Here is a 57,226-nt window from a genome sequence, read left to right as displayed (position 1 = left end):
TGGACCATGCCAATCCACAATTGGAGCTTGTGTTTATCTCAGTTGGCGATTTATTTTAAGGGGCGTTTAGATAACGTGCTCGATCTTTAATTTTTAAGCTGACACAGAATTTTGAACGCCCTCGGAAATAATTGGAAAGGTGTATTAATTCACATAATCGGGTAGCCGGAGGTCTCCTCCAGACCCCACACCATCCATCATGCGCTTTTTATTAACAGGAAGTGCAATGAGTGGTTCATCTCCCGTAATGAATATTGATCCAAATATCATTCAATGACACTAAACCTTGTGACGTTAAGTCGTCATTACCTAACGTAATGTTAATTTGTATTTTTAGTTGTTTGTTACTTGAAAACGTGAAATTAAGCGCTCAAGCTCAGTGGCACTCCTATCTACAGAGCTCGTACCAAGGCGCACTTCATGCAGTGAATTTTGTAATAATGAACTTATCTCATTAACCTGTTGCGCACTTTTGAGCTGCTGCGTTCCTTCTTTGTTTATTCCTGTTAGCGTATCAATCATATGGGCTAATGTTTCATTTAACTCAGTATCATCGTGTATGATTTCTTCAGTTGAAAGCATATCTTTTTCAACACTTTGCATACTTGATTGCATAATCTCTACTGATTGGGCAGCACTACTTTGTATCTTGCTAATCAATTGACTGATTTCTGTGGTTGCTTGGCCAGTTCTTGCCGCTAAGTTTCTAACTTCATCAGCGACAACTGCAAATCCACGGCCTTGTTCACCGGCTCTGGCGGCCTCAATAGCAGCATTAAGCGCGAGTAAATTAGTTTGATCAGCAACTTGGCTTATTATACCCACCACTGAACCAACATTATTTACATGGTTATGAAGTCCTTGAATGGTATTGCTAGAGGTATCAATTGAGTTATGGATACCTTGAGTTTGTTCTCTTATTGTTTGAAATTGCATGACACTTTGGGCAGCTGCGGTTTCTAAATTAGTTCGGATTATCTCAACTTCATTAGTGGCGTCATTGATAGTATTGAGCTGAATTTCAATTCGAGACAGTAACTTTTGTGTTTCAGCTAACACAGTATTAGCATTGAGACTGAACTCATCTTGCTTTTGTATTAATACTTGTTTTGCTAGTTGAACATCGTTAGATACATTAATAACTTTACCAACGGTACTATCAAGACTATCAATGAAACTGTTGATCCATTTTCCTAACTCACCAGTTTCATCATTTGATAATAGCCGACTTTCTAAACGCTGCTTTAAGTTACCACCACCTTCAGCTATACCTCTAATTACATCTGTCATTTTCTGCAATTTACTTGCTACATTTGCAGGGCCGCTTTTTGCGAATAATACACTTGTCATAGTTAAAGTAGCCAATGTCATACCTGCAGATGCAAACCAGTTAAGGCCTAAAATTTCGTGGCAAATGGGTGCTGTAAATGCAACTATTGAGCTATAAAAAAAGTGTTGGCGTAAAAGTGTATGACTGATCGAGCGACTACGATAAACCTCTTCGAGGTCACCTTCACACATCATTCCCCATGTATCTTTAGAGCCTGGAAGAGTGAATGTAACTCCTTTGCCTATGACAGGAACGTGGCGGTAGTCTGAGTAACCAGGATAGTCTACAAATATATTGCTACCTGATTTGATCGTTTCGCGCACACCTGGGTGTAATTTACCAGTTGCGGGGTCGGTAAATTTGAGTTCTAACTCTGTATGGTCTTTAACTTGAAGTACGCCCCAGTCAGTTTTAACGCCATCTTTGAGGTTATCTCCCAATGAAAATGTACGATCTTCAAATCTAGAACGAGATAGGGCAGTGCCGGCTTCAATAGATTTATCAAAGTTAGCTTTGACCATAAATAGGTAGTTATCACCCGATTCTTGATATATGTGCCCAGCTTCACGTTGAATTAGATCGCCAATCACATCATTTGGCACGCGTGCACACAAACAATAAGTTTGCTCATTAGCCAATTTAATAGGTAAATAAAACATCAATGTTACAGCATCATGAAACTTAGATGAGGTTGGGCCTAATTGTTTTGTTTGTATATCTTTGTAAGGCCCATGAAGGAATGGCCCTTTAAATCCTTCTTGAACAGCTAGTTGTGCTAAAGTACTGTGGCCAATATGCGCTTGATGACTTGAAGCTTGCACTTGTGCTGTTTGCGCAATTAAAAATAGTTCTGATATATCATGAGTGTGCTTTAATTTTATAGCTAATAATTCGCTGCACTCACTGAGGTTGCTTTGTTTTATTTCATTGGCAACACTTTGTAAAAATTGCCATTGACTGTTGGTCCAATCTTGTAGAATTTCGAGTCGTGTATTTGAAATTCCTTCAAAGGTATTTTTAATAAATGTTGTGCGATTACGGTTTAAAAAACATGATAAACCTAGAGCTAATTTTCCATTGCGACCTAAATAAGGTAACCAAGTCCTTTCTTCTTTATTCAAATACATAGATCTACTACTCACTTAATACCCCTTATTGAACAGTGCAAACATACGTTGCTGCATCCCGATAAAGCAAGATATTGACCATGTAGGAATAATGAGTAGAGAATGCGGTTTTAACAGATAGTTTGTATATTTAAGATATAAAAGGGGTTTTATATAAATGATTTATTGGTTATAAAAATTGACTATTTTTGCACTGCACAAAATTGGATAGTCAATGCACCAAACTGGTAGAACATTTTACTGGTAATAAATTATTAGCTAGCAAAGCTAGCAAAGCTAGCTAATAATCATAGCTCTAAAGAGGTTAGTTACCCCAAGGGTTGCTTGCATTCGAGCGTTGCTTTCGAGTTCGAGCACGGTCTTTAGCTTCTTTTTTAGCTTGGATACGCTTTGCATCACTAAAACTTAATTCACATGGCTCACCTGGTTTGTGATCAGCAGGAATAACACGGTCACGTGGCGGTAGTTGATATTGCACATCATCAGGTTTAGGTAAGTTTTTTAAGCGGTAAAGGTAAAAGTTTTCAACTTTGTCTTGTGCCCATTGAGTTTTACGTAAAAATTTTACCGCAGACTTTAGATCTGGATTATTTTTAAAGCAATTTAATTGCAAGTAAGCATGTAATAATTCCCAGCCGTATTGATCAACTAGCTCAGATACTACCTGTTCAAGTTTAACGCCTTGCAAAGGGTTATTGCCAAATAATTCTTCGTTACTCATGGTTACTCTCATTTCATTTCTAATATTGTAATTATAATTTTTATATCAATAATTAGATAGTAGAAATTAAAATCGAAAGCTGTCATTTATTTAACAGCTTTATATAAAAAAGGGGATTAAGATTTTTGACAATTAACCACAATTCGGCCTCTTACATTTGCGGCCATTAACTCATTAGCACAATTGATCACATCTTTTAAGGTTATTTCATTGCTAATAGTGTCTAGGTATTCTGCGCTTACTAACGAGCTGAGTCTATCCCATGCTTCTATTCGGTCGGCTTTAGGGCGCATGACACTGTCAATCCCAATGAGTGAAACTCCACGTAAAATAAAGGGCGCTACCGATGCTGGTAAATCCATGCCTTGAGCAAGACCACAGGCTGTGACAACGCCACCGTATTTTAAAGATGCGCAAATATTAGCAAGAGTATGACTACCAACAGAGTCGATAGCTGCTGCAAATCGCTCTTTTGCTAAAGGCTTGCCTGGTTTTGAAAACTCATCTCTATGAATTATCTGTTTTGCACCTAGGTGTGTTAAATACTCAGATTGCTCTGGTCGTCCGGTTACTGCAACTACACTAAAACCAAGCTTGTTAAGTAAATAAATAGCAAAGCTGCCAACACCACCATTAGCGCCTGTAACCAAAATATCACCAGAAGCAGGGGTGATACCTTGTTTTTCAAGGGCTATTACACTGAGCATTGCCGTATAGCCCGCAGTGCCTATTTGCATTGTTTGCTTTGCAGTTAAACCTGAAGGCTTGGGTATTAACCAATCGGAACTTAAACAGGCTTTTTGTGCAAGCCCTCCCCAAAATTTTTCGCCAACGCCAAAGCCATTTAAAATGACAGTATCGCCAGGTTGAAACTCATCTGTTTTGCAGCTGGATACTTTACCTACTAGATCAATTCCCGGCACCATAGGAAAAGAACGCACAACAGGCCCCTTGCCTGTGATTGCAAGTCCATCTTTATAGTTAAGAGTGCTGTACAATACATCAATGCTTACATCGTTATCAGGTAACGCACTCGTATCTACTGTGTCTAGCTTTGCACAGTAGGGGGTATCGTCTGATTGATTAATAACAATAGCGTTGAATAAATTTTCCATTACGAATCCTTTTAGACCGATCGTCTTTTAAATGATAAAAAAAGGCACTACCTCAGTAGTGCACGTAAAAACATTTCTGTATATAGCATTAAAGGTTGTGAGTTTTTGACTAGTTTTGCGCGCATTACAGCACCTTCCCAACCAACCCAAAAAAATTCACTTATCTGAGCGGCATCGATATGTTTACTGACTAATTTTTGCTCTTGCGCGCCTTCAATACATTGTTGTACTTTCTGCTGCCATTGTTCATAGCTGTGCAATAGCTTGGTTTTAAATTCAGCTGATAAATGATTAAGCTCTTGGTTCAAATTACCAATTAAACAACCACGGCTGAAGTTATACTTTTGCATACCAGTTGCGGCACTTTGAGTAAAATTTATCAAGCGTTCTAAATGAGGTACATCATCTTGCTTTAAGTATCGGTTTAATTTTGCAATGAAGTAATCATTGTATGCGTCTATTACTGCTAAGCCAAAATCATCCTTACTTTTAAAGTAGTGATAGAAAGAACCTTTAGGGACACCTACCTTTTTTAAAATTGTGTCTATCCCAGTGGCACTAAAACCAAATTCGGTTAATGTTTCAAGCCCAGTAGCTATAAGTAATGCTTTGGTATCAGCGTTACTACGAACTACTTTTGGTGGGCGACCACGTCTTGGTGGATTTTGCTCGTTTGTTTGCATAACCCATATTAGACCGATCGTATTTATATATGCAAGCACTTTGTATGTTATTTACACATTTTTAAATTTCACTTTATAAAATTATAAATATTAAATGCTTGCAATAAAGTTGTCATAATTACAATTTATTGATGAACTTTTGCGTTACATAGGTAGTCACATTTAAAGCAGGATACTGCATGTTAGCGATTAGATAGTCGTAATTTTTTTATATAAATATTGAATGTACATCAGTGGTTTGACCACTTTGCTTTTTGAAATGTTAATTCATTTTCGCATCAGCAGCTTAGTTAAAGTCAATTTATTTAATTGCTTTTATGATTTGAATTTAACAGTTTTATTAACTATTCATTAATTGTAGATGTCATTAACACTACAAATTTATAAATATAAAAGGTGAGGATTTACCTATGAAGAGACAGAAAAGAGATCGGTTAGAAAGAGCTCATTCTCAAGGTTTTAAAGCAGGTTTGGCAGGACGTTCAAAAGATATTTGCCCTTATCAACAAGTAGACCCTAAATCAGAGTGGTTAGGTGGTTGGCGTGAAGCGATAGAAAATCGCAACATGTACAAAACGTAATTTTATAAACGAATTTTAAGCAAAAACGCCCTCGATTGAGGGCGTTTTTGTTGCAGCACTTTAATTAAAATGCGCTCGTATCTTGGAATAAACCTACTTTAAGATCTTTCGCTTCATAGATAACGCGGCCGTCTACTTCAACAGTACCATCAGCCATACCCATAAATAATTTACGCTTAATAACACGTTTCATCTCTAAGCGATAAGTTACTTTTTTCGCAGTGGGTAAAATTTGACCTGTAAACTTTACTTCGCCAACACCCAATGCGCGACCTAAACCTGGACCGCCAGACCAACCAAGGAAAAAACCAACAAGTTGCCACATTGCATCTAAACCTAGGCAACCAGGCATAACAGGGTCACCTTTAAAGTGACAATCGAAAAACCATAGGCTTGGGTCAATATCAAGTTCTGCAACGATTTGACCTTTACCATGCTCGCCACCATCATCAGTAATTGAGATGATGCGATCCATCATTAACATGTTATCACTTGGTAAGCGGCAGTTGCCTTCACCGAACATTTCACCTTGACCACAAAGGATCAACTCTTCTTTTGTATAGCTATTTTTAGGTTCCATAACACTTTTTCGTCGCTTAGAAATTGCAGAGTACTTTAGCGTACACTTGTACGCTAAACAACTCTGAACAGTTAAAAAAACAATGTTTTTGCATGAAATATCACCTATTAGGTAAAGAACATGCTAATTGTGCGATTAGAACGCGCAATTACGAGTAAAAATCATTATAATCAGTTTGATTTTTTAACCAGTATAAAGGAAGTTTATGATCCTTTTTGTTAACGCACTTACAGTAATTGATTTTTCTTATCTGTGTAATAAACGAGGCGCAGTTGGCGAGAGCTGGATTGTTGATTTAACTTTGCATGGCAAGTTAAATGAAGAGTCTATGGTGCTTGATTTTGGGTTAGTTAAAAAACAAATCAAAGGCATCATTGATGAGTGCATAGACCATAAATTAGCGATACCTTCACAAATAAATGGTGAAGTTGTATCTCATGGGGACTATAAAACACTTGATTGTACATTTGGTGATATCCATCATTTAGCGATGAGTGCACCTAATCAAGCATACTGTTTAATTGATGCCCCCGTTATCAATGAGCAAGCTGTTATAGATTTTTTAATAGCGACTATCATGCCGCAGTTACCAAGCAATATTGATAAAATTGAAATTGAATTAAAACCTGAGCATAGCAAAAGCTTTTATTATCATTACAGTCATGGACTTAAAAAGCATGATGGTAATTGTCAGCGTATTATTCATGGGCATCGTTCGCAGCTGGGCGTTTCATTAAATGGTATGTCCATGCCGCGCATTCAAAAGCAGTGGGCTGACAAATGGCAAGATATTTATTTAGCTACTGCTGAAGATCAAATTGACGCGTCAGAATTAAAACATGTTCATGCTAAAGAGTCGGACCTTTGTTTTGCGTACAGCGCAGCACAAGGTTATTTTGAAATGGCAATAAGTAGTGAACGTTGTGATATTTTACCGGTAGACACTACAGTAGAATGTATTGCTGCTTATTTAGCTCAGCAAATTAAGGCACAATACAGCGACTCTGATGTCAAAGTTACAGCGTATGAAGGTGTTGCTAAGGGGTCTATTTGTTATGCGTAAATTGATTCTTGCAAGTGTACTTACATCGTTGAGCGTTTTTGCTCATGCTGTAGAATTAAAAGGTAATCTCACTCAAGGTGGTTTAGTGACAGGCCAGCTTGATGGTGCAAAATCAGTGAGCTTTAACGGTGAAAAGTTAAAAACCACGGCTAATGGTACATTTGTGTTTGGCTTTGGTCGAGATGCAAAGCTAAATCATGAATTAAGCTGGGTAGACACTGAAGGTAAAACTCATAAACAGCCTTTGTTGATCACCAAACGCGATTACGATATTGATAAAATTACCGGTGTCGCAAAAAAATATGTGTCTCCACCTAAAGAAGTCAGTGAGCGAATTAGTCGCGAAGCAGTTGCTGTTAGAAATGCCCGCAAAGTTGATTCTGATTTAACGTACTTTTTAGACCCTGTTTATAAACCTGCCCAAGGGCGTATTTCTGGTGTTTATGGAAGCCAACGTTACTTTAATGGTGAACCTCGTCGTCCTCACTTTGGTCTGGACATTGCGAATAAAACAGGCAGTCCTGTGTATGCACCAGTAAGTGGAACGGTGGTTTTTGCTAATAATGATTTATATTATTCTGGCGGCACACTGATTTTAGATCATGGACACAGTGTGACTTCTACCTATATTCATTTAAGTAAATTAGATGTAAAAGTAGGTGATGAGATAAAACGTGGTGAAAAAATAGCTGAAATAGGTGCTACAGGGCGTGTAACAGGCCCGCATTTAGACTGGCGATTTAACTGGAAGGGTGAACGCCTCGATCCTGCACTTATGATGTTAGACACCTTAGCTAATAAAAAGTAGAGAACATGACAACTGAAGTTAATCGCGATGAAATCATTGCACAGCGTATTAAAGACTCAACTACGTCAGTAACAAAAACTGTTTTTCCTGGCCGTACAAATCACCACAATACGTTATTTGGTGGTGATGCTCTTGCTTGGATGGATGAAGTAGCCTTTATTGCTGCAACACGTTTTTGCCGTAAACCCTTAGTGACGATTTCATCGGACAGAGTTGATTTTAAAGAAGCGATACCGGCAGGCACATTTGCTGAACTAATCTCAAAAGTGGTTCATGTAGGAAATACAAGCTTACGTGTTGATGTAGAAATCTTTCTTGAAACAATGCACAAAGATGACAAGCATTCAGCTATTACAGGTAGCTTTACCTTTGTTGCTGTTGATGATAACCACAGACCTACACCGGTTGTGTGCGATAAAATGATATTCGGTTTTTAAATTTAGAATATTCAATAGCACTCCTTGTGAGTGCTATTATTACACCCACAAAAGAACACATCATACTATATCTTTATATTAAATAATCTAATCACCGAGTAGAGAGTGAATACTGAATAGGTCAAAGAGAGTAATGTTTAATTCTAGCAAAACGGTTATAACACCATGGCAGCTATCCAACCAAAAGCAAGCAGTGGTAGGTTAAAGTGAATAAAGGTAGGCACTACTGAGTCCCAAATATGGTCATGTTGACCGTCAGCATTTAAGCCAGAAGTTGGGCCTAATGTTGAATCAGAAGCAGGGGAGCCGGCATCGCCTAAAGCGCCAGCCGTACCAACAAGAGCAGCAGTCGCCATAACAGAAAAGTTTAACTCTAAGCATAATGGAACAAATAGGGTGGCTATTATTGGCACCGTTGAAAATGAACTACCAATTCCCATGGTTATCATTAAGCCTACCAATAAAATTAATGCTGCTGCTAAAGGTTTATTACCTTCGATAATACCAGCAGCACTTTGCACTAAAGACGCAACATCACCTGTTGCTTTCATAACAGAAGCAAAGCCTTGTGCTGCAATCATAATAAAGCCAATCATTGCCATCATAGCGACACCTTTACTAAAGACGTCGTTATTTTGCTCCCATTTAACAATACCAAATAAGCTGAAAATCATAACGCCAACAAGGCCGCCTAATATCATAGAGCCACTCACATTCTGCGCTATTAATGATGTTAATACCGCGGTAATACCGACCAGTAAAACTTTTTTTGGCTGCTGCACTGTTACGTTAATAGTTTGCTCTTCAAGTTCATTGACTTTGTAATTACGGCGTTTTCTGTAACTGATGAACACAGCAATCAAAAGTCCGATGAACATGCCAATGGCTGGAATTATCATGGCCATAGGTACTTGCGTATTTATAATTTGCAGTCCGTTTTCAACTAAGTTTTTATGTAATATTGAATATAAATAAATTCCGCCAAAACCATAGGGTAAGACCATGTATGAAGTTGCGAGTCCAAACGTTAGAATGCAGGCAATGGCTCTGCGGTCTAATCGTAGTTTATTAAACACAATTAATAATGGTGGGATCAAAATTGGAATAAACGCGATATGCACCGGAATAAGATTTTGTGATGAAATAGCACATATCAGTATTATCGATAATATAAAGTAACTAAGCGCAGTTTCGCCTTTATTTGAAGTGTTCACTTGCGATAACAATTTTGCGGCTAGAATCCTAGTGAGACCTGATTTTGAAATCGCAACGGCAAAGGCGCCCAGCATGGCATAACTAAGCGCGATTTCTGCGCCGCCAGACAAACCCGCATTAAATGCATTTAATGTCTCCGATAAACCTAGCCCTGCAGTTAACCCTGCAACCAGCGCGCTAAGTGTCATAGCAACAATAACATTTACACGAGCCAACGTTAGCCCAAGCATTAATAAAACACCAATTACAACTGCGTTCATAGAGATCTCTTAGCTTTTGTTTTAATTGATTTTACCAGATCACAGCTATGATTTTTACGTTGCTGAGTAAATTCCTCACCTTTATATCGTACATCGCTGTATAACTGAGCAAACTGCAGGAAAAATGAACCTTTTTCAATAAAATGCTCACTCGCTAGCTTGAGGTATTGCAGTGGTGTGAAGTGGGTACTTTGATTAAAACCGTTTTTAGCGCACCAAAGTTGAATCTCTTTATAATGCTTTGCTAGCAGGTGCTCATCCAACATAGGTTTTTTTGGCCAATTTAAATAAACAAAATAGCTAATAAAAATAATGATGATAGTTAAAATGACAAATAATGAAATTTTCCATAGTTGGCTATTACCAAACAAGCGTTTCAAAAATGAACTTTGCTTTTGTTGATCAAAGCCAAGCACCCAATTTGTCCACTTGTAATCTAAGTTTTCTAAATTTAAACGCAACCAATTAAACCCAGGTATTTGGTTAAACCTGAGCAAACTAAATTCTAAGTTATTAGTAAACTCACTATTGAGTGATTGCATCTGTGACAGTGAACCTGTTAATCGCTCTGGAGAAACAACCGCGGTTGCATCAAAAATTTGCCAGCCTTTACCCTTTATAAATACCTCGACCCATGCATGAGCATCGTATTGATATACACTTAAGTAATCATCTTGCTCATTTAATTCTCCACCCAAATAACCCGATACAACTCTGGCTGGAATTCCTACAGTTCTAAACATAAACGCAGCTGCACTGGCATAATGACCACAAAAGCCCCGTTTATTATTAAACATAAATTCATCAATAGTATTATCACCCATCATAGGCTCTGGCGTAAGAGTATAAGCAAAGCCTTGATTTGAGAAATGCTCTGTCAAAGCAGTTAAAAATTCACTGTCGTTGTTACTGTTTTTATATAAAGACAGCGCTAATTGCTGAGATTGCACATTATTTAGCTCAGAATTTCCAAGTGTTAAGTTCTGATATCGATTAATTTTATTTAATGGCGAATCATTAAAAGACGAAGTCTTAACTTCATAATTTATATTATTACTTAAGTACCGTTTACGAATAAGCAAACCTTGCTCTGTACTTTTCACATCAGGGTTTGTTGAATAAGCTTGGCCTATGCCATATAACCAAGGCTTTGATGAGGGCTCAGCAATAATGTTGTATTGCGATTCAAATTGGGGGGCATCTTTTGCAGATGTTTTATTTCGTTGCTGGCTCTTTAATAAGTCCGATACTAGCCACGTAGTCCCATCAAATTCATCATGAATTATAGCTCGCCAATAGTATGGTGGTGCAGGGGGATTATTAGCACTTAACTTCGCTCTAAAAACAAGCTCATCTGAACGAGATAGTTTTGCTATATCAAAAGGGTTAACACTTTCAGATAACCCTGTTTTCGCAAGTTTTGGCCCAGGTAACTGCCAAAACGCAGGGAGTTTGGGTAGAAATAACAGTAAAAAAACAGCGATAGGTAAAGCAAGCAATAACATTTTACCACTTTGCTTAGACGCTATCTTTAAACTATGTTTATTTTCTATAAGTGCAAGCGCTGCAAAATTAAACACGTACAAAATACTCACGCATAATGTTGCAATGATTGACTGTGAGAAAAGATAAACGGTAGAGAGACTAAAAAAACTTAATAAAACAATTGATTGATAATGTTTTTTGGTTTTTGCTTGCAACAATTTAAACAAACTGGACAAAATAAGCATAGCAACAAACAAAGTTACCGTATCACCAAATCCAATATCGTAAAGTAATAAAACAAGAGAAAGAGCGGCCAAAATATTTGCATATAATGTGCTTGGTTTAGGCTTCTTCATTAAGGTGATTGTAAAATTCCAAGCACACAACAAGGCCAATAACGCAGTAAATATGGGAGTCAGTTCAGACATAATAAATAAAACGACCAAGCCATAAACTATCGACAAGGTGAGATTTATTGCTTTTTCGTTATGAATGGTCGGCATCTTGATTCTCAGTGTTTACCTTAAAACGACTCAATGCCATTAAACAGGCATTAAAATGTTCTGAGCCTTTAGCCATTGAATAAAGCTGACTATTTAACTTAAGGGCAAAAGCATGATCATGCAAATGAGCTTGGGTGATCAAATAGCTTAAGTGGCTTAATCTTGTTTCGGCATTACCTTGTAATTGAGAATAATCGTAGGTCATCGGTGTAGAAGCAAAGTTAACAAATTCTTTCACCATAAGTTGCTGTGTTTTTGCATAATGCTTCCAGGATACTCTTTGCAAGCCCATACCATGTTGGTGATCAACCAAGGAGTCAAATTCATCAATTCCATTGGCACGTTTTAAATCGCCATTAGAATTATGGTCATCAACCATTAAGTTATTATTTTTATTTGGATTAATTTGCTCAGGGTATACAAAAACAGTTTCTTCGATTTGCATATAACTCCAAACAGAAACTAAACCAAACGGGTATTGGCTTAGCAATTTAATGCGTTTTAACGGATAGCTACCTCGGTTTTTATAAGGCAAGGATACTGTAATGTTTGTTCTATCTTTTATGTTATCTAGGTGATGCAATATTTGTTTTTGATAAATAACATTAAATGACTGGCAGAACTTATCGGTTGAAATGTCGAAAACTAAGCGGGGTGAAATAGGGGAGTAGTCATTATTTTTTGCTTTGAAATGTATCGTTAAACCTTTGACATTGGAGTAACCAATTAAAATAGCCAGTACCAAAACAACTAACATTAAATAAGCCATGGCCAAAATTAAGTTGTTTTGGTAATTAATTCCTAATATAAAATTTAGAACGGCAACAAATAAAAAACCACAGCCCATTTTTGAAGGTAAAACATAAATCGTATTATGTTTTAGGGTAAGCGTATTACCTGTATGTTTGTTTTTTAACAGCTTACTAAAGAGTGCTTGTTTGAAGTCAGCAAATAAAAAACCACTCTTTTTGTTCTTGAGCATCTTTGCAAATAGCATATATTACAAAGGAACTGGCACAGCGTTTAATAGCTGTTTTATTTGTAATTCACTTGTTTGTTCATCAATTCCTAATCGATGAGCTGCCACACTTTTAAAAACAGTTTGTACATCATCTGGAGTGACAAAATCTCTACCCTCGATATACGCCCAAGCTTGTGCAGATTTACCTAATGCTATACTAGCTCTCGGTGATAACGGATTTGCAAAAATTCCGCTTTCTCGGGTATAAGATACAAGCTCAATAATATAATCAACAATGGGTTCAGCAATGCTAACTTTTGTAATTTCTGACTGTATATCAATCAATTGAGAAGAATTAATTCGTTTTGGCAGGGAGTCATAATCTCGATTATTACCCCCTAAAATAAGCTTTTTTTCAGCTTCTTTTGGTGGAAAACCTAAACTAATTCGCATCATAAAGCGATCTAATTGTGACTCTGGTAAAGGGTAAGTACCTGATTGATATAATGGATTTTGTGTAGCAATCACAAAAAACGGGGATGGTAGGGGGTATATTTCACCATCCATTGATACTTGTTTTTCTTCCATTGCTTCTAACAAAGCACTTTGCGTTTTTGGACCGGCTCGATTTATTTCATCGGCTAACACCACTTGACTAAAAACCGGCCCTTTATGAAATGTAAAAGTGTGCTCACTCGAATTAAATATACTTGCACCTAGAATATCTGATGGCAGTAGATCACTGGTAAATTGAACACGTTGGTATGACAGGCCTAATACAGATGCAAGAGCATGAGATAATGTGGTTTTACCCATACCAGGCAAGTCTTCAATGAGTAAATGGCCTTGGCTAAATAAGCAGGTTAACGCGAGTTTAATTTGTGTTTTTTTACCAAAAATTACCTGTGATAAATCATCAATAATAGCTGTAACTGTAGAGTGCATAGTAACCTTAAAAATGTTCGACTATTTCTAATCGCTTCATTACTGTATCAACTTTTTTTACGTTGAATGGTTTAGCAATAAAACCTTTAGCGCCAAGCTCCCACGTATTTTGTACGTTCTCTAAACTATTATGCCCAGAGCACATCACAACATGGGTATGTGGGTAATTATCATCTAAAAACTCGAGAATTTCAGTACCGTCGGTATCTGGCAACTCAATATCGAGAAAGATGACATTAGGAGATTTTTCTTTGATTAATGATTTTGCAGATTCAAAATCACGGCTTTCTAAAATATCTTCAAAGCCTAACTCAGTTAAGATTTGATTTAAGTAGTCACGAATATCTTGAACATCATCAATAATCAAAATAGGTTCTAACGGGCGCACAAATTCCATATTGTTTACTTCTTGTGATACAGCTTAAATTGTAGTTTCAATACTAAGCTAAGCGATAATGAAGCTCAAGAAAGATACCGTAATAAAACCAACTATTTGAAATAAACCACTTTAATGTCCGATACCGTCTAGTATTGGACATAGCGAGAGTGTGCAGACCATTAAAAACACACTAAATAGCGCATTACTTTAATAACCTATAATTTATATTATGTTAAATACAGTATCTTCTTTTACTTAAACCTGTTTCCCTTGTGTAAGGGGCTGTTCATTTCTAGAATAATGATGATATGAGGATTTTCGCCCTCGTCTTTTGGAAAAGACCATTATTACTGCGTTTGGCTAACCCTGAGCGCAATATTAGATAAATTTGGATTACGCTTGGTTTTAGACAAAACCTGTTCAAACTGACTCATTAACCGATCATTCCTGCTCATTGTACGTTTAGAATTAGATCATTGTTGATCGTTTAACTTTCCTTTAAATACACTTTAAACGCTTTTTAAACACTGTTTAAATATTTTGAGCTGTCGATATTTAAACTTTTTCGGCAGCTATGATGGTATTGAACGTTGGGCCTAGCTCAACTGTGATCATAAAACTCTGGTACGATATTTTTACTTGGTTGCCTATATAAGCAAACGTATTTGGGTTTTGAACAGCGTTCATTAGTTCGTGTATTTGCTCAATTGCTAGTTGGCCCGTTAAGAACTTTTCAATTTGAGCGCTGCTGACTGTAACAGCGCTACTATATATAGGTGCATTTTTACGTGATAACTCGTTAAGTAAATTTACAGACAAGCGCCCTAACGTAAATTGTTGGTTGTCTGGTGCCAACTTTTTAAGTGCTAACTTAGCTACTTGTAAGTTTACCTGCTTTATATAGTACAGCTGAGATTTTAAAACTGCTTCATTAAATTATGGTGCCGCTGTTTTTAAATGACTGTCGATTAACTCATTACTTATTTACGTCAGCAATATCTTCTCGAGTATCAGTATTGAATATCTGGCTTTGAGTTCTATCGATACTTCATTTAAAAAATCAGCTACTAGGTTATTAAAAGCCTTTTGAGATGTATAATTTTTTTATACGATTTAATATACCGTGTTTATACTTCTAATAAAATCTTGCGTTAAAACATCATGCTTGGAACTTAGCACGCTAAATTGCTATAGTAGTTTTAAACCCTTAAATGATGGAATATATGCCTTTTTCAACTGCTTGCTTATCAAAATCACACATGCATAAACATCTGCACATTGAGCAGGATAAACGTGTTTTTGTTATTGGTGATTTAGACGCTGATTTTGAAAAGTTCATCAACGCCCTGCACTCTGTTAATTTTGATTATGAAAATGATGTTTTGGTGATGCTCGGAGACGTAATTGACCGCGGCAATGACAGCACAAAACTAATAAAGTACGTAATTGAACATAATCTAATTATGCTGCTGGGTAACCATGAACATATGATGTTAGCGTCTCTTATTGATATAGACTCCGATGCTTTTGAGCTTTGGGTGCAAAATGGTGGTGCTTGGCATTTTAATGAAAGTGAAGAAAATTTATCACTTGTTTGTGATTATCTGAAAACATGCCCGATAACACTAAAGCTCCATTTTCAAAATGAAGTGATAGCTTTATCACACACTGCACCACTTACATGTGATTGGAACAATTTAGAATTAAATGAAGAGACACTATCAGCAGATACAGTAGTACAAAACTTTTTATGGGATAGAACTCGTGTAAAAACCAAAAGTAATAAAATAAACCCCGGTGTATTATTTTCAATTCATGGCCATAATACAACCAAATCCCCCTATTGGCTTGGCAACTCTTATCATATTGATACAAATTATTTAGCCGGAAAGCCAAGTATTATTAATCTAGCTGACTTAATTTTGCAGTATCGCACATTAAAAAATTAATTTTACAACATACATTGCTAATCAACTGATTAATAATCAATTTATCACTAATGATAATAAATATTACTGAATAAAATTAGGCTGTTAAAAACAAATAACAGCCTATTTAACATAATTAAAATAATGCTTTATTAGTGTAGTGCAGCTGTAAAAGGGATACTTTTACAAATATTTGCTTCTGCTATTAATATTTCCTCTAGTCGTGTATCAACATCTTTTTTATCAAAATATTCGTACGCTAGTTCTACAAATAAATTTTTATGTTTTTCTTCTGATTTTGCAATCGCCACATAAAAATCTTTTTCTTTTCCTTCAGGCAATGCTTGAGCAACTAAAGAGAATCGTTCGTGTCCCCTAGCCTCTATAACGGCACCTACAAGCAGTCTGTCCATTAAAAATTCGTCACGGCCATTTCGAAAAACAGCGCGGATTTGTTTAACGTAAGGATCTTTTTGGTCATTACCTAAATTTACGTCTCGGTCTAATAATAGCTTTAAAACTTGTTTGAAATGAATCATTTCTTCAAGTGCTAAGTCTGTCATCGCTTTAACAAGTTTTCGGCGATCGGGGTAATGTGAAAGCATAGACATTGCCATGCCTGATGCTTTTTTTTCAGCTGCTGCGTGATCTTGTAAAAATGTATTGAAGTCAGCGAGTACTGCTTCTGTCCACGAAAATGGAGTATGGTATTTTAATTCAAACATGGTTAATTTTACTCTTAGTTCAATGTGGCAATTTTATCGTAATTAACTTATAAAATCTTGCTTTGAGCAGTAGTTAATAAAGTAGCCTATCAATTTTTCCATTAGCAGTAGACGCTATTTTTAGCGGGTGTTTAATGTTATTCCACGCTGTTACTTTACCGCCAATATTCATTCTTTCGAAATCATTCATAGTGTCAGGAGCTGAAGATTTTATAAAATCACATAATGAATTGAAGCTTTTAGACTCGCTGATATCGATTTTTAGAAAGTCACTCTCTCTTGCTGAAAAATAGTGGAACGCTTTATCTCTGTGCTGTTTATATATTTGGCACAGGTAATCATCAGACTCAAGGTTTTCTAAATTTAAATTAGCAAACGTATTTAAATAGCAACGTTTTATATGCGGATTGAATCCACCATCTTCACGAGTTAAATTTTTAAACATTCGGGTTAAAAGTTGACGAATCGAAGGTAGCCATAATGACGTTTCCCGCTCAAGATATATAAACTTTGAGCCAGGGTATGCTTTATCTAGATATTGGTAATCATTAAAAATGGGCGTGTCAGCAATAACTTGTGCATCTTTGAAACATTGTTTTGTATAAGCCGTGTGCGCACATCTGTAGCCAAGTTGCAAAAAGCTATGGCATACACTGGTTGTGCCAGTGCGAGGCAAGCCGATAATAAAGATTTTATTTTCTTTCATTGTAATTATTCGTTTGGATTAAACCAAAGTTGTTTATTTTCAAGAGGCGTTAACTTTGACATGTGATTGTTTTTTAGATGGATAATGGTTTTTTCATGTAACTTTGCATTAGCAATTGCTTGAGAAAAATAATGTGTAAATAAGCGGTCAAACTCGCCATTTTCATGCATTTTTTCTAAGCCTAACTGTATTGCTTGGTGTATATCAGGGCGCTTGGAGTTTACAAAATAATAAACGGCTGCTGGATATGAAAGCGCAATATTAGGTACGACTTGAATATTCGTTTGCTGTCCAAGTTGTTGCAATTCCCAATCAACTTCTAAAATTGAGCGGGGAAAAGCATCTCCTCGCCCTTTTATGAGCATATTAAAAAGTGCGTCATATGTCGTTGAGGTTGATACTGTTAAGTTATTATCACTAATAATATCTGTATCAGGCCAGTCGTGGCCTTGGATAAAATCAATTTTATTAAGGGATTGTAAGTCTTTGATTGTTTGAAATTTAGAAAGTTTATCTTGCGTAGTTAGCAGTAATCGCAAGCCATACAAACCTTTGTAAATAGGGATACGTACAGGATTAAAGGTACGTTCTCGTTCAATACTTGTCATTGACCAAGCAATATTAACTAAATCGCCCTGTTCAAGCTCTTTTAATGAACGACTTTGCACCATTTTTACTGAAGATTCTAAAGTATGTGCGCGGCCACTATGTTCTAAAGCAAACTTAAGTAGTACCAGTGGGTACCAATTATCACTTTCATGTTCTCGTTCGGGCTTTGGGTATATTACTTTTAACGGTTGTTCTTTGAGTAATGACTCTTCACTGTGTGCATATGTACAGCATAATAACGTAACCAATGGCACACAAAGTAACCGTAATTTCATATTAGAAAAGCCGACTGAAAATTAAGAAGAATCCTGCTAGTGCCAATGTTGCAAAAGTTGATATCATTCCAATAACTCTTAATTTAAAAGTTCCGTCTTTGATTGCGATACTATGGCAAATGCGACCAAATACCAGTAACGAACCAAGAATATGGCAATAGTGACTACCTAGGCCCTGAAATTCAGCTAAAAATATTAAAATTAAAGCAAATGGAACATACTCAATAAAGTTTCCATGAGCACGCGTTGCTCTGATCAGCGCTTCATTATTATCAGTACCCAGTGATATTTGGTTTGCTTTACGTACTTTAACTACATTCATACTTAAATAAATATACATAAAAGCCAATACGGCCGCATAGAATGAAATAATCACGCGTTAGTTCCTATAATTTTTTTCAATGATACCACAAGTTTAGGTATGAAATAGTTACATGCTAGCTTTTTATGATAACGTATTAGAATTGCGGATAAAAAGGATATATATGTTTGTTCCACGAAAGATTGCTGATAATTATCGAGAAATGATTAACAGTATTGGTTTTTACCCTTCTATGCTGTCTGTGGGCTTTTTACTGTTTGCCATTATTACTATGTCTATAGAATACACAGCACCTATCGTAAAGTTAAAAGAGCTTATTGCATTTTTATTAGTCGATAGCGAAGAAAACGCACGTACTATATTAAGTACGCTAGCCGGAAGTATCATTTCTTTAACTGTGTTTAGTTTTTCAATGGTGATGATTGTTTTAAATACTGCTAGTGCAAGCCTTTCACCCAGGGTGATACCAGGTTTGATCACTCGTAAATCCCATCAACTTGTTTTGGGCTTTTATTTAGGCAGTATTATTTATTCAATCATCATGCTTATTAATATCAAGCAAACCCCGGGAGGTGATGTTTCAATACCAGCATTGGGTGTGTTTTTTTCCTTGGTCTTTGGCTTAATTTCATTAGCTTTATTTGTTTATTTTATACATTCGATTTCAAAAGCAATCCAAGTCGACAATGTGCTTAATGATTTATTTAAAGATACCAAAGGTGTTATCAAGTCGATAATCAGCCGTCAAGAAGAGCATAATATTACTGAATTCCCTAATTTTTCTGACTGGCATTCAGTTAAAAGTACCACAGAAGGCTATTTCAAAGGTGTTCATTCAGATAAATTATGTGAAATTCTAGCTCAAGAAGATTTAAAGCTCTTTATTGCTGTTAACCAAGGGTATTTTACTGTTAAAGGTTACCCTTTTCTTAAGTCAGATAAAGATCTTACTAATAACCCTGACCTCATTGAAAAATTATTAGACTGTTTTATTTTTTATGTAGAAGAATATATTAGCGACCATTATCGTTATGGCTTAACGCAAATTTCTGAAATTGCAGTTAAAGCCATGAGTCCAGGAATTAATGATCCCGGTACTGCCGTTAAAGCTATTGATATGCTCAGTATCTTATTGATTGAACGCTTAAAGATTAGTGATATCAATTATTCACTCAAACACGCTCAAGACACACCACTGTTATATATTCATGAAACCTCATTTGAGGAGCTATTACATGATAACTTCACCCCACTACGTAATTATGCAAAAGCCGATGCGTATGTAATGACAAATGTATTAGAGGCATTTAAGAATATTTTGTTCGTCGCAAATGACAACGAAGATGCCACTGAAAAGTTATTCAATTACCTTGCTGCAATAGTAGATGATATTAATGAACACACGACTAATTTGTATGACCGTACCGAAGTTATTAATATGCTGAATTCAATAGCTAGAATCTCACCTGAGCGTGGTGATATTTTGCTTGAGAGATTTGAACAGCCAAATTAAAAGGGTATTTGAGTAGGTTAATTAAAAAAGTCTCCAGCTGGAGACTTTTTATAAAACGTAAACATTTTATCTAAAATGAGTTTATTAATTTTCAATCAAATAGATAGCGTAACTTGATGCTGAAATCGTGATTTCACCAGCATGGTATGAGTCAGGGGTTACTGAGCCGGATTCCGCATCGGTTGACATTGCCATTTTAGCTCTTACATAAGGTTGTACACCGGTATCCATCGGCTTCATAGATGCACTGTAAAGGCCTTTAAGTTCTACGCCATAATCACTTGCAAACTCTGATGCTGCTTTTTTAGCGTCTTTAATTGCTAATTTTTGAGCTTGATTATGCAGTTCATTATATTTGCTAGATACAAACTGAGTTTGATTAACTTGGTTTATACCCCCATTGACCAGGCTTTGTAAAAGCGTAGGGTATTTATCAACATCATTAAGCGTTAATGATAGACTACGAGATACTCTAAAACCAACAAACTCTTGTTTGTTAGTCTCTCTATTATACTGTGTCTCACGGTGAATACTGATTTGCCCTGCATTTATATCTTTAGCTAACACACCCGCTTGTTTAGAAAGTTTAATCGCTTTAGCCATGGTTTTATCAGCTTTTTCTTTTGCTGCCATAAGGTTTTTGTCAACTTCGAGTATGCCAACATTAAGTAAAACACTGTCTGCAGCTGTCGTGATTTTAGCTTGACCTTGAATATATATATGCGGTGCACTTGGTGTGCTTTGGGCAAACACATTGAAAGTCATCGCGGCTGCAAGTAAAGGTAAGTAACGCATAATGTTCCTCATTAAGTGAATTAGGCTTATTAGATACCCTAGCTGGTTAATTTAAAATGAACAAGCATAAAAAAACAGGCCGTAGCCTGTTTTTATTAACGTTATTAATTAGATACTAACGCGTTTATAATTACGGTATTTTGGTAACCAATAGTTAGAATCAATTGCAGCCCAGAGCCTATCATCGCTTATTTCAAGCGCCGCACCCTCTTCGATTGCTTTTTTGGCAACAGCAAATGCAATGCGTTTACTTAACGTTTCAATCTCTGTAAGAGCTGGCAACAAGCTACCTTGTCCAGTGTTTGCACGAGGTGAAGACTCAGCTAAGATCTCACTTGAGACCATTAGCATTGCATCGGTAATTCTGGTTGCTTTTGCAGCAATGACACCCAAGCCAATACCCGGGAAGATATAACTATTATTACACTGTGGAATAGTAAACGTTTGGCCTTCATACACAACAGGTGCAAATGGGCTACCAGTTGCAACAATTGCGTTGCCTTGAGTCCAGTTAATTACATCTTCAGGCAAGGCTTCTACTTGTTTAGATGGATTACTTAATGGGAAAATAATCGGCTGCGCACAATTACTGTGCATTGCGCGAATAACTTGCTCGGTAAATAATCCTGGTTGTCCAGATACACCAATTAGAATGTCAGGCTCTGCACAATGCATAACATCAAGTAATGACGCGTATTCGCCACTGTAAGTCCATTGTGCTAAGTCATCGGTTTGTTGCGCAAGCGCTTGCTGAAAATCACGAAGACCTTGCATACCTTGTGTTAATAAACCAAAGCGATCAACCATAAATATTTGGCTACGTGCTTGCGTATCTGAGATACCTTCAGAAACCATCTGGCTTATGATTTGTTCAGCAATACCACAACCGGCAGAACCTGCACCGACAAACACTACCTTTTGTTCAGATAACTTTGCATTCTTCACGCGACATGCTGCAAGTAATGAGCCGACAGTTACGGCTGCAGTCCCTTGGATATCATCGTTAAAGCTACAAATTTCATCACGGTAGCGCTTCAGTAAAGGCATCGCGTTAGGCTGGGCAAAATCTTCAAACTGTAATAGCACATTTGGCCAACGACGTTTAACCGCTTTAATAAATAGATCTAAAAACTCATCATATTCGTCTTGGGCTATACGTTTATGGCGCGCACCCATGTACATTGGATCATTTAATAGCTTTTCGTTATTTGTACCAACATCAAGCATAACGGGTAATGTATAAGCTGGGCTAATTCCGCCACAGGCGGTATATAACGAAAGCTTACCAATTGGAATACCCATGCCACCAATACCTTGGTCGCCTAGACCTAAGATACGTTCACCGTCGGTTACTACAATAACCTTTACCTTACCTTTGGTAGCATTACGTAAGATGTCGTCAATTTGATAGCGATCTTCGTATGATATAAACAAGCCTCGTGCACTTCGGTAAATATCTGAGAATTTTTCACAGGCATCCCCCACTGTTGGGGTATAAATAATGGGTAGCATTTCTTCAAGATGATCACGTACTAAACGGTAATACAGTGTTTCGTTATTATCTTGAATTGCGCGTAAATAAATGTGTTTATTAAGGTTATCGTTAAAGCTTGAATATTGTTGATAGCAGCGTTCAACCTGTTCTTCGATCGTTTCGTAACGAGGTGGTAATAAACCCGCTAGGTTGAAACTTTCACGCTCTTTTTGTGTAAATGCACTACCTTTATTTAACAGAGGAGTTTCGATCAGGCCAGGGCCTGAGTGATGAATATAAAGATAATTTGGATCGGTATTTGTAGTCATAATTCCAAGCTTAGCGATGTCTTTAATTGTGATCTGCCATTATTAGGATTGAACGTTAAAAAGCAATGACATTCAATCTTGTCAGACCATTTACAGTAAGAGAAATGTACGGCATAAGCCATACTTACGCCATATTGTACAGTATCTTACTAATTCAAATAAGGGGTATTTATGCTCATTAAGCACAATACTATTTATCGCCAAGGGCGATCCCTTCACGTCGTGGATCTGCTGCACCGTATAAAACGCCTTTTTTAACTTCAACAGCGTGTAGCCCTGAGTTCAAATCAACCACTTTAACAGTATGACCGCGTTTCATTAACTGTGATTTTAATGCGGCAATGTCCGCGCCTTTTTCTAAACTGGTATAACGGTTTCTATTTGTAACGCGGCCTAAATTAATCGCTTGTTGGGCGGTTAAATCCCAATCCAGTACCCCAATTAATACCTGTGCTACGTAATTTATTATACGGCTGCCACCGGGTGAACCAACCACTAAGCGTAAGCTTCCATCTTTGTTGAATACCATCACCGGCGACATAGAACTTCGTGGGCGTTTGCCTGCCTCAACTCGGTTAGCTAATAGTTTGCCGTCTTTTTTCGGTGATAAGGCAAAATCAGTTAATTGGTTGTTCAATATATAACCATTGACCATAACAGTCGAACCAAAGGCCATTTCAATTGAACTGGTCATCGAAACCGCATTTCCTGAACTATCTACAACCGATACATGAGTAGTTGAAGGTAACTCATAGGCATCATCCTGTGCATAAGCTAATTTGTCTTTAGGCTCTCCGGCTACAGCTGGTAAGTCTTTTTCAGTAATAAGGGCAGCGCGTTGTTTGATATAATTTTCCTCAAGAAGTTCTTGAGTAGGAATATAGGCAAAATCAGGGTCGCCCATATACACATTGCGATCGGCAAATGCTAAACGTGATGCTTGGGTAAAATAATGAATGGCTTGCTCGGAATTAGGCTTGAACTGGGCCATATTTTTACTTTCTAGTAATGCTAATATCTGTATCACAGCAACCCCACCACTACTTGGCGGTGCCATAGAGCAGATTTTATAATCATGGTATGGCGCGCACACAGCATCGCGTTGCACACTTTTATAATCAGCCAAATCCTTAAGTGTTAAGGTACCAGGTGCTACTTTACTTTGCTGAACAGCCTCTACCATCTGCTTAGCATTATCTCCTTTATAAAAAGCATCAATGCCCTTTGCAGCTATGTCTTTATATAGATTGGCTAATGGCTGGTTTTTCTTTACTGTACCCACAGCTAAAGGCTTACCATCTTCAAAAAAATAATCTCTAATGACATCAAGTTTAGTAACGCCAGGGTTAATTTGCTTAGCAAGTAATGCATGCAATCGAGGAGAGACAACAAATCCTTGCTCTGCGAGCTCTATCGCAGGATTAAATAGTGTGCGCCAATCAAGTTTTCCGTATTGTTTATGAGCATTTGCAAGTGCATGTAAAATGCCTGGCACACCGACTGAGCGCCCTCCTACAACTGCCTCAATCCATTTTGCAGCTTTACCATGCTTATCTAAAAATAATGTTTCATCTGCATTTTCAGGTGCAGTTTCACGTCCATCAAAACTTGTTAGCGTGTCAGTTTTTTTATCGTAATACATCATAAATGTACCACCACCAATGCCTGACGATTGAGGTTCTACCAATGTTAAAACAAGTTGTGTAGCAATAGCGGCATCAACTGCACTACCGCCTTTGGCAAGAATTTCTTGCCCTGCTTCAACTGCATAAGGGTTAGCAGCAGCAATCATAAAATTGCCACCAACGACCTGCTGTTTAACTTGATGGCCTGTGGCAGCTTCTGGTTCACGAGTTTCGCGTGGTGTTGTTGCACTAATAGCTAAAGAAGGAATACATAATAATGAGGCAGTAAATGCCAGTGCTTTTGGAAATGTTAAAAACATAAAATAACTTTATTGCGCCTAGGTGTTTGGCATCTTAAAGTTAAACGTGCACAATATGCAAAAGTTTGCTGTAAAAATAAGAAAAAAATGGTTAATTTACCTCTCCAACCCCGATACGTTCTACCACCACTGTGTTTAATCGCAATCAGCTCACTCTTTGCTGTTTTTAATTTGAACGATTTTTTAGAGTTCAATCGTCAGTTAATTGACCAAGGTGAGGTATGGCGATTACTCAGCAGCCAATATGTGCATGCTAATTGGGCACATTTAGGCTTAAACTGTGCCGGTATATTGCTCATTTGGTTGCTACATGCCGAACACACTACACCGAGTCAATATGCACTGAACTCATTAATTCTTGGTATTTGGTGTGGCTTAGGTATTTATTTCTTTTGTCCAGATATAAAAATTTACACCGGGTTAAGTGCCCTATTGCATGGTGTGATTGTCTGGGGAGCTATAAAAGATATTAGTATAGGTATGAAAACAGGCAGTTTATTATTTATAGGGATCTGGCTCAAAATAGCACATGAGCAATATGCAGGTCCTAGCGCTGAAGTCGGTCAACTAATTGCCTCTCGGGTGGCCATTGACGCTCATTTAATTGGTGCAATTGGTGGCATTGTACTAGCAACGCCGGTGATTCTTAAAATGATAAAAAAAACGCCAAACTAAGTTTGGCGTTTTCATTTTTAATTAAATTTACAGTGTTTCTTTAAATAACTTATAGATACGACGGTATTCATCTAACCAGCTCGAAGGCTGCACAAAACCATGCGGCTCTACAGGGAAAATTGCAGTCTCAAAGTTTTCTTTTTCAAGCTCAATTAAACGTTGCACTAAACGTACTGAGTCTTGGAAAAATACATTATTGTCAACCATTGGTGCGTTAATCAATAAGTGGTTTTTCAATCCCTCTGCATAGTAGATTGGCGAGCTTTTTTCGTAAGCAATTGGGTCAACGTCTGGGTGATTTAAGATATTCGACGTATATGGCGCATTATAGTGAGCCCAATCTGTTACCGGGCGAAGTGCTGCACCTGATTGGAATAGATCTGGCTGTGTAAATAACGCCATAAACGTCATGAAGCCACCGTATGAACCGCCGTATGTGCCTACAGCACCGGTATCAACATTTGCATTTTCGGCCATCCAACTTACACCATCCATTAAATCTTGGGTTTCAGGTGTGCCCATTTGGCGATAAATCGCAGTACGCCAATCACGACCATAGCCTTTTGATGCGCGGTAGTCCATGTCCATCACTACGTAACCTTCAGAGGCTAATAAGGAATGAAACATAAACTCACGGAAATAACCTGACCAACCCATATGCGAATTTTGCAAGTAACCTGCACCGTGATTAAAAATAACGGCTTTACGATTTTTACCACTTTCACCTTCAACATAATCGGCTGGATAGTAAACTTTTGCGTAAATAGGCTGATCTGTATGGCTTGATGGCACAGCAACAATTTTAGGTGCTATCAGTTGTTTTGCTAAAAACTCACTTGATACCGTATTTGTAAGCTGCTTTGCACTGGCATTTGCTTTTGCATCTGCTACATAAAGCTCTGGCGGAGCCATTATTTTAGAGTGTGTTAATAATAACTTGGTTTGATCAGGGCTTAATTGGTAATCCGTCATACCATCTAAGTTTGTTATTTGCTCAGATTGCGCTGTTTGTGGATCAACACGATAAATCTCATACAGGCCTGGGTGCTCAACGTTAGCTTTATAGTAAATAGCACTATTGTCATCGCTTAGGGTTAAGTTAGATACAACAAACTGACCTTTTGTAAGTTGGGTTGCTTTACCATTTAATGATTTTTTATAAATATGGCTATAACCCGACTCTTCAGATAAATAATAAAGTGTGTCTGAATTATTGAGCCAACCAAAATCATTGTAAGTATAGTTTACCCATGCATCATCATGTAAACGGTGCTGAGAAACCAATTCATTGTTGTCAAAATCAACAGATGCAATCCAACGGTCTTTGTTATCCCATGCCTCTAGCATTAGTGCTACTTGTGAGCCGTCGTGATTCCATGTAATGGCACTTTGTGACCAGCCCCAGTCCATGATTAGGTTAATTGAACGAGGTTCTTTTTTCGACTCGTATGTTTTGCCCTCACGTGCATAGTTTTCTTTTTTCACTGCAGCAAGTACGTCTTCATCAAAACCAGGTAGCGTGTCAAAAGAGAGTGTGTGTTGTGTGTTATTTTCTAAATTAATATAAATCACTTCTGATGTCTGTGGTTTAGCATCAGCGACACGACGACGAACTTTTTCAGCGTTTACACCCGCATCATCGGTAATATAGTTTGGCATGATATCACTGTCTTCACGCCATGAACGATTATCTGTTACTACTGCAATTAATGCTTTACCACTTGGTGATAACTGAACATCAGTGATTTTATTTCCTTTACCTAAATAAAATTGTGCATTAGCAATACTTGCGTTTTGACTCTTTAATTGCTCTTTACGTTCTTGTTTATCTAGCTTGTTTTTATGCGTTAAGGCAATGTAGTCAATCAGTTTGTGTTGTTCTTTAGCGATATATGTATTTGGCTCTTTTACACCTTGAGGTTTATCTGCAAGGTGAAGATTTACCAGCTCTACACGTTGACCTGTTTTTAAATCAACTTTAAAAAAAGCATTTGCTTGGCGAAATGCTAATGAACCATCATTTAGAAATTGTGGTTTTGATTGTTTTGCACTGTCATGGGTAATTTGAGTAATCTGCGATGTATGCGTATTTTTTACAAATATATTGCCTTCAAATGCGTACGCTTGTAATGACTTATCTGCTGAATAAACTGCATTTTTAGCGCCAAGAGCGTGCATTTGTGATAACGCTACTTGACTTGCTTGTTGACCAGAAATTGCTTGGGTATAAAGGTCTCGCAGTGTGTTACCTTGTTGTTTTTGAGCATAAACAACCGTTTTCGAGTCAGCAGCCCAAAAAGCACGTTCTGGTTGGCGACCTAACCAGTCAGGATGCGCCATCGCTTGTTCAAGCGTAATTTCACTGCTACCAGAGTCAACAGGTGTTGCTACAACACTAGCAACTGGGGTATTTGATACTTCTTGAGTAGAGGTCGAGGCGGTAGTTTGACAACCAGCAAGCATAAAGCTTGATGCAATTGCCATGGCGACTAACGTTTTATTTGCTATTTTTAAGTTCATGGTGCTTCTGCTTAATAGGGGAAGATTATTATAATTCCTCCAATTTAAGCAGAAGCACCATAGGTATTGCAATTATTTAGGATAAACAGCCAAAGTTTACCGTTAAATAACACGTTAAATAACACGTTATTTAACTAGTATATCTAACCACACCATACGATGATCAGAAGATGCATTTCTATCCTTTATCAAACGATACAGTTCACTATTTTTAGTTGGCCAAAAAACGCCGCCGCTTTGAACTGAAATACCATAGGTCGATGGCAATACATAATCAACACGAGCTTGCCAATGTGCGGTATAAGCCGCGGCATACTTATCACTATAACTTGTCGCAGCCCCCTTACTCACCGGCACAAATTGACTATTAATAAGCGGGTTTGCTAATAGTTGGTTTGTTGTGTTTGGGCGCTTTTTATCGCCCTCTGGTGCTGCATTTAAGTCACCAACAATAACAAATCGAGAATTATCTTTAAGCCCGCCTTTAACCCCTTTATCATCATAAAGGTAACTTGCGTTTTCAATATAATCTTTAACTAACCTAACTTCATCGTGATTACGTTTGCCATTTCTGTCTTCATCGCCGTCAAAAACAGGAGGTGTTGGGTGCGAAGCAAGTAAATGAACTGTTTTCCCTTTAATATCGATGGGGAGGTCCAAAAAAGATTTCGAACTCAAGCGCATTGCTTGCCATTCATCATTATCGTACCAATTCTGTTTGGTTTCTGGGTTAACTGGCATTTGCGCATCAGGCATGTCTTTATATTTAAATGTTTGCAATGAGCGCACTTTATCAAAATCAATTGGGTAACGAGATAGCACAGCCATGCCATAGTGACCAGGGAAAAAACCAAAACCATAAGCGTCACCAAGCTTACCCGTTTTTTTACCATCGTTATCAAAGTCAAACTCTGACGCAATCCCAGTATTAACAGGGCCTATATATGTGTAAGGGTAGTTAATAGCAGGTTGCTTATTTTGGCTTACTTTTAAGTAATGCTGTATAAAATAATCAATCCCTTGGGATTTACTTACATAATCAAATTCATTTAACAGCAAAATATCAGGGCGGACACGCTGAATAATTTCTGCAATGTTTTTTATCTGCTGATGGTCGCTTTTCAGCGCATTTACTAACGCATTCGGATTAACATCAGTACCAGGAGCAGTATAATTAGTGGCATCCATACTTACGTTAAAGGTCGCTACTCGTAGATTTGTCGCAGCACTTGCGGTATTTACCAAAAAACTCGTTACACACATACTCGCTACGGTGGCAACAATCAGTTTTATCTTCATTTAAATGAACCCGTCTAAAATTAATATTAAAATAACACTACTGACAACAACCCACAAAAAGATCGCCATTAAAAAGGGTTTAACACCCGCTTGCTTTAAAACGCTTATTGATAAACCACTGCCGATTAAAAATAAGGTCATCACCAACAACTGTTTAGCTGCGCTATTGAGTAATGACCAAATTGAAGCGTAATCTGGTACATACGTATTTATTAAAGCTGCTGCTAAAAAGCCTACAATGAATAGCGGAATGCTGGCTTTTTCTTCTGAACGCCAAAACACACCAGCTAATGTGGTATATGGGATGATCCACATGGCCCGAGTTAATTTAACGGTTGTTGCAATACTTAATGCTACAGCACCATAAGTTGCAGAAGCGCCAACGACACTGCTCGTGTCATGAATAGCTAATGCCGCCCATAGTCCAAATTGCTCTTGGCTTAAATTAAAATAATGGCCAATAGCAGGAAATAACAACAGCCCTACACCATTTAATAAAAATACAACGCCTAACGCGACTGCCACTTCATGGTCTTTGGCTTTAATAACTGGTGCCATGGCGGCTATGGCACTACCGCCACATATTGCTGTACCAAATGAAATTAACACGCCAGTGTTTCTGTTTAATTTAAAAACTTGAGTAAGTATTTCACCCAAACCAATAATAGCTGTAATACTGACAATTGTGAGTACTAAAGAGCTTCGACCGACTTCAATAACTTGGTTAAAATCGACGGCAAAGCCCAAACCTACAACGGCTGCTTTTAGCATCCATTTACTCGCTGTTTGAGAAAGCTCAGCAAACGGGTTTCCAACAATGATTGCAAATGCAGCGCCCATAATAAGGGCTGAGCCTGCACCAATTAGTGGAGTAAGGCATAAGCCTAATAACAGTAAGTAAGCTAGCTTATGAAAGTGTGTTGCCGTAGCCATTATATTCCTAAAAAAATACTTTTTAACGATATCTTATATAGGCTGACATAAACGATTGGATAAAAAAAGAAAAAACGATAGATGGATAGTACAGAAATAATAAAGCCGAGCTTAATGCTCGGCTTTATTATTAATTCAATATAAGGGAGGTACTGGTTGCAAGTACACCAGGGTATTGCTCCTCTGGTAGGTATTCAGCAAGTTCAGCTAAGCGCTCTCCGAGTTCGTGCAAACTTGCGGCTGAAACATTTATATGTCCCATTTTGCGCCCAGGCTTTGGTGTTTTTCCGTACCAATGGCTTGTTACATTGTCTACTTTCAAAACATCGTGTGGGATAACAGACTGACCAAGAACATTGATCATCGCACTGACTTGTTTAAGTTCTGTGCTACCAAGTGGTAAGCCTGCAACTGCCCGCATATGATTCTCAAACTGAGAACAATGCACACCCTGCTGTGTCCAATGCCCAGAATTATGCACGCGTGGTGCTAATTCGTTCACTAACAATTGTCCATCAACATCAAAAAACTCAATAGCTAACACGCCTACATAGTTAAGCTCATTGGCTATTTTGTTAAATGCATCTTCTGCTTGTTGCTGAATAGCTGATTTTTCTTTACCCGCTACTGACAGTGTAAGTACGCCATTGGTATGCTGGTTTTCTGTTAATGGATAAATAACAGTGTTTCCTGACTTATCACGAGCACCAATAATTGACACTTCACGGTCAAATGGAATCATTTTCTCAGCAATAATTGTGTGTGGCATTTGCTCAGAACCCGATGCAATAAAGTCGGCCATTTCAGACCAGATTTGGTCGATTTGATCATCTGACTTTAAACGCCACTGCCCTTTACCATCATAGCCTGCTTGGCAAGTTTTGATAACGAGAGGTTTACCAAGTGCTGTTACCGCCTCAACAAGGTGTGCTTTTTTAGTAATGAGTTTATAAGGTGCACAAGCGACTTCAGTTTTACTTAACAGTGCTTTTTCAATTGCACGATCACCGCCGGTTTTAATGGCCGCTTTACCCGGATAGAATTTATTACTGGCACAACACAGTGTAAGCACATCATCTGGTATGTGTTCAAACTCAGCAGTAATTGCATCAACCTCAGCAATGCTTTGCTCTAAGGTAGTGCTGTAAACTTCATTAGTTAAAGGGTGAACAATTTTTTTGCTGCCAACATCATAAGCAACAACATTTAAATTCAATGGTGCTCCCGCTAAACTCATCATTCGAGCAAGCTGACCGGCACCTAAAATTAAAATTTTCATATTACTCTGCAGGATTAGGGTTGGCTAAAATAGTCTCTGTTTGTTCTTTGCGGAACGCTTCAACTTTTGCGAAGATCTCAGGCTGTTGACAGCCTAAAATTTGCGCTGCTAATAAGCCAGCATTTGCAGCGCCTGCATCACCAATAGCTAGTGTGCCAACAGCAACGCCTTTAGGCATTTGGCAAATAGATAATAATGAGTCAACACCGTTTAGGGTTTTAGACTTAACTGGCACACCTAATACAGGTAACGATGTAAACGCAGCGGCCATTCCTGGTAAATGTGCTGCACCACCGGCACCAGCAATAATAACTTTAATACCACGATCTGCGGCTGAACTTGCATAATCAGCAAGTAATTGAGGAGTTCTATGTGCAGAAACAACTTTTGTTTCATAAGCGATGCCAAATTTATCAAGCATAATCGCTGCGTGTTCCATAGTTGGCCAATCTGATTTGGAACCCATAATAATGCCAACAGTCATAAATACTCCTCAGTAAACTAATTTTCGAACTAATAGCGGACTTATGTCCTCATTTTAAGGCGGTCATTATACACGTATTAAATATAAAATCGCGATAAACAGCCAATAAAAAAGCCATGACATGCATGGCTTTTAACTATTCAAAATACAGCGTTATGCTTCTTTGCTGGCTAAATACTCAGAGTATGTGCCTCTAAAGTCAATAATCTTAGAATCTTTCACTTCCCAAATACGAGTAGCAAGTGACGATACAAACTGGCGATCATGTGATACAAACAACAAAGTACCTTCGTAGGCTTCAAGGGCTAAGTTTAAAGCTTCAATCGACTCCATATCCATATGGTTGGTTGGCTCATCCATCAACAATATATTTGGCTTATGCATCATAATTTTACCAAATAACATGCGGCCTTGTTCACCACCTGAAATAACTTTGACTGATTTTTTAATATCATTTTGTGAGAACAACATACGACCTAAAAAGCTGCGAACGACCTGTTCGTCATCGCCCTCTTGTTGCCATTGCTCCATCCATTGGAATAAGTTCATATCTTGCTCGAATTCATCGGCGTGATCTTGTGCATAATAGCCAATATTTGCATTTTCAGACCACTTAAATTCACCTTGTTTTGGTGCAAGGCGACCTGCTAATGTGTTTAATAGTGTTGTTTTACCAACCCCATTTTCACCGATAATGGCTATTCTCTCACCCACTTCAACTAAGCCTTCAAGCCCAGTGAAAAGCATTTCTTCAAATCCTTGACCTAGATTATTAAGTTCTAGTGCATTACGAAACAATTGTTTTTCTTGTTCAAAACGAATAAATGGCGTTTGACGAGATGACGCTTTAACTTCATCAAGTTGGATTTTGTCAATTTGTTTAGCGCGAGATGTTGCCTGTTTTGCTTTTGATGCGTTCGCCGAGAAGCGAGATACAAATTGCTGTAATTCTGCTATTTGGCTTTTCTTCTTCGCATTTTCACTTAACAAACGTTCACGGGCTTGCTCAGCCGCAAACATATATTCATCATAATTACCTGGGTAAAGGCGTAACTCACCGTAGTCTATATCAGCCATGTGTGTACACACAGAGTTTAAGAAATGGCGGTCATGAGAAATAATGATCATGGTGCAATCACGTTGATTCAATACATCTTCAAGCCATTTTATCGTGTAAATATCCAAGTTATTGGTCGGCTCATCCAACAACATTATATCTGGGTCTGAAAATAGTACCTGGGCTAACAAAACACGCAGTTTGAAACCCGGTGCTATTTCTGACATAGGGCCATAGTGCTGAGCAGTATCAATACCCACGCCCATTAATAATTCACCGGCTTTAGATTCAGCTGAGTAACCATCCATTTCTGCAAACTCAGTCTCAAGATCAGCAACACGCATGCCATCTTCTTCACTCATTTCAGGAAGGCTATAGATGCGGTCACGTTCTTGTTTGATTTCCCATAGTTCTTTATGGCCCATGATCACAGTATCAACAACTGAATATTCTTCGTATGCGAACTGGTCTTGGTTTAGCTTAGCTACACGCTCATTGGGATCAGTACTAACGTTACCAGATGAAGGCTCTAACTCACCGCTTAAAATCTTCATAAAAGTAGATTTTCCACAGCCATTAGCGCCTATTAAACCATAACGGTTTCCTTCGCCAAACTTTGCAGAAATGTTTTCAAATAATGGTTTAGCACCAAATTGCATGGTGATGTTAGCTGTACTAATAATAGCGCTACCCTCCAAGGGGAAATCATAGAAATTTAATTGGCTGGAGTTTAAACCAAAACAGGTGTTTTTTCTATGAAATATTGGTGAGCTACGTAGCTAATTTAATGCTTATACAGTACTAATTACCTAGCTTAAGCCCTAACAAAATAAGGATTAATTTAGTCTTAACATTTTAAATTTCCTCTATACTAATTTAATGATATTTTTTCACTTTACCCATGGCGTACCTTTGTTAGGATTGCGCGATTATAACAACACACACAATATATAAAGGCCTAGTTAATGAACAAAGGACTATCTATACTTCTAACAGCTACGATTTTAAGCTCTTGCAGTGCACAAGCGCTTGAGATTTATAATGACTCAACTAATTCACTGAGCGTAGGTGGCTTTATTGATGCAAGGGTGATCCATACCCAAGGACAAACTGAAATCGTAAATGGGGCCTCGCGCATAAACTTTGATTTTAAAAGGCAGTTAAAAGAACATTGGTCAGCTGTAGCCATGCTCGAATGGGGAGTAAACCCCGTTGGTAGTAGCGATATTATTTATAATAATCGCTTTGAATCAATACAAGATGAGTTTTTATATAATCGTTTAGGTTACGTGGGGATTGCCCATGACCAATATGGTCAATTAACAATAGGCAAACAATGGGGTGCGTGGTACGACGTAGTATATAGTACTAACTACAGCCTTGTATGGGACGGCAATGCTGCAGGTGTCTATACCTATAATAAAGATGACGGGGCAATAAATGGAACTGGACGCGGTGATAAATTATTGCAATACCGTAATAGTTTTGGCGATTTGAGCATTGCAGCCCAAGTACAGTTTAAAAATAACGACTTTTATACATGCGATATAGAGGCTATCTCAGAATCTGCTTGTGAAGTATTGTTTAATAATCAGAGTAACTTAGCCCAAAAAGTAGAATTTAATTCCACATACGGTGCAGCACTTACCTATACTTTGACCGATAACTTGACACTTACAACAGGTTTTAACCGCGGTGAATTTAACATCGTTTATGGCACTGATGGTACAGTGCAAACAGCTGTCGACTTAATTTATGGCGCTGGTATTACTTATGGAAACTTTGATGCAAAAGGATTCTACGCTGCTGCAAATATAAATAAAAACAAAAACCATGATACAGACAACTTAGGCAGATTAATTAAAAAGGCCGTAGGACTCGAATCTCTTGTATCGTATAGATTCGACAACAACATCCGCACATTTTTAGCATACAACGTATTTGATGCGGGTGACGATTATGTAATCCAACCCAACTTTAATGCTGATCCGAATGACACTTTTAAGCGACAATTTAGCGTATTAGGTGTTCACTACTTGTTTGATGACAGTACCCTTGTTTATATCGAAGCAAGAAAAGATTTTTGTGACTTCTCAAGTGCAGACAAACAGCAAGAAGAACAAATGAGCTTATCAGAAGATGATGGTATTGCTATCGGATTCCACTACGTATTATAAAATGAAATGTTGCTCGTTACTTTAGTTCAACGAGCAACACTCTCTTTATCTCTCAATAAACGCTTTTTTTATTGCTTTATAACCCTCCCTTGGACCTAAAATAAGCCATAGTAATATTATGCCCCCAGGAACTAATATCGCTTTTAGAATAGGCCCAAGCATGTAAGAATAAAAAAAGATAAAAGGTATAAATAAAACGAACCCTATAACACGTTTAATGATATTCATTGTGTACCTCCTTAAATTGAGCGCGCTCATAAATTTAATTGAGCACGCTCAATAAAGCAAGGTAATTCAGACTTCTCAGGCAATATAAAAATTAAAGCATTGAAATATGAGTAAAAAAGAAATAACACGGAATAAGATTTTAGCAGCAGCTTGGGAGCTATTTATCGAGCATGGCTATGAATCAACTTCAACAAGAGCAATTGCAAATACAGCAGGTGTTGCAGCAGGAACCGTTTTTAGCCATTTCGAAAACAAAATTGATTTACTTAAAGCTGGTATGTTATTACAAATAGATAATATCATTACTACTGCGGCTTTAAATGATGAACAACACTCTCCTCGTTTGAAGTTACGCCATTATGCACTGCCCTTATTTACCTTTTATTGTGAAAATAAAGAATTTAGTAAAGTATTAATCAGCGATATAATTTGGCAAGCCGATTTCTTTAATTTTCAGCTCAATGAGTTTAAAAAAATGCTATTTAGTGAACAACCTCATTATGATGAAGTAAAAGCTTCAGTAATGATGGACTGTTATTTTATGACTCTGCTTAGTGGTTTAAATGACACACAACCTAAACCCGAAACGATGTTAAGAATGTTGACCAACAAATTAGCGCTATTGTGAGTAAATCCCCTACTTTGGTTAACACTTTTAATGCACTCTGTGAAGTGATTACTTTATTTAACTAAAGAAAATTAAGTATGATGTGTTCTTTACCAGTATTTTGTATAGTTAGAATTGCAATAAGTAACTAATTGACCATTTAGCTAACTAGTTACTTAATAAAACTTATTCTATGCGTTTTTACCACAGCATTTTTTATATTTGCGTCCATTACCGCAAACACATGGATCGTTACGGCCAACTTTTGGGGCCGTTCGTACTTGTGGAGTCTGAGGTGGAGGACAACAGCTTGTATTTGTACAGCTTGACTCTTCAGCCATCAAGTCTGTGTCTGATACACTTTCATTTGTTTGATTCATAATCGTGATACTTTTAGTCTTTTTAGTAATGCTATATTATAACCATAATTTAGGGTGTATCGCGAGAGCAGTTTATTTATAAATAAAACGCTTTAATTATACTAGCGTAAAAACTAATAACCTCGCTTTTTCCAAAACTCAATTTCAGACATCGCCTCGTCTTCACATACCGAAAAGGTTTTATCAGCAATAATTTTTGAGTTGAGCTCAATGGTCATACGCCACCCCCCAAGCTTGTTACTTATTGGCTGCCATAACGTGTCGCCTAAGTAAAAGTACCAATCATTATTTTTTATGTACTCAGTACCTTCAAATGGAGCCATGGCGATACCATCATCATCCGGGATATCAGGATGGTAGATACAAAAATGAATTTTTTCACCCTTCGCTTTTTTGATATTAATGATAAAACCAAATTCAATATCAAGTTTTGCAGGAACTTTAGTCGTGAACGATTGTATTTGTGGTAATTCTTTTGACGATGAGTCCCAGTGAGTATAAATACCATAGCTTTGCATTGATATTAGTGGTTTAATTTTTGCCATTTGTTAAATCCTAGGGTATTTATTCGTATCTGGCCTTAAGTCTCAAAACGTTTGGGATCTTTAGGGTAGAAAAAATCGGCTTGTTTTTCACAAAGTGAAAATTCTCGGGTATTTTTATAAGGCAGTTTCATAAACCCAGCTACACCGACATCTGTAATACTCACTGCATATTGCATCAATTTATCAAGTAGGCGTTTAAATTCGGTTTCTTTTGCAGCATCTAACAAACGATAGTAATGGTGAATTTTCATTCTATCGGGTAGTGCTTCAAAAATAATACATCCAGTATGATGAATTTGATTAAGCTCAAACACACACTTAATCACTTTTTTAGGAAGTTGTAGTTGCTCATCAGGGTCTTTACCATCCTCAAAGTATGAGTGAGGCCGGGTAATATCGCTGCTTTTTAAATTCATCACTTCATAATCAAGTTCAGGAAGCTGATCAAATTTAAAGGCTCCTGTGCCATCTCGTTCTAATTGAATGGTTTTACGCGCATCAAATAAGCAGCATTTGAACAACCCTTTTTGATTAATACCTTGTGCCAACATCACTGTATTATTTACGGCTTGAGTAAATGCATCAGCCAAACTTTCATCATGCATAATTAAAGACGACTCTACATACAATGACTCTTCTTTCCAATGAAAGCTTAATCCGCCAACGACCGGGTATTTAGCTAAGCGGCTTATTGAAGCTAAGAAGGCTTTTTCTGTATCGCCAGTATCAAATAAAAACTCTTTATAATAACGATCAAGTTGTGCATCGTTTACATCAAGCAGTTGCTGCTTATGATCAGCCTGGCGTAAAAACTGTTTGCGGGAACTGTATACAACGGTGTCTGGTAACTCAGTATCTGTACCAAACCAAAAGGGAATATGCGCTTTTATATTTTTATGGATATTTAGCTGAGGCAAGTAAGCTTTTGCCATGGTAGGCATATTTCGCATAAAATAATCCCCTGCACCATCTCTTATGTGTTTTTCCTTAGATAACATGCCATCAATTACTTTTGCCAATTCCATAGGTAGCCCAAGCGAACTGGCCGGAATAACTTGTGCACCAAAGCGACAAGACTGTGCTGAGGCAAGTGCATAAAGTGTAGAGGCTACACCTTGTTCATCAAAACGCGGGGATGATTTTGCGCCAGACATTTGCTCATCACCAATAAAATATACATCCCCCATTCGCGCATTAGTGCTGCTCAAATCACCTGACATTAAATCCATAAAATTGCTGGTAACAGGGTCTCCATGGCTGTCTATTTGAGCATATACCGAGCTTCCCCAGTCAACTAAAGATAGCCCTTGTGTAGCTTCATTCCAGACCAAGTTTGATGGTTTAATATCGCCATGCACTATCGGTTGTGGGCTGATACCGTTTTTATGATTACGTAAGTCAATTAATACGTTACGTAATTTAAGCGCAAGATCTGTGATTGCTGCTGCACTAAAGCGCCCTTTTTTGAGTGAAACTTTTTCTAAATCTTCACCTAGAGCACGGGCCATCATTAAAATGCCCTGCTTTTTTATTCGCTCAAAGCCATAAAATTTCGGCACTAAAGGATTATTAACTTGAGACAGCATATAAGCTTCATCTTCTAATCTGTCTCGTACGCTTTGTGCTAAAGTGATCCGCGAAAACTTAAACACCCAAGGTTGGTTATGTTCATCAAGCCCTGCAAATACAAAACCAAATGCACCTGAACCAATCATTTCAACGTCGGAGTAACCCAAATTCGTTAGTTTTTTTATACAGATATTAAGCCACTGGCGGTGCTTTTTAGCATCGTGATGCGAAAGCAAATAAACTGACTGCTCTTCGTTGATGTAAAAATTGCGGATCTCTTTGGCTTTCACTACATTCTCACTGAGGGTAAATAAAAAACGGCTGGCAACATACGCCAACCGTTTGATCATTCTTTAAAACTAAATTATACGTTAATGTGACAATCATTCACTCTTTAGTAAATCTTCACATGTCCAATTGGGTTGTTCAAATTTAAACATAATCGCTACACTGGGTATTAAGACTATAGCAATTGCTAACCACGTATCAATAACTTGTGCAGCATAAAACCAACCTACCATTGCTGCAACTGTAAGCGTAATAAATTTTGCCATTAACGGTATATTGCCTTTGGTGCCATAGGTAAGTTGGTACGCATTTATCAGTTCACCCGCAACAAAAAACTCACATACTGTTACGTTCTTTGTGAACCCTTTGAGGCTTAAGTTTATTTTTGCGGCTTGGCCATCAAGTACAAACTCATGGCTCGTTGACATTTTATAGTTTTTTGATTCACTGACAACCTCCCCATCAATCATTACAACTTCTTTGCCCGATACAGGTGAGCAGTCATAAGTGATGAGTTTATTATTGAAGTTAAACTTGAATAACATCCCTTTGTTTACTGACACTTCTACATTTTCATTTGTTGTCATCTTATTTCCTTTAATATCAACTAATAGCAAATCTCACACATTATTTTTAACATGTTTATATAGGAAATAAAATAGTTTTGTTAAAGGCAAAACACCAACACTGTATATAAAAACAGTGTTGGTGTTTTTTGTTATTTAACTAAACAATACCTAAAAGTTACAGACGAATGCCGCCGTCTATTTCTACCACACGACCTGTGAAGAAGTTGTTTTCGATAATATACTGTGCAGTATGCGCAATTTCATCGGCTTCACCGAAGCGCCCGACTGGGGTAACCGCAAGCATACGTTGCTTAGCTTCAGGTTTCATTGCGTCTGTCATGTTGGTGCGAATAACACCTGGGGCAATGGCGCCAACACGAATACCAAAGCGCCCTAGCTCTTTAGCCCAACCTGTAGTCATAGCAACAACACCCGCTTTTGATGCGGCATAGTTAGTTTGGCCAATATTACCTGCACGAGCAACACTTGACATATTAATGATCACGCCACCTTTACCCGATTCAATCATATGCGATGCAGCTTCACGACCGGCTAAAAATACACCCGTTAAGTTAACATCAATCACTGATTTAAACTGCTCTAGTGCCATTTTAGCAACCACTTTGCCTTCTTTGGCTTTGATAAACATGCCGTCACGTAGAATGCCGGCATTGTTTATCAAAATACCAATATGACCGAAGTCACTATTAATAGTATCAAAAGTGCTCTCAACTGCCTGTTCGTCCGTCACGTTAGCAACATAGCCTTTTACTGTAACACCATAATTGGCTAACTCTTTAACCGCAGCATCTAATAGTTCTTGTTGCATATCAACTAATGCGATATTAGCACCAAGTTGTGCAAGCTTATGCGCCATAGCAAAACCTAAGCCTTGCGCACCGCCGGTGATAACGACTGTATTATTTTTAATTTCCACCTGTTACTCCTTCGAAAATAATTTAAAAATGGCGCTAAAATCATCACTGCCCGCACCTTGGTGCTGTAGCATGGTATAAAGATTTTTCGCCATCGAACCCATAGGGGTTGAAGAGTTACTATGCTGCGCGGCTTCCATCGCAAGCCCTAAATCTTTTGCCATCAAGTCAACCATAAAGCCTGGCTTATAATCATTACTCGCTGGGGCAGTATCCATAACACCTGGGCATGGGTTATATAATTCGAGTGTCCAGTTTCGCCCCGAGCTTGCGGTCATAATATCGCTCAATACTTTTGCATCTAGCCCGTTATTAATCCCCATTTGAATTGCTTCGCTGGTTCCTGCCATTAAAATACTCAACAGCATGTTGTTACAAATTTTTGCTACTTGACCAGCACCAATATCACCAGCATGAAATATGTTTTTACCCATATCAGCAAGTACAGGTTGCGCTTTGGCAAAATCTGTTTGTGCGCCACCAACAATAAAAGTTAATGTGCCAGCTGTTGCCCCTGCAACCCCGCCAGATACAGGCGCATCAACAAACGCGATACCTTGCTCTGCCAGTTCAGCCCCCACCTCACGCGCAGAGGCTGCATCAATTGTTGAACAATCAATAACCAGTGTAGATTTAGCTAATATATTGATAAGCCCTGACTCACCCAAGTACAATGACTTAACGTGCTTGCTAGCCGGTAACATGCTGATCAATACATCTACGTTTGTTGCACATTGCTTGGCGTCGGTTGCTCCTGTAGCGCCTTGATCAACGAGTTGATTTACGACCGATTGGTTTAAATCAAAAACATTTACCTTATGCCCTGCTTTAACCAAGTTTGCAGCCATTGGGCCGCCCATATTTCCTAAACCTATAAATCCAATAGAAAGAGACATAACATTATCCTTTTGTAAGGTGTGTTAATGGATGCGAGTCAGCAGTCCAGCGGGAAGTAAAAAAGCTTTCAATTAGCTGTTCGGGTAATTCACCGATTGATTTAAACTGCCAATTAGGCGCACCGTCTTTGTCAATCAATAAGGCACGTACACCTTCTTGAAATTCACCCACTTCGCCACAGCGTACAGACATGCCTAACTCCATTTGGAAGCATTGCCCCAAACTTTTTCCTTTAGAAGTTGCAAGTTGGCGCTCTACCAAAGCACAACTTAGTGGGCAGCCATGCTTTAATGATTTTTGCGCGCGCAATAACCATTTATCATCAGTATCTAAGTTTAAAATATAAGCGACTTTATCCTGCAAGCTATTAAATTCACCTAGCTTTTGAATGGTTGCTAAATTAGCTTTTACATTACCTTTTGGCATGCGACCAGAGTGGTTATCTAGTTCAGTAAGTAATGCCGTTAGTTTTTCATGATTTAAAGACGCTGTTTTACCCCATTTAATATTTACGAGTTGCTCAATCAAGCTGTCATATTTTTCTGCTTTAACAAAATGATCAGCTAAAGAGACAAACATGGCATCATCACAATTAATAGATGCCGCTGTCAGACCTAAGAATAAGCCGACCTGATCGGGCATTTTATGTAAAAAATAGCTGCCACCTACATCCGGGTATAAGCCAATCGTGAGTTCAGGCATGGCTATTCGCGATGTTTCAGTAACAACACGGTGGCTGGCACCGGCCATTAACCCTAAGCCGCCGCCCATCACAATTGCGTTACCCCACACTAGAAATGGTTTTTCATAACAGTGAATTAAGTGATCTAAACGATATTCTTGGGTAAAAAAGTCTTCGATATGGTTAGCAGGTTCACCCGTTTTCATCGCTGTATGTAAACTAACGACGTCGCCACCTGCACAAAATGCTTTTTCACCAGCACCTTTTAAAATAACCATGGCGATATTTGCATCATCTGCCCACGCTTTTAGCTGCGGCTCTAGCAATTTGATCATGTCAAAATTAAGTGCGTTTAATGACTTTGGTGCATTGAGCGTAGCCAAACCAATCAAAGCACCATTGGCAGTTGCTGCGGTTTCAAATACCACAGCTTCTTCTTGGCTATTAAGGAGTGTTAATTCAACCATTAGCCGTTTACCCAATTTGCTTTGCGTTTTTCTAAAAAGGCATTAACACCTTCACGTTGATCTTCAGAATCAAATAAGCCAACAAAAAGTTCACGCTCAAGGGGCAATGCATGTGCCATTGGTTGTGTACGGCCTTTTTGGATAAGTGATTTACAGGCTGTAACTGCAACAGGGCTTTGATCGGCCACTTGATTTGCAAGTTTTAAAGCAGCGGCAAAACCTTCACCTTTTGGAACAACTTCTTCTACGAGCCCAATTTGCAGCGCTTTATCGGCTTTTAAACGTTCGCCGCATAAGATCATGCGCTTTGCCCAACCTTCACCCACCAGCCATGCCAGATTTTGAGTACCACCGGCACATGGCAACAGTCCTACTTTTGCTTCAGGTAATGCCATTTGAGCATGCTCTTCTGCAATACGTATATCACAGGCAAGGGCCACTTCTAATCCACCACCCATAGCATAACCATTAATTGCCGCAATAGAGACACCTCTAAAAGCCGTTAATGCTTCAAATGCTTCACCAAATACCTGTGACATAGTGGCAGCAACGCCCTTATCACCATCAGCAAACACGTTTAAATCAGCACCCGCACTAAAGAACTTCTCGCCTTCACCAGTTAAGACTAATGAATAGATATTTTTATTGTTGTTTAGTTCGTTTACCGTATTTTTTAATGCTGTTAGCGTATCTTGCGTCCAGGTATTTGCTGGCGGGTTTGACATCGTCAGAATCGCTACATGACCTTCAATGGTTAAATCAATACTTGGGTTTGACATGACGTGCTCCTTATAAAATATCAGCTGCTGATTGTGCTAAAATTCGACGAGCAATAATCACTCGCATGATTTCGTTTGTGCCTTCTAAAATTTGGTGTACGCGGACATCTCTTACGTGGCGCTCTAACGGGTATTCTTTAATGTAGCCATAGCCACCGTGTATTTGCAGAGCTTCATTACACACAGTAAAACCTACGTCGGTAGCGAATCGTTTTGCCATCGCGCAATATGTGGTTTTTTCACTGTCACCGCTATCAAGTTTAAACGCGGCTAAACGTACCATTTGTCGTGCAGCCACCAGCTCGGTGTTCATATCAGCAATTTTGAATTGCAGTGCTTGAAACGCGGCCAGAGGTTTACCAAATTGTACGCGTTCTTGTAGATATTCACGCGCCGTTTCTAAAGCAGCTTGTGCAGTACCAATTGAGCAGGTAGCAATATTAATACGCCCGCCATCAAGGCCTTGCATCGCAAATTTAAACCCTTCGCCCTCAGCTCCTAGTAAGTTATGCGCTGGAATACGTACATCTTCAAAACTAATTAATCGGGTTGGCTGGGCATTCCAGCCCATCTTTTCTTCTGCTTTACCATACTCAACGCCTTTGGCATCAGCAGGTACCACAAAAGCTGAAATACCCGCAGCGCCTTCGCCACCAGTACGAGCCATAACCACAAGTACTTCAGTTTCACCTGCACCTGAGATAAACATTTTTGAGCCATTGATTATATAGTCATCACCTTCTCGAACAGCTTTGGTTTTAAGTGATGCGGCATCTGAACCCGAACCTGGCTCCGTTAAACAATAAGAGGCAAGTAATTCACCCATTACAAGCTGATCGCAATACTGCTCTTTAGTTTGCTCTGTACCAAAGCTGGCTATCATCCATGTCGCCATATTATGAATAGTTAACATAGCAGTCGTGGCTGTACAGCCCATTGCAAGTTGTTCAAAAATAATACTTGAATCTAAACGAGATAAACCTAAACCACCTGCATCCTCGGGTGTATATAAACCACAAAAGCCAAGTTCACCTGCGGCTTTGATTGTGTCTTTAGGGAAAATATGTTCACGGTCCCATTTAGCTGCATAGGGAGCAAGCTCTGACTGTGCAAATTGACGTGCTGTATCAGCAAATGCTTGTTGATCTTCAGTTAGGTTAAAGTCCATAGGAGACCTCTTTATAATTGTGTGTTGTCAAAATTAGTGAAGGGCTACGAAGGCATCATTGTGTGTGTGAAGTGACCTTCGTGCCCCTCTTTTTTATTATTGTTATTTAAGATTAATACTCATGTTTGGACCTGAGGCAATATCATCCTCAAACCAACGTGATGTGATAGTTTTTGTCTCAGTGTAAAAGCGAATACCTTGCTTACCGTAGGTATGCGTATCACCATAAAATGAGCCTTTCCAACCGGTAAATGAGAAAAACGGTAGCGGAACAGGAATTGGAACATTTATACCAACTTGACCCACTTCAATTTCGTGTTGGAATTTACGTGCAACAGCACCGCTTGAAGTAAACAATGATGTGCCATTACCATATGGTGAGTTATTGATAAGCTCAATTGCTTCATCAAGTGAATCGACAAACATACAAGCCAATACAGGGCCAAAGATTTCTTCGTTATAAAGATCCATATCAGTTGTAACATCACTAAACAGTGTAGGCCCAACCCAGTTCCCTTTTTCATAACCCTCAACAGTGAAATCAGAGCCATCAATCAGGCATGTTGCCCCTTGTGCTTTACCACTTTCAATTAGTGATAAAATTCGGGCCTTTGCAGCGGATGATGTTTGCGGGCCGTATGCTGCATCTTTGTCATCCCATACACCTGGGCGTACATTAGCAAAACCCGCTTTAATATCATCAACCCAGTCTTTTGCTTGACCAACAAACACTGCAACTGAAATACCCATACAGCGTTGACCAGCAGCACCAACCGATGCGCCAACAAGGTTATTAACAACATGTGAGCGACTTGCATCAGGCATAATAACCATGTGGTTTTTTGCACCTACACACGCTTGAACACGTTTTAAATTAGCAGTGCCCTTTGAATAAATATATTCGCCTACGCCACACGAGCCAACAAAAGAAATGGCACGTACAGAGGCATCTTCAAGTAAACGGTCGACCTGAGGTTTAGTTCCATGTACAACTTGTAAAACACCTTTAGGTGCACCCGCTTCAACAAAGAGTTCAGCTAAACGCATTGGTGTTAGTGGATCTTGTTCCGACGGTTTCAAAATAAATGTATTACCGCACACGATTGCAAGTGGGAACATCCATAATGGGATCATGGCAGGGAAGTTAAATGGTGTAATACCCGCACACACACCTAGTGGCTGCATGTAAGAATAGGTATCAATTTTGCGGGCAACGTTTTCCATGGTTTCGCCCATCATTAAAGATGGCGCATTTGCTGCTTGCTCAACCACTTCAATACCACGCCATACATCACCTTTAGCGTCTTCAAATGTTTTACCTAGCTCATGGCAAATGATGGTTGCAAGCTCATCGTGATGCTCTTTAAGCAATGCTGCGTACTTCATCATGATACGAGCACGCTCTGTGATCGGTACGTCTTTCCATGTTTTAAATGTTTTGCTCGCTGATGCTATGGCAGCATCCATTTCAGCATCTGTAGTACAAGGTACTTGGGCTAGTACTTCCTGATTTGCAGGATTAACAACATCAATAAGTTGCTCTGATGTCGATTGAATAAATTCACCGTTGATAAATAATGGTACTTGGTGCATAACGCACTCCTCCCCTAAGGGTATTTGATTAAGCCGCAGTAGTTATTATTAAAAGAGCCTGCGGCCGTGAGAGATTAAAATTAGTTTGGTTTATACTGCTTCTACTGCAAGGGCAACCGCTTCACCACCACCAATACATAATGATGCAATGCCTTTTTTCAGGCCTCTGTTTTTAAGTGCATGGATAAGCGTAACTAAAATACGCGCACCGCTCGCACCAATCGGATGTCCAAGGGCGCAGGCACCACCGTTTACATTCACTTTGCTCTCATCAAGTTTTAATTCGTTAATTGCTAACATTGTTACCATGGCGAATGCTTCATTTATCTCCCACAGATCAACATCAGCCGTAGTCCAGCCCGCTTTTTCAAGTAAGCTAGTCATAGCGCCAACCGGTGCAAGAGTAAATTCACTTGGTTTTTGCGAATGGGTGCTATGAGCAACAATACGACAAAGTGGTGTTAGCCCTTGGGCTTTCGCGTGAGACTCACTCATTAAAACAAGTGCAGCACCACCATCAGAAATAGATGAAGAATTAGCAGCAGTGATGGTGCCGTCTTTTTTAAATGCTGCACGTAAACTAGGAATTTTCTCTGGGCGAGCATTACCTGGTTGCTCATCAATACTGACCGTGACGTCACCTTTACGGCTGCTCATAGTATGTGGGGCTATTTCTGATTCAAAAAAGCCGTTTGCTATTGCCGCATTCGCTTTTTCTAATGAACTAAGTGCAAATTGATCCATCTGCTCGCGGCCTATTCCATATTCATCGGCTGTATCTTGGGCAAAACACCCCATGGCTTTATTATCATAGGCATCTTCGAGACCATCACTCATCATGTGATCTTTAATTTCACCATGACCCATTCGCATGCCACCACGCGCTTTTGGAATAAAATAAGGTGAATTAGTCATGCTTTCCATACCACCGGCAACCGCACTATTAATTGAGCCAGCTTTAATTAAATCATGAGCAAGCATCGCTGCTTTCAAACCAGAACCACAGACTTTATTAATGGTTGTTGCACCAGTTGAACGAGCAAGACCTGCTTTTAACATCGCTTGGCGAGCAGGAGCTTGACCTAAACCAGCGGGTAAAACACAGCCCATAATCACTTCATCAATTGCGCTATCATTTAATCCAGTATCGGCCAATGCGCCAGCAATTGCTGTTGCGCCAAGTTCAGTTGCGTCTGCACTGCTAAGTGCTCCCATAAAACCACCCATAGGGGTGCGTTTTGCTGCTACAATAACAACGGCTTCGGTAGTCATAAAAAGGCTCCATTTAGTCATTGGCACTCTCACTGTGTGTTAAGATACGCCAAACAATATGTTTATTAATCTGTATATGAGCATACATAATATTTACGTTTACGCCAACGTAAATCTAAAATCAAGGTTTTTACGCTCAACAAAAGTGTAAACTTATCTTTATTTTACTGTAGTTAAATTATCACAATGGCGCTACAGACTCTGATTTAATTAGATAACCTGCCGTAACACTGACTAATGGCGTACGCCTAAAGTATAACTTTCACAATCCACTTTACCTTTACGTAAACTTCACTTATATTGGGGTTATTCGAATGAGGTAGATACACTATGAATCAAGATAATCAAACAAACTTTGCCAGCTCTTCCGCTGAGCCCGCCAGTAATGAACAAACTTTTAGCATCAGTGAATTAGCTAAAGAGTTTGACATTACTACCCGCTCTATTCGCTTTTACGAAGATCAAGGTTTGATCTCACCTGAGCGTAATGGCCAAACACGCATTTACTCTAAGCGCGATAAAGTGCGCTTAAAATTAATTCTACGTGGTAAACGCTTAGGTTTTACCTTAGCTGAAACGGGTCGTTTGTTTGAACTTTACGATGCAGATAAATCAAGTGCTAAACAGCTTGTCACTATGCTTGACTTAATTGCTGATAAAAAAGCGGATTTGAGCCAGCAGATGGATGATATAAAAGTTGTCTTAATGGAGCTGGTCACTGCAGAGCGGCGTTGTCGCGATACCTTAAATCAATTAGATGAATAATTACTAAAATAACCTGAACTCTGGTTAAGAGATGTACTAATGTTTTGATATTAAATCACAAATATATTTATTAGTCTCCAGCCGGAGACTTTTAGCGATAACAAGGCGAATTTACGCGTCAATAGCTGGCCTATTGCAAGTAAATTCAACGCAGTTAGCGTTGAAAGTAGCCGCGGGAGATAGATTTATTATCCAGAGTTCAGGTTAAAATACAATCATTAACAGACTCTCACACAGGAATGAATCATGAGCACTATTTCACTATATAAAGAAATGAACTTTGGCCTTGGCGAAACAGCGGATATGATCCGTGATCATGTTAATAGTTTTGCCAGTCAAGAAATCGCCCCATTAGCTGAAAAGACCGATCTTGATAATGCCTTTCCTAACCAACTTTGGCCGCAACTTGGCGAAATGGGCTTATTAGGCATGACAGTACCAGAAGAGTTAGGCGGTGCAGGCCTTGGTTACTTAGAGCATGTCATTGCGATGGAAGAAATAAGCCGAGCCAGCGCCTCTATTGGCCTAAGTTATGGTGCCCATTCAAACCTGTGTGTAAATCAAATTAACCGTAATGGTTCGCAAGCACAAAAAGAAAAATACCTGCCTAAATTAATTAGTGGTGATCACATTGGGGCTTTAGCAATGAGTGAACCCAATGCAGGCTCTGATGTCGTTTCGATGAAACTTAAAGCCGAGAAAAAAGGTGATAAATATATTCTCAATGGTAACAAGATGTGGATCACCAATGGTCCAGACGCAGACACCTTAGTTATCTACGCTAAAACTGATTTAAACGCCGGTGCTAAAGGTATTACCGCCTTTATTGTAGAAAGTAACTTTCCAGGCTTTTCAACAGCGCAAAAGCTCGACAAACTTGGCATGCGCGGGTCAAATACCTGTGAGTTAGTTTTCGAAAACTGTGAAGTACCAGAAGAGAATATTCTAGGGAATTTAAACGAAGGCGTAAAAGTACTCATGAGTGGCCTTGATTATGAGCGCGTAGTACTTGCTGCTGGCCCTCTGGGTATTATGCAAGCATGTATGGATATTGTTGTTCCTTACATTCACGAACGTAAACAATTTGATAGCCCAATCGGCCAGTTCCAGCTTATTCAAGGTAAAATAGCTGATATGTATACACAAATGAATGCCGCTCGTTCATATGTTTACACTGTTGCTAAAGCGTGCGATCGCGGTGAAACAACTCGTAAAGATGCCGCAGGCGCTATTTTATATGCAGCAGAGCTTGCAACCAAAATGGCACTAGACGCGATTCAAATTCTTGGTGGTAATGGCTACATCAATGAATATGCAACGGGTCGCCTTCTACGTGATGCAAAACTGTATGAAATCGGTGCCGGCACATCAGAAATTCGCCGTATGCTAATTGGTCGTGAATTATTCACTGAAAGCAGATAAGGACCTACGCGATGACTATTTTAAAATCTAGCGTTAATCCTCATGATCCGCAGTTTCTACAAAATCAGCAAAACATGGCTAAGCTGGTTGATGATTTACGCACCAAAGTAAAACAAATAAGCCAAGGTGGCGGCGCTGCATTAATCGAGCGTCACGAAGGCCGCGGTAAACTGTTTGTTCGTGACCGTATTAGCACCTTAATAGATGAAGGTTCGCCATTTTTAGAAATTTCACAATTTGCAGCTCATGGCGTTTATGAGCAAGCCATACCTTGTGCAGGTGTTGTTGCTGGTATTGGTCGCGTTAAAGGTGTTGAGTGTATGATCATCGCCAATGACGCAACAGTTAAAGGCGGTACCTATTTCCCTCTTACAGTGAAAAAGCACTTACGTGCACAAGACATTGCCGAGCGTTGTCATTTACCTTGCATCTATTTAGTGGATTCAGGAGGCGCAAACCTGCCTGAACAAGACGATGTATTTCCAGATAAACTGCATTTTGGCCGTATCTTTTATAATCAGGCGCGAATGTCAGGTAAAGGTATTCCACAAATTGCAGTGGTTATGGGCTTATGTACTGCTGGCGGTGCCTATGTACCCGCAATGGCCGATGAAAGCATTATCGTAAAAGAGCAAGGGACTATATTTTTAGCAGGTCCACCATTGGTTAAAGCCGCAACTGGTGAAGAGGTCACAGCCGAAGAACTCGGTGGAGCTGATGTGCACTGTAAAACCTCGGGTGTGGCAGATCACTACGCTGAAAATGATAGCCATGCATTATCAATTGCACGCCAATGTATAGAGCGCATCAATTATCAGCGCCCTACTCAGCCTTTACTTGATGAAGTTAAAGCGCCTCGTTATGACATAAGTGAGCTGTATGGCATCGTGGGGACTGATCTTAAAAAGCCATTTGACGTGCGCGAAGTAATTGCCCGTACCGTTGATGACTCTTCTTTTGATGAATTCAAACGTTACTTTGGTGACACACTAGTAACTGGCTTTGCCAAAATATATGGCCACCCAGTGGGCATTGTGGCAAACAATGGCATTTTATTTAGTGAGTCAGCGCAAAAAGGCGCTCACTTTATACAACTGTGTGCCCAGCGCAATATTCCTTTGGTGTTTTTACAAAATATTACCGGTTTTATGGTGGGTAAAAAATACGAAGCTGAAGGCATCGCAAAACATGGTGCCAAAATGGTGATGGCCGTGTCTTGTGCTGACGTACCAAAGTTTACCGTCTTAATAGGTGGCTCTTACGGCGCTGGTAACTATGGTATGTGTGGTCGTGCATTTGAACCTACCATGATGTGGATGTGGCCTAATGCCCGTATTTCTGTGATGGGTGGCGAACAAGCTGCCGGTGTAATGGCACAAGTTAAACAAGATGGCTTAGCCCGTAAAGGCCATAGTATGACTGATGAGCAAATCAGTGAGTTTAAAAAGCCAATCATTGATCAATACGAGCAGCAAGGCCACCCGTATTATGCAAGCGCCCGATTATGGGATGACGGCATAATCGACCCAGCTGATACCCGTAATGTACTTGGTTTAGCATTAAGCGCAGCTGCAAACGCACCAAAACAAGATTCGCAATTTGGCGTCTTTAGAATGTAAGGAAGTGAGTATGTCAGTAACACTACAAATAACTAAATCAAATGTGGCTGTACTCGTTTTAAGTCGCCCAGAAAAGCGTAATGCTTTTAACGAGCACGTAATACAAGAGCTTATCCAATGTATTGAGCATGCAAATACACTTGATGTGCGCGCCCTTGTGCTTAAAACAGAGGGAGAGCATTTTTCAGCCGGAGCGGATCTGAACTGGATGAAATCAATGGCTGGCAATGATTTTGCTGAAAATCTTGCTGACTCAAAACAGCTTGCTAAATTAATGCATGTTTTAGCCACCAGCCCGCTTGTCACCATTTGCGCCGTGCAAGGCGCAGCATTTGGTGGCGCACTGGGTTTAATTGCCTGTTGTGATATTGCTGTTTGCCAAGATAATGCCCAGTTTTGCCTAAGTGAAGTAAAACTTGGGTTAATTCCTGCGGTGATAAGCCCTTACGTTATTAAAGCTATTGGTGAGCGTGCAGCGCGCAGATACTTTTTAACGGCTGAAATCTTTGATGCCCATACAGCAAAGCAGCTTGGTTTAGTGCATCAAGTAACTGGCAAATTTGATTGCGCCGTTGATCAATTACTTGAAACTCTTATTAATAATGGCCCTGTTGCGGTTCGTGCTGCTAAACAACTAATAAATGATGTTGCAGGTCATGAAATCAATGGGCAAATTATAAACTTAACGGCTGAACGTATTGCACATATTCGGGTATCTGAAGAAGGCCAAGAAGGGTTAACTGCCTTTTTCGAGAAACGTCCACCAAATTGGCAAGCATAGGATTCATCATGAGCACACAATCATTACAAAAAATTCTTATTGCCAATCGCGGCGAAATAGCCTGTCGCGTTATGCGTACTGCGAAACAGATGGGTTTAACCACAGTGGCGGTGTATTCTGATGCAGATAAACACGCACAGCATGTTAAATTAGCTGACGAAGCCTACCATATCGGCGCAGCACCAAGTAAAGACTCTTATTTAGTGGCTGACAAAATCCTCAAGGTAGCACTTGATGCAAATGTTGACTGCATCCACCCAGGTTATGGTTTTTTATCTGAAAACAGTGAATTTGCAAAAGCCTGTGAACAAAACAATATTGCTTTTATAGGTCCGCCTGCAAGTAGTATTGAAGCTATGGGGTCTAAAACACGCGCTAAAGAAATCATGGCTGCAGCCAATGTGCCTTTGGTGCCTGGATACTATGGCGATAATCAAGCGCCGGATTTTCTTCAAGCAGAAGCCGATAAAATTGGCTACCCAGTCCTTATTAAAGCTGCATTTGGCGGCGGTGGTAAGGGCATGCGTATTGTCGAACACGCCAAAGACTTTTTAACTGCATTGCAAGGTGCTCAACGTGAGGCCATTGCGGGTTTTGGTAACGATCTCGTATTGCTTGAGCGCTATGTGAATAAGCCTCGCCATGTTGAAGTACAAGTATTTGCAGATAATCACGGTAACTGCGTGTATTTAGGCGATCGCGATTGCTCTTTACAACGTCGTCACCAAAAAGTGATTGAAGAAGCCCCTGCCCCAGGACTTAGCGATGAACTGCGCAAAGAAATGGGTGAAGCTGCGGTGCGCTGTGCATTGGCTATCAATTATAGGGGTGCCGGTACGGTAGAATTTTTACTTTGTGGCGATGAGTTTTTCTTTATGGAAATGAATACTCGCCTGCAAGTAGAACACCCAGTCACAGAAATGGTCACGGGTGTTGATTTAGTCAATTGGCAAATTAATGTCGCTGCTGGTAACGCTCTACCTTTAAAACAAGCAAACATCGTACTGCAAGGCCACAGTTTTGAAGCACGTATTTATGCCGAAGATCCAAGCAATGATTTTATCCCTTGCTCTGGCACCCTTGATGGCTTATATACACCCGCTGAATCTGAGTTTGTACGAATAGATACAGGTATTAAACAAGGGGATGAAATAAGCCCGTTTTACGACCCTATGATTGCAAAACTGATTGTTCATGACGATACACGTACTGCAGCGCTTTCACGTTTAAGTACTGCACTTGAGCAATTTCATTTATCTGGATTTAGCTGCAATGTAAGCTTTTTACATAACTTAGCCAATCATCAAACCTTCAAACAAGGTGCTCCGGATACGCACTTTATTGAAGAACAAGGCGATGCATTAATCACAAATGATGCTGCGTTAAATACAGTTAGTAAAATTATCGCTGCATTTTGCTATTTAGCAGATTTAAATAGTAATGGTAGTAGCCCTTGGGATCAGTTGTCTGGCTTTATGCTAAACCGTGCTCCCGTCATAACGATCCCTTTTAGTGACAGCCCTATCACGGCAACTAAGTTGAATGACGGTTTTACCATTCACCTAGACTCTGTGGATTATACAATCACAGGCACGATTAAAAATAACCTGTGCCAGGTGTTTATTAATGGAGATAAACATCGCTGTCATGTTGTTAATACAGCTAACTCCATTACCGTGATGTATAAAGCGCTACAAACTACATTTGAACTAACCGACAAGCACTACGTAAGTGAGCATGAAAGTGAAGCTCTGCCTCTTGCAGCCCCTTTAAATGGCACTGTGGTTAAACACCTTGTCGAAGTAGGTCAGCAAATTAAAAAAGGTGATGCTGTAGTTATTATTGAAGCAATGAAAATGGAGTATACCCTCAACGCACCACACGATGGCGTACTACAAAGTTATTGCTTTGCACAAGGTGAATTAGTAAGTCATGGTGCCCTACTTGCTATAGTAACTGATGAGAATGCAACTGATGAGTAACTTATTAGCCAACACATTACCTACAAAGGTACGTATTGTTGAAGTAGGTGCGCGAGATGGCCTGCAAAATGAAAGCGCCGTTAGCACCCAAGACAAAGTATCACTCATTAACGCACTAGCAGCGGCAGGTATTAGCGATATCGAAGCGGGCGCGTTTGTCTCCCCTAAATGGGTGCCGCAAATGGCCGATTCGCGCGATGTAATAAGCGCCCTAACTCTACCAGATACTAACTTAACTGCCCTCACACCAAACTTAAAAGGGGCGCAAGCGGCGCATGAAGTAGGTATTAAAGAGTTTGCCATATTCACAGCAGCTAGTGAGTCATTTTGCCAAAAGAACATCAACTGCTCAATTGAACAAAGTATTGCCCGCTTTGCCGATGTTATGGAATTTGCTAAACAACATAATATCCGTGTACGTGGCTATGTCAGCTGTGTATTAGGTTGCCCTTATGAAGGCGATATCAACCCGCAACAGGTGCTAAAAGTGAGCCAGATGTTGTTAGAGCTAGGCTGCTATGAAATAAGCCTTGGTGACACTATAGGCGTAGGCACGGCTAAAAAAGTAGATGAGTTATTGGATGTGTTGTTAGCGCATATTGATAAAACATTACTAGCAGTTCACTTTCATGACACTTACGGCCAAGCGCTCACAAATATTTACACAGCCTTAAACCGTGGCATAGCAACGGTTGACAGTGCAGTTGCAGGGCTTGGTGGATGCCCTTACGCGAAGGGTGCGTCAGGAAATGTTGCCACCGAAGATGTAGTTTACTTACTGCAAGGGCTTGGCATAGAGCATGGAATTGATTTAGAAAGACTGGCTAAAGCTGGTTGGGCAATTTGCACAGCATTAAATAAACAACCTGTGAGCAAGGTTTCCTTAGCTCTTAAAAATCAAATAGCGAATCAATAAGCTATATTTAATATAGATTGATTACATCATAATTATAATTAAGGAGTGGGCCCATGGCCGGTTTCGATAAAGTGGTTTCAAGCTATGAAGCTGCAATGGAAGGGTTAAAAGACGGCGATACAATAATTGCTGGTGGATTTGGTTTATGTGGAATTCCTGAGGGGTTAATCAGCGAGATTAAACGTAAACAAACTAAAGACCTAACTGTAGTTTCAAATAACTGCGGCGTGGATGACTTTGGTTTAGGGATTTTATTACATGACAAGCAAATAAAAAAAATTATCGCCTCGTATGTCGGTGAAAATGCCCTATTTGAACAGCAACTACTGAGCGGTGAAATTGATGTGGTACTCACTCCACAAGGTACACTCGCTGAGAAAATGCGTGCAGGCGGTGCTGGTATTCCTGCTTTTTACACCGCAACAGGTTACGGTACACCGGTAGCAGAAGGTAAAGAAGTAAAAGAGTTTGATGGTCGCCCTTATATTTTAGAAGAATCAATAACCGGAGAGTTTGCCATTGTTAAAGCGTGGAAAGCAGATAGATACGGTAACCTTGTTTTTCGCCATACAGCCATGAACTTTAATCCAATGGCCGCCACTGCAGGTAAAATTACCGTTGCCGAAGTTGAAGAAATTGTAGAACCAGGGGAGCTTGAACCGAGTCAAATTCATACCCCTGGTATTTTTGTGAATCGCGTTATTAAAGGCAGCTTTGAAAAACGCATCGAACGCACAACTACTCGCGATTAGGAGCACACAACATGGCATTATCACGTGAACAAGTCGCAATGCGTGTTGCGCAAGAGCTACAAGACGGTTACTACGTTAATTTAGGGATCGGAATTCCAACCTTAGTGGCTAACTATGTACCTGATGGCATTGAAGTTATGCTACAGTCTGAAAATGGCTTGCTGGGTATGGGTCCCTACCCGACTAAAGCTGAACTTGATGCTGATATGATCAACGCGGGTAAAGAAACCGTGACAGCAGCCACGGGAGCTGCAATATTTAATAGTGCAGATAGTTTTGCAATGATCCGTGGTGGTCATGTAGACTTAACAGTCTTAGGTGCATTTGAAGTTGACCAGAACGGAAACATCGCCTCGTGGATGATCCCCAAAAAGCTGATTAAAGGCATGGGCGGCGCGATGGACCTTGTTGCTGGCGCAAAGAATATTATTGTTACTATGACCCATGCGAGTAAACATGGTGATTCAAAACTGCTTGAAAGTTGTAATTTACCGTTAACTGGTGTTAACTGTGTAAAGAAAATAGTGACAGATTTAGCCGTGTTAGAAGTTAAAAACGGCGCATTTCATTTGCTAGAGCGCGCACCTGGTGTGTCTGTAGATGAAATTATTAGCAAAACGGCAGGCAAATTGCTTGTCACTGGTGATGTTCCAGAGATGGTGTTTTAACTTAACCTCTCAATAAATCACCTTGTACCGACCTCATTCCCAGTGCCAATGGCGCTGAGTTACCCAAAATCCCTCGCAAGAGGGATTTTTTTTGCGCAAAATTAACTGCACCATTTTATAGCAAAGCCGTTTTCGTTGCCCCAAAGTAGTAAAATCGCTGAAATCTTATCTATGCTACTAATATTGCAAATAAATCAACTGTAACAATGATTAATCAAAAATATACGCAATTGTAATTTTAATAAGCGTAATATGTTTATTTTTTATTAATGAAAGCAATAATTAATCAGTTGACGAACTATTTCAGCTAAGTCTTTGCAAATTGGGTTGTTTATTGCTTAACTATCCTTATTGAGAATTACTAACATCGACTATGCAAACACCTATTAGAGGATTACGTTCGTTTTGTTTTGCGGCAAGAACGTTAAGCTTTAAAGAAGCCGCTAACCAGCTTTATCTAACTCCATCCGCTGTGAGTCACCAAATTAAACAATTGGAAGAGCAGCTAGGTATCGAGCTTTTTGAACGTCAAACGCGTTCAATTCGGTTAACGTCCGCGGGAAAAAACTTTTATGACTCTGTATCGCCTTTGATAAAAGCACTCGAAAAAACGATAACAGAATTTAGTCAGCTGCAAGAAAATGTAAATATCAGTATTACCTTACCTGAGTTCTTTGCCAGTGAACTATTAATGCCTAAACTCAGTGAATGGACCACCGAGCACCCAAATACAAATTTACAACTAAACACCATGAAAACGCGTAAGGAGCTGACTAAGCAAAGTGATCTTTCTATTGTTTTATCATCCTCTAAGCCTATTGAAGGTGTTGTGCATGAGTTATTTTCGTTGTCATACTCCCCAGCCTGTAACAAAAAGAATTGGGAGGCATGGAAAGATGAACCATTTCAGGCACTCAATGAAGTACCTCTAATATTACATAAGGCACGCCCATGGGCTTGGCATCAATGGGCTGAGCATGCAGGTATTGATGACTTCGCGCCGAAACAAATAATCCAAGTCGACAGCATGTTTGGTGTCGCACGCGCCGCACAACAAGGAATGGGGATCGCACTTATCCCCTTGCCTATTAGCCAAACGTGGTT

At 39.1% G+C, this 57,226-nt stretch carries 54 protein-coding genes (1 of these 54 running past the window's edge); 18 read left to right on the top strand and 36 right to left on the bottom strand.

Going from position 1 to position 57,226, the window contains the following annotated elements; genetic code table 11:
• Nucleotides 1-333: 333 nt before the first annotated feature.
• The 4 genes from AAEU30_RS18145 to acuR all read right to left on the bottom strand — a co-directional run bounded on the left by AAEU30_RS18145 (nt 334) and on the right by acuR (nt 4,976).
• On the bottom strand, nt 334-2,472 hold the full coding sequence (locus tag AAEU30_RS18145) for a methyl-accepting chemotaxis protein (RefSeq protein WP_421961743.1): 2,139 nt from the start codon (nt 2,470-2,472) through the stop codon (nt 334-336).
• A gap of 289 nt (nt 2,473-2,761) precedes the next feature.
• Complete coding sequence (locus tag AAEU30_RS18140; protein WP_290208392.1) at nt 2,762-3,178, bottom strand: VF530 family protein; 417 nt, start codon at nt 3,176-3,178, stop codon at nt 2,762-2,764.
• Between the two features lie 116 nt (nt 3,179-3,294).
• The gene (gene acuI / locus AAEU30_RS18135) at nt 3,295-4,293 is read right to left on the bottom strand and encodes an acrylyl-CoA reductase (NADPH) (RefSeq protein ID WP_421961742.1); all 999 of its coding nucleotides are present in this window, start codon (nt 4,291-4,293) and stop codon (nt 3,295-3,297) included.
• Between the two features lie 47 nt (nt 4,294-4,340).
• Nucleotides 4,341-4,976 (bottom strand): acrylate utilization transcriptional regulator AcuR, encoded by a 636-nt coding sequence (acuR, locus tag AAEU30_RS18130; RefSeq protein ID WP_421961741.1) that lies wholly within the window; start codon nt 4,974-4,976, stop codon nt 4,341-4,343.
• A gap of 410 nt (nt 4,977-5,386) precedes the next feature.
• Here acuR and rmf point away from each other — a divergent pair, with 410 nt between their 5' ends.
• Complete coding sequence (gene rmf, locus AAEU30_RS18125) at nt 5,387-5,557, top strand: ribosome modulation factor (RefSeq protein WP_058558798.1); 171 nt, start codon at nt 5,387-5,389, stop codon at nt 5,555-5,557.
• 64 nt (nt 5,558-5,621) lie between these two features.
• Here rmf and fabA read toward each other — a convergent pair whose 3' ends face one another.
• Nucleotides 5,622-6,137 (bottom strand): bifunctional 3-hydroxydecanoyl-ACP dehydratase/trans-2-decenoyl-ACP isomerase, encoded by a 516-nt coding sequence (gene fabA, locus AAEU30_RS18120; protein WP_421961740.1) that lies wholly within the window; start codon nt 6,135-6,137, stop codon nt 5,622-5,624.
• A gap of 205 nt (nt 6,138-6,342) precedes the next feature.
• Here fabA and AAEU30_RS18115 point away from each other — a divergent pair, with 205 nt between their 5' ends.
• From AAEU30_RS18115 to AAEU30_RS18105, 3 genes are read left to right on the top strand one after another with little or no spacing between them, the layout of a single operon-like run.
• On the top strand, nt 6,343-7,200 hold the full coding sequence (locus AAEU30_RS18115) for a 6-carboxytetrahydropterin synthase (RefSeq protein WP_421961739.1): 858 nt from the start codon (nt 6,343-6,345) through the stop codon (nt 7,198-7,200).
• Entirely contained in the window at nt 7,193-8,008 is an 816-nt protein-coding gene (locus AAEU30_RS18110) for a M23 family metallopeptidase (RefSeq protein WP_421961738.1), read from the top strand. Before AAEU30_RS18115 ends, AAEU30_RS18110 begins: the two co-directional genes overlap by 8 nt.
• Before the next feature lie 5 nt (nt 8,009-8,013).
• On the top strand, nt 8,014-8,445 hold the full coding sequence (locus AAEU30_RS18105) for an acyl-CoA thioesterase (protein ID WP_421961737.1): 432 nt from the start codon (nt 8,014-8,016) through the stop codon (nt 8,443-8,445).
• A 155-nt stretch (nt 8,446-8,600) separates the two neighbouring features.
• Here AAEU30_RS18105 and AAEU30_RS18100 read toward each other — a convergent pair whose 3' ends face one another.
• The 6 genes from AAEU30_RS18100 to AAEU30_RS18075 all read right to left on the bottom strand — a co-directional run bounded on the left by AAEU30_RS18100 (nt 8,601) and on the right by AAEU30_RS18075 (nt 15,048).
• The gene (locus AAEU30_RS18100; RefSeq protein WP_421961736.1) at nt 8,601-9,920 is read right to left on the bottom strand and encodes a Na+/H+ antiporter family protein; all 1,320 of its coding nucleotides are present in this window, start codon (nt 9,918-9,920) and stop codon (nt 8,601-8,603) included.
• Nucleotides 9,917-11,908 (bottom strand): transglutaminase TgpA family protein, encoded by a 1,992-nt coding sequence (locus tag AAEU30_RS18095; protein WP_421961735.1) that lies wholly within the window; start codon nt 11,906-11,908, stop codon nt 9,917-9,919. The genes AAEU30_RS18100 and AAEU30_RS18095 overlap by 4 nt, the downstream gene beginning before the upstream one ends.
• Nucleotides 11,892-12,890 (bottom strand): DUF58 domain-containing protein, encoded by a 999-nt coding sequence (locus tag AAEU30_RS18090; RefSeq protein ID WP_421961734.1) that lies wholly within the window; start codon nt 12,888-12,890, stop codon nt 11,892-11,894. Before AAEU30_RS18090 ends, AAEU30_RS18095 begins: the two co-directional genes overlap by 17 nt.
• Nucleotides 12,891-12,908: 18 nt before the next feature.
• Nucleotides 12,909-13,814 (bottom strand): AAA family ATPase, encoded by a 906-nt coding sequence (locus AAEU30_RS18085; RefSeq protein ID WP_421961733.1) that lies wholly within the window; start codon nt 13,812-13,814, stop codon nt 12,909-12,911.
• Nucleotides 13,815-13,821: 7 nt separating this feature from the next.
• On the bottom strand, nt 13,822-14,211 hold the full coding sequence (locus AAEU30_RS18080) for a response regulator (protein WP_421961732.1): 390 nt from the start codon (nt 14,209-14,211) through the stop codon (nt 13,822-13,824).
• A 537-nt stretch (nt 14,212-14,748) separates the two neighbouring features.
• Complete coding sequence (locus AAEU30_RS18075; RefSeq protein ID WP_421961731.1) at nt 14,749-15,048, bottom strand: hypothetical protein; 300 nt, start codon at nt 15,046-15,048, stop codon at nt 14,749-14,751.
• 404 nt (nt 15,049-15,452) lie between these two features.
• On the opposite strand from AAEU30_RS18075, the gene AAEU30_RS18070 reads away from it, so the two are divergent.
• Nucleotides 15,453-16,142, top strand: a complete 690-nt coding sequence (locus AAEU30_RS18070) for a metallophosphoesterase (protein WP_421961730.1) — start codon at nt 15,453-15,455, stop codon at nt 16,140-16,142.
• A gap of 131 nt (nt 16,143-16,273) precedes the next feature.
• On the opposite strand, the gene AAEU30_RS18065 is transcribed toward AAEU30_RS18070, so the two are convergent.
• From AAEU30_RS18065 to AAEU30_RS18050, 4 genes are all read right to left on the bottom strand, one after another.
• A complete protein-coding gene (locus tag AAEU30_RS18065; RefSeq protein ID WP_421961729.1) occupies nt 16,274-16,846 on the bottom strand; it encodes a MiaE family protein in 573 nt (190 codons plus the stop codon).
• A gap of 73 nt (nt 16,847-16,919) precedes the next feature.
• Nucleotides 16,920-17,552 carry a sulfotransferase gene (locus tag AAEU30_RS18060; protein WP_421961728.1) on the bottom strand — a complete coding sequence of 211 codons (633 nt, stop codon included), beginning with the start codon at nt 17,550-17,552 and terminating at the stop codon, nt 16,920-16,922.
• Nucleotides 17,553-17,557: 5 nt separating this feature from the next.
• The gene (locus AAEU30_RS18055) at nt 17,558-18,436 is read right to left on the bottom strand and encodes a substrate-binding periplasmic protein (RefSeq protein ID WP_421961727.1); all 879 of its coding nucleotides are present in this window, start codon (nt 18,434-18,436) and stop codon (nt 17,558-17,560) included.
• Between the two features lies 1 nt (nt 18,437).
• Nucleotides 18,438-18,812 (bottom strand): MAPEG family protein, encoded by a 375-nt coding sequence (locus AAEU30_RS18050; protein WP_421961726.1) that lies wholly within the window; start codon nt 18,810-18,812, stop codon nt 18,438-18,440.
• Between the two features lie 109 nt (nt 18,813-18,921).
• Here AAEU30_RS18050 and AAEU30_RS18045 point away from each other — a divergent pair, with 109 nt between their 5' ends.
• Nucleotides 18,922-20,271 carry a DUF2254 domain-containing protein gene (locus AAEU30_RS18045; protein ID WP_421961725.1) on the top strand — a complete coding sequence of 450 codons (1,350 nt, stop codon included), beginning with the start codon at nt 18,922-18,924 and terminating at the stop codon, nt 20,269-20,271.
• Between the two features lie 84 nt (nt 20,272-20,355).
• On the opposite strand, the gene AAEU30_RS18040 is transcribed toward AAEU30_RS18045, so the two are convergent.
• The 3 genes from AAEU30_RS18040 to ggt all read right to left on the bottom strand — a co-directional run bounded on the left by AAEU30_RS18040 (nt 20,356) and on the right by ggt (nt 24,814).
• Entirely contained in the window at nt 20,356-21,066 is a 711-nt protein-coding gene (locus tag AAEU30_RS18040) for an SIMPL domain-containing protein (RefSeq protein ID WP_421961724.1), read from the bottom strand.
• A gap of 108 nt (nt 21,067-21,174) precedes the next feature.
• A complete protein-coding gene (locus tag AAEU30_RS18035) occupies nt 21,175-22,869 on the bottom strand; it encodes an NAD-dependent malic enzyme (RefSeq protein ID WP_421961723.1) in 1,695 nt (564 codons plus the stop codon).
• Between the two features lie 190 nt (nt 22,870-23,059).
• Nucleotides 23,060-24,814 (bottom strand): gamma-glutamyltransferase, encoded by a 1,755-nt coding sequence (ggt, locus tag AAEU30_RS18030; RefSeq protein ID WP_421961722.1) that lies wholly within the window; start codon nt 24,812-24,814, stop codon nt 23,060-23,062.
• Between the two features lie 87 nt (nt 24,815-24,901).
• On the opposite strand from ggt, the gene rrtA reads away from it, so the two are divergent.
• Nucleotides 24,902-25,489 carry a rhombosortase gene (gene rrtA, locus AAEU30_RS18025; RefSeq protein ID WP_421961721.1) on the top strand — a complete coding sequence of 196 codons (588 nt, stop codon included), beginning with the start codon at nt 24,902-24,904 and terminating at the stop codon, nt 25,487-25,489.
• Nucleotides 25,490-25,516: 27 nt separating this feature from the next.
• On the opposite strand, the gene AAEU30_RS18020 is transcribed toward rrtA, so the two are convergent.
• The 6 genes from AAEU30_RS18020 to AAEU30_RS17995 all read right to left on the bottom strand — a co-directional run bounded on the left by AAEU30_RS18020 (nt 25,517) and on the right by AAEU30_RS17995 (nt 33,744).
• Nucleotides 25,517-28,009 (bottom strand): S9 family peptidase, encoded by a 2,493-nt coding sequence (locus AAEU30_RS18020; RefSeq protein ID WP_421961720.1) that lies wholly within the window; start codon nt 28,007-28,009, stop codon nt 25,517-25,519.
• 126 nt (nt 28,010-28,135) lie between these two features.
• Nucleotides 28,136-29,308 (bottom strand): endonuclease/exonuclease/phosphatase family protein, encoded by a 1,173-nt coding sequence (locus tag AAEU30_RS18015; protein ID WP_421961719.1) that lies wholly within the window; start codon nt 29,306-29,308, stop codon nt 28,136-28,138.
• Nucleotides 29,309-30,241, bottom strand: coding sequence for a YeiH family protein (locus AAEU30_RS18010; protein WP_421961718.1), 933 nt, complete (start codon nt 30,239-30,241; stop codon nt 29,309-29,311).
• Between the two features lie 130 nt (nt 30,242-30,371).
• Entirely contained in the window at nt 30,372-31,520 is a 1,149-nt protein-coding gene (locus tag AAEU30_RS18005) for a 5-(carboxyamino)imidazole ribonucleotide synthase (protein ID WP_421961717.1), read from the bottom strand.
• Between the two features lies 1 nt (nt 31,521).
• Entirely contained in the window at nt 31,522-32,004 is a 483-nt protein-coding gene (gene purE / locus AAEU30_RS18000) for a 5-(carboxyamino)imidazole ribonucleotide mutase (RefSeq protein ID WP_087534035.1), read from the bottom strand.
• 153 nt (nt 32,005-32,157) lie between these two features.
• Nucleotides 32,158-33,744, bottom strand: a complete 1,587-nt coding sequence (locus AAEU30_RS17995; RefSeq protein ID WP_421961748.1) for an ABC-F family ATPase — start codon at nt 33,742-33,744, stop codon at nt 32,158-32,160.
• A 282-nt stretch (nt 33,745-34,026) separates the two neighbouring features.
• On the opposite strand from AAEU30_RS17995, the gene AAEU30_RS17990 reads away from it, so the two are divergent.
• Nucleotides 34,027-35,238 carry a porin gene (locus AAEU30_RS17990; RefSeq protein WP_421961716.1) on the top strand — a complete coding sequence of 404 codons (1,212 nt, stop codon included), beginning with the start codon at nt 34,027-34,029 and terminating at the stop codon, nt 35,236-35,238.
• A gap of 45 nt (nt 35,239-35,283) precedes the next feature.
• On the opposite strand, the gene AAEU30_RS17985 is transcribed toward AAEU30_RS17990, so the two are convergent.
• Nucleotides 35,284-35,466, bottom strand: coding sequence for a hypothetical protein (locus tag AAEU30_RS17985; protein ID WP_421961715.1), 183 nt, complete (start codon nt 35,464-35,466; stop codon nt 35,284-35,286).
• Nucleotides 35,467-35,572: 106 nt separating this feature from the next.
• Between AAEU30_RS17985 and AAEU30_RS17980 the strand changes: the two genes are divergently transcribed.
• Nucleotides 35,573-36,094 carry a TetR/AcrR family transcriptional regulator gene (locus AAEU30_RS17980; RefSeq protein WP_421961714.1) on the top strand — a complete coding sequence of 174 codons (522 nt, stop codon included), beginning with the start codon at nt 35,573-35,575 and terminating at the stop codon, nt 36,092-36,094.
• Between the two features lie 170 nt (nt 36,095-36,264).
• On the opposite strand, the gene AAEU30_RS17975 is transcribed toward AAEU30_RS17980, so the two are convergent.
• From AAEU30_RS17975 to AAEU30_RS17925, 11 genes are all read right to left on the bottom strand, one after another.
• Entirely contained in the window at nt 36,265-36,453 is a 189-nt protein-coding gene (locus AAEU30_RS17975; RefSeq protein WP_421961713.1) for an SEC-C metal-binding domain-containing protein, read from the bottom strand.
• A 113-nt stretch (nt 36,454-36,566) separates the two neighbouring features.
• Nucleotides 36,567-36,998, bottom strand: a complete 432-nt coding sequence (locus AAEU30_RS17970) for a DUF3859 domain-containing protein (RefSeq protein ID WP_421961712.1) — start codon at nt 36,996-36,998, stop codon at nt 36,567-36,569.
• A gap of 35 nt (nt 36,999-37,033) precedes the next feature.
• Nucleotides 37,034-38,857 (bottom strand): protein kinase domain-containing protein, encoded by a 1,824-nt coding sequence (locus AAEU30_RS17965; protein ID WP_421961747.1) that lies wholly within the window; start codon nt 38,855-38,857, stop codon nt 37,034-37,036.
• A gap of 93 nt (nt 38,858-38,950) precedes the next feature.
• Nucleotides 38,951-39,442, bottom strand: coding sequence for a hypothetical protein (locus tag AAEU30_RS17960; RefSeq protein WP_421961711.1), 492 nt, complete (start codon nt 39,440-39,442; stop codon nt 38,951-38,953).
• Between the two features lie 157 nt (nt 39,443-39,599).
• Nucleotides 39,600-40,361 (bottom strand): SDR family oxidoreductase, encoded by a 762-nt coding sequence (locus tag AAEU30_RS17955; RefSeq protein ID WP_421961710.1) that lies wholly within the window; start codon nt 40,359-40,361, stop codon nt 39,600-39,602.
• 3 nt (nt 40,362-40,364) lie between these two features.
• The gene (gene mmsB, locus AAEU30_RS17950; RefSeq protein WP_421961709.1) at nt 40,365-41,255 is read right to left on the bottom strand and encodes a 3-hydroxyisobutyrate dehydrogenase; all 891 of its coding nucleotides are present in this window, start codon (nt 41,253-41,255) and stop codon (nt 40,365-40,367) included.
• A 4-nt stretch (nt 41,256-41,259) separates the two neighbouring features.
• Complete coding sequence (locus tag AAEU30_RS17945; protein ID WP_421961708.1) at nt 41,260-42,405, bottom strand: enoyl-CoA hydratase/isomerase family protein; 1,146 nt, start codon at nt 42,403-42,405, stop codon at nt 41,260-41,262.
• Nucleotides 42,405-43,184: an enoyl-CoA hydratase gene (locus AAEU30_RS17940; RefSeq protein ID WP_421961707.1), complete on the bottom strand. Its 780-nt coding sequence runs from the start codon at nt 43,182-43,184 to the stop codon at nt 42,405-42,407. Before AAEU30_RS17940 ends, AAEU30_RS17945 begins: the two co-directional genes overlap by 1 nt.
• 10 nt (nt 43,185-43,194) lie before the next feature.
• Nucleotides 43,195-44,352 carry an acyl-CoA dehydrogenase family protein gene (locus AAEU30_RS17935; protein ID WP_421961706.1) on the bottom strand — a complete coding sequence of 386 codons (1,158 nt, stop codon included), beginning with the start codon at nt 44,350-44,352 and terminating at the stop codon, nt 43,195-43,197.
• A 102-nt stretch (nt 44,353-44,454) separates the two neighbouring features.
• On the bottom strand, nt 44,455-45,945 hold the full coding sequence (locus tag AAEU30_RS17930; protein WP_421961705.1) for a CoA-acylating methylmalonate-semialdehyde dehydrogenase: 1,491 nt from the start codon (nt 45,943-45,945) through the stop codon (nt 44,455-44,457).
• Nucleotides 45,946-46,035: 90 nt separating this feature from the next.
• On the bottom strand, nt 46,036-47,217 hold the full coding sequence (locus tag AAEU30_RS17925) for a thiolase family protein (protein ID WP_087534048.1): 1,182 nt from the start codon (nt 47,215-47,217) through the stop codon (nt 46,036-46,038).
• Between the two features lie 330 nt (nt 47,218-47,547).
• Between AAEU30_RS17925 and AAEU30_RS17920 the strand changes: the two genes are divergently transcribed.
• From AAEU30_RS17920 to AAEU30_RS17880, 9 genes are all read left to right on the top strand, one after another.
• The gene (locus AAEU30_RS17920; protein WP_087534049.1) at nt 47,548-47,982 is read left to right on the top strand and encodes a MerR family transcriptional regulator; all 435 of its coding nucleotides are present in this window, start codon (nt 47,548-47,550) and stop codon (nt 47,980-47,982) included.
• A 246-nt stretch (nt 47,983-48,228) separates the two neighbouring features.
• Nucleotides 48,229-49,404, top strand: coding sequence for an isovaleryl-CoA dehydrogenase (locus AAEU30_RS17915; protein ID WP_421961704.1), 1,176 nt, complete (start codon nt 48,229-48,231; stop codon nt 49,402-49,404).
• Between the two features lie 11 nt (nt 49,405-49,415).
• Complete coding sequence (locus AAEU30_RS17910; protein ID WP_421961703.1) at nt 49,416-51,023, top strand: carboxyl transferase domain-containing protein; 1,608 nt, start codon at nt 49,416-49,418, stop codon at nt 51,021-51,023.
• 10 nt (nt 51,024-51,033) lie between these two features.
• Entirely contained in the window at nt 51,034-51,804 is a 771-nt protein-coding gene (locus AAEU30_RS17905; RefSeq protein WP_421961702.1) for an enoyl-CoA hydratase/isomerase family protein, read from the top strand.
• Nucleotides 51,805-51,812: 8 nt separating this feature from the next.
• On the top strand, nt 51,813-53,786 hold the full coding sequence (locus AAEU30_RS17900; RefSeq protein WP_421961701.1) for an acetyl/propionyl/methylcrotonyl-CoA carboxylase subunit alpha: 1,974 nt from the start codon (nt 51,813-51,815) through the stop codon (nt 53,784-53,786).
• Nucleotides 53,779-54,702 carry a hydroxymethylglutaryl-CoA lyase gene (locus AAEU30_RS17895; RefSeq protein ID WP_421961700.1) on the top strand — a complete coding sequence of 308 codons (924 nt, stop codon included), beginning with the start codon at nt 53,779-53,781 and terminating at the stop codon, nt 54,700-54,702. The genes AAEU30_RS17900 and AAEU30_RS17895 overlap by 8 nt, the downstream gene beginning before the upstream one ends.
• Before the next feature lie 53 nt (nt 54,703-54,755).
• The gene (locus AAEU30_RS17890) at nt 54,756-55,454 is read left to right on the top strand and encodes a CoA transferase subunit A (protein WP_087534055.1); all 699 of its coding nucleotides are present in this window, start codon (nt 54,756-54,758) and stop codon (nt 55,452-55,454) included.
• Between the two features lie 11 nt (nt 55,455-55,465).
• On the top strand, nt 55,466-56,122 hold the full coding sequence (locus tag AAEU30_RS17885) for a 3-oxoacid CoA-transferase subunit B (protein WP_421961699.1): 657 nt from the start codon (nt 55,466-55,468) through the stop codon (nt 56,120-56,122).
• Nucleotides 56,123-56,495: 373 nt separating this feature from the next.
• Nucleotides 56,496-57,226, top strand: the 5' portion of a protein-coding gene (locus AAEU30_RS17880) for a LysR family transcriptional regulator (protein WP_421961698.1). Its footprint extends 148 nt past the window's final position; only the first 731 of its 879 coding nucleotides appear in the window; it begins with the start codon at nt 56,496-56,498; the stop codon falls past the right edge of the window.

Origin of the sequence: Pseudoalteromonas mucoides (assembly GCF_049257175.1) — a bacterium.
GTDB lineage: Bacteria > Pseudomonadota > Gammaproteobacteria > Enterobacterales > Alteromonadaceae > Pseudoalteromonas.
The sequence above is the reverse complement of the archived record's forward strand: the minus strand, read 5'-3'. Positions and strand labels throughout refer to the sequence as shown.

Excerpts from the sequence above, each read along its gene's own strand:
- AAEU30_RS18140 (WP_290208392.1), bottom strand. The coding sequence starts at position 3,178 with ATGAGTAACGAAGAATTATTTGGCAATAACCCTTTGCAAGGCGTTAAA.
- acuI (WP_421961742.1), bottom strand. The coding sequence starts at position 4,293 with ATGGAAAATTTATTCAACGCTATTGTTATTAATCAATCAGACGATACC.
- acuR (WP_421961741.1), bottom strand. The coding sequence starts at position 4,976 with ATGCAAACAAACGAGCAAAATCCACCAAGACGTGGTCGCCCACCAAAA.
- rmf (WP_058558798.1), top strand. The coding sequence starts at position 5,387 with ATGAAGAGACAGAAAAGAGATCGGTTAGAAAGAGCTCATTCTCAAGGT.
- fabA (WP_421961740.1), bottom strand. The coding sequence starts at position 6,137 with ATGGAACCTAAAAATAGCTATACAAAAGAAGAGTTGATCCTTTGTGGT.
- AAEU30_RS18115 (WP_421961739.1), top strand. The coding sequence starts at position 6,343 with ATGATCCTTTTTGTTAACGCACTTACAGTAATTGATTTTTCTTATCTG.
- AAEU30_RS18110 (WP_421961738.1), top strand. The coding sequence starts at position 7,193 with ATGCGTAAATTGATTCTTGCAAGTGTACTTACATCGTTGAGCGTTTTT.
- AAEU30_RS18105 (WP_421961737.1), top strand. The coding sequence starts at position 8,014 with ATGACAACTGAAGTTAATCGCGATGAAATCATTGCACAGCGTATTAAA.
- AAEU30_RS18100 (WP_421961736.1), bottom strand. The coding sequence starts at position 9,920 with ATGAACGCAGTTGTAATTGGTGTTTTATTAATGCTTGGGCTAACGTTG.
- AAEU30_RS18095 (WP_421961735.1), bottom strand. The coding sequence starts at position 11,908 with ATGCCGACCATTCATAACGAAAAAGCAATAAATCTCACCTTGTCGATA.
- AAEU30_RS18090 (WP_421961734.1), bottom strand. The coding sequence starts at position 12,890 with ATGCTCAAGAACAAAAAGAGTGGTTTTTTATTTGCTGACTTCAAACAA.
- AAEU30_RS18085 (WP_421961733.1), bottom strand. The coding sequence starts at position 13,814 with ATGCACTCTACAGTTACAGCTATTATTGATGATTTATCACAGGTAATT.
- AAEU30_RS18080 (WP_421961732.1), bottom strand. The coding sequence starts at position 14,211 with ATGGAATTTGTGCGCCCGTTAGAACCTATTTTGATTATTGATGATGTT.
- AAEU30_RS18070 (WP_421961730.1), top strand. The coding sequence starts at position 15,453 with ATGCATAAACATCTGCACATTGAGCAGGATAAACGTGTTTTTGTTATT.
- AAEU30_RS18065 (WP_421961729.1), bottom strand. The coding sequence starts at position 16,846 with ATGTTTGAATTAAAATACCATACTCCATTTTCGTGGACAGAAGCAGTA.
- AAEU30_RS18060 (WP_421961728.1), bottom strand. The coding sequence starts at position 17,552 with ATGAAAGAAAATAAAATCTTTATTATCGGCTTGCCTCGCACTGGCACA.
- AAEU30_RS18055 (WP_421961727.1), bottom strand. The coding sequence starts at position 18,436 with ATGAAATTACGGTTACTTTGTGTGCCATTGGTTACGTTATTATGCTGT.
- AAEU30_RS18045 (WP_421961725.1), top strand. The coding sequence starts at position 18,922 with ATGTTTGTTCCACGAAAGATTGCTGATAATTATCGAGAAATGATTAAC.
- AAEU30_RS18040 (WP_421961724.1), bottom strand. The coding sequence starts at position 21,066 with ATGCGTTACTTACCTTTACTTGCAGCCGCGATGACTTTCAATGTGTTT.
- AAEU30_RS18035 (WP_421961723.1), bottom strand. The coding sequence starts at position 22,869 with ATGACTACAAATACCGATCCAAATTATCTTTATATTCATCACTCAGGC.
- ggt (WP_421961722.1), bottom strand. The coding sequence starts at position 24,814 with ATGTTTTTAACATTTCCAAAAGCACTGGCATTTACTGCCTCATTATTA.
- rrtA (WP_421961721.1), top strand. The coding sequence starts at position 24,902 with ATGGTTAATTTACCTCTCCAACCCCGATACGTTCTACCACCACTGTGT.
- AAEU30_RS18020 (WP_421961720.1), bottom strand. The coding sequence starts at position 28,009 with ATGAACTTAAAAATAGCAAATAAAACGTTAGTCGCCATGGCAATTGCA.
- AAEU30_RS18015 (WP_421961719.1), bottom strand. The coding sequence starts at position 29,308 with ATGAAGATAAAACTGATTGTTGCCACCGTAGCGAGTATGTGTGTAACG.
- AAEU30_RS18010 (WP_421961718.1), bottom strand. The coding sequence starts at position 30,241 with ATGGCTACGGCAACACACTTTCATAAGCTAGCTTACTTACTGTTATTA.
- AAEU30_RS18005 (WP_421961717.1), bottom strand. The coding sequence starts at position 31,520 with ATGAAAATTTTAATTTTAGGTGCCGGTCAGCTTGCTCGAATGATGAGT.
- purE (WP_087534035.1), bottom strand. The coding sequence starts at position 32,004 with ATGACTGTTGGCATTATTATGGGTTCCAAATCAGATTGGCCAACTATG.
- AAEU30_RS17990 (WP_421961716.1), top strand. The coding sequence starts at position 34,027 with ATGAACAAAGGACTATCTATACTTCTAACAGCTACGATTTTAAGCTCT.
- AAEU30_RS17985 (WP_421961715.1), bottom strand. The coding sequence starts at position 35,466 with ATGAATATCATTAAACGTGTTATAGGGTTCGTTTTATTTATACCTTTT.
- AAEU30_RS17980 (WP_421961714.1), top strand. The coding sequence starts at position 35,573 with ATGAGTAAAAAAGAAATAACACGGAATAAGATTTTAGCAGCAGCTTGG.
- AAEU30_RS17975 (WP_421961713.1), bottom strand. The coding sequence starts at position 36,453 with ATGAATCAAACAAATGAAAGTGTATCAGACACAGACTTGATGGCTGAA.
- AAEU30_RS17970 (WP_421961712.1), bottom strand. The coding sequence starts at position 36,998 with ATGGCAAAAATTAAACCACTAATATCAATGCAAAGCTATGGTATTTAT.
- AAEU30_RS17960 (WP_421961711.1), bottom strand. The coding sequence starts at position 39,442 with ATGACAACAAATGAAAATGTAGAAGTGTCAGTAAACAAAGGGATGTTA.
- mmsB (WP_421961709.1), bottom strand. The coding sequence starts at position 41,255 with ATGTCTCTTTCTATTGGATTTATAGGTTTAGGAAATATGGGCGGCCCA.
- AAEU30_RS17945 (WP_421961708.1), bottom strand. The coding sequence starts at position 42,405 with ATGGTTGAATTAACACTCCTTAATAGCCAAGAAGAAGCTGTGGTATTT.
- AAEU30_RS17940 (WP_421961707.1), bottom strand. The coding sequence starts at position 43,184 with ATGTCAAACCCAAGTATTGATTTAACCATTGAAGGTCATGTAGCGATT.
- AAEU30_RS17935 (WP_421961706.1), bottom strand. The coding sequence starts at position 44,352 with ATGGACTTTAACCTAACTGAAGATCAACAAGCATTTGCTGATACAGCA.
- AAEU30_RS17930 (WP_421961705.1), bottom strand. The coding sequence starts at position 45,945 with ATGCACCAAGTACCATTATTTATCAACGGTGAATTTATTCAATCGACA.
- AAEU30_RS17925 (WP_087534048.1), bottom strand. The coding sequence starts at position 47,217 with ATGACTACCGAAGCCGTTGTTATTGTAGCAGCAAAACGCACCCCTATG.
- AAEU30_RS17920 (WP_087534049.1), top strand. The coding sequence starts at position 47,548 with ATGAATCAAGATAATCAAACAAACTTTGCCAGCTCTTCCGCTGAGCCC.
- AAEU30_RS17915 (WP_421961704.1), top strand. The coding sequence starts at position 48,229 with ATGAGCACTATTTCACTATATAAAGAAATGAACTTTGGCCTTGGCGAA.
- AAEU30_RS17910 (WP_421961703.1), top strand. The coding sequence starts at position 49,416 with ATGACTATTTTAAAATCTAGCGTTAATCCTCATGATCCGCAGTTTCTA.
- AAEU30_RS17905 (WP_421961702.1), top strand. The coding sequence starts at position 51,034 with ATGTCAGTAACACTACAAATAACTAAATCAAATGTGGCTGTACTCGTT.
- AAEU30_RS17900 (WP_421961701.1), top strand. The coding sequence starts at position 51,813 with ATGAGCACACAATCATTACAAAAAATTCTTATTGCCAATCGCGGCGAA.
- AAEU30_RS17895 (WP_421961700.1), top strand. The coding sequence starts at position 53,779 with ATGAGTAACTTATTAGCCAACACATTACCTACAAAGGTACGTATTGTT.
- AAEU30_RS17890 (WP_087534055.1), top strand. The coding sequence starts at position 54,756 with ATGGCCGGTTTCGATAAAGTGGTTTCAAGCTATGAAGCTGCAATGGAA.
- AAEU30_RS17885 (WP_421961699.1), top strand. The coding sequence starts at position 55,466 with ATGGCATTATCACGTGAACAAGTCGCAATGCGTGTTGCGCAAGAGCTA.